Source organism: Pseudomonas oryzae (assembly GCF_900104805.1).
Classification (GTDB): domain Bacteria; phylum Pseudomonadota; class Gammaproteobacteria; order Pseudomonadales; family Pseudomonadaceae; genus Geopseudomonas; species Geopseudomonas oryzae.
On the sequence record NZ_LT629751.1, the window covers coordinates 2513369 to 2568959 of the forward strand.

Here is a 55591-nt window from a genome sequence, read left to right on the forward strand (position 1 = left end):
GCGGGGTGACGTTGACGATGATGCCGCAGCGCGCGTAGGTGCTCTTGCCCAGGCAGATGGTCAGCACGTCGCGCGGGATACGGAAGTACTCGACGGTGCGCGCCAGGGCGAAGGAGTTCGGCGGGATGATGCAGACGTCGCCCTTGACGTCGACAAAGCTCTTCTCGTCGAAGTTCTTCGGATCGACGGTGGCCGAGTGGATGTTGGTGAACACCTTGAACTCGTCGGCACAACGCACATCGTAGCCGTAGCTGGACACCCCGTAGGAAATCACCCGCTCGGAGTCGGCACCGCGCACCTGACGCTCGACGAAGGGCTCGATCATGCCGTGCTCGAGGGCCATGCGGCGAATCCACTTGTCCGATTTGATGCTCATGCGATTGTCCTGACTGGAGGTGAAACGGGGGCAGATGGGGCGAAACGGGCGCACATCTTACCGGTACGCCGATCCCCGGCAAAGGCCCGGCCGGCGCGTGGGCGGGGAGCCCGCGTAGGGTGCGCCGTGCGCACCATGAAAACCGCGATAGTCAGCGTGTAGGGTGGAAGACTCGCGCAGCGATCTTCCACCACTGACGGTGGACAAGGCTGCGCCGTTGTCCACCCTACGATCCATCAGTCCTCGCTGATGCTGATGCTCGGCATCGCCGGCGCGGCCTGGCGGAGCAGACGCGCGCCGACCTTGCGCGCCAGCTGCTGGTAGAGCAGCGCCAGCGGGCCGTCCGGCTCGGCGACCACGGTCGGCCTGCCGCCGTCGGCCTGTTCGCGGATGGCCATGGCCAGCGGCAGCGAGGCCAGCACCTCGACGCCGTACTGCGCCGCCAGCTTCTCGCCACCGCCCTCGCCGAACAGATGCTCGACGTGCCCGCAGTTGGAGCAGACGTGCATCGCCATGTTCTCCACCACGCCGAGCACCGGGATGTTGACCTTGGCGAACATCTCCACGCCCTTCCTGGCATCCAGCAGGGCCAGGTCCTGCGGGGTGGTGACGATCAGCGCGCCGGCCACCGGCACCTTCTGCGCCAGGGTCAGCTGGATGTCGCCGGTGCCCGGCGGCATGTCGACCACCAGGTAGTCGAGGTTGTCCCAGGCGCTCTGGGTGATCAGCTGCAGCAGCGCGCCGGAGGCCATCGGCCCGCGCCAGACCATCGGCGTGCGCTCGTCGGCGAGGAAGGCCATCGACATCACCTGCACGCCGTGCGCCTCGAGCGGCACGAACCACTGGCCGTCCTTCACCTGCGGGCGGGTGCCGTCCGGGATGCCGAGCATCAGGCCCTGGCTGGGGCCGTAGATGTCGGCGTCGAGGATGCCGACCCGCGCGCCCTCGCGGGCCAGCGCCAACGCCAGGTTGGCGGCGGTGGTCGACTTGCCGACGCCGCCCTTGCCGGAGGCCACGGCGATCACGTTCTTCACCCCGGCCAGCGCCTGGGTCTGCGCCGGCACCTGGTGGGCGGGGATCACGCAGTCGACCTGCACCGAGGCATCGGTCACGCCGGCGAGGTTCTCCAGGCCGGACTTGAGCAGCTCGGCCCAGCCGGCCTTGAACAGCCCGGCGGCGTAGCCCAGCTCCAGACGCACGCGCACGCGGCCGCCATCGATGGCGAGGTCGCGCAGGCAGCCGGCGCTGACCGGGTCCTGATCGAGATGCGGATCAAGGTACTGACGCAGGACCGCCTCGACGGCGGCGCGGGTGACGGCACTCATGGGTGACTCCCGGAAAATGGTTGAGCGAAACAGGTGGCTATCCTACCCGCAGGGTGCGCCATGCGCACCAACCGGCCACTCGTGGGCTGCTGGTGCGCATGGCGCACCCTACACGTCCCTCGCGGCATTACCGCGGAGGCAAAGCGCACCCGGCCGCCAACCCCCACGGATGAAAAAAACCGCCCGGGCCTATATAGTTCCCGCCTTTCCCTGTTTCGCCAGTGCAGCCGATCATCATGTCCGAGCCCCGCCAGATTCTCGTTACCAGCGCCCTGCCCTACGCCAACGGCTCCATCCACCTGGGCCACATGCTCGAGTACATCCAGACCGACATCTGGGTGCGCTTCCAGAAGCAGCGCGGCAACCAGTGCGTCTACGTCTGCGCCGACGACGCCCACGGCTCGGCGATCATGCTGCGCGCCGAGAAGGAAGGCATCACCCCGCAGCAGCTGATCGACGGCGTGCAGGCCGAGCACAGCGCCGACTTCGCCGACTTCCTGGTCAACTTCGACAACTTCCACTCGACCCACTCCGAGGAAAACCGCGAGCTGGCCGAGCTGATCTACACCCGCCTGCGCGACGCCGGGCACATCGCCACCCGTTCGGTGACCCAGTACTTCGACCCCGAGAAGGGCATGTTCCTCGCCGACCGCTTCATCAAGGGCACCTGCCCGAAGTGCGCCGCCGAGGACCAGTACGGCGACAACTGCGAGAAGTGCGGCGCCACCTACGAGCCGACCGAGCTGAAGGACCCGCGCTCGGCGATCTCCGGCGCCACCCCGGTGCTCAGGGACTCCAAGCACTTCTTCTTCAAGCTCCCCGACTTCGAGGCCATGCTCAAGCAGTGGACCCGCGGCGGCGCCCTGCAGGACGCGGTGGCCAACAAGATCGCCGAGTGGCTGGACGGCGGCCTGCAGGAGTGGGACATCTCCCGCGACGCGCCCTACTTCGGCTTCGAGATCCCCGACGAGCCGGGCAAGTACTTCTACGTCTGGCTGGACGCGCCGATCGGCTACATGGCCAGCTTCAAGAACCTCTGCGCGCGCCGTCCGGAGCTGGACTTCGACGCCTTCTGGCAGCAGGACTCCAAGGCCGAGCTGTACCACTTCATCGGCAAGGACATCGTCAACTTCCACACCCTGTTCTGGCCGGCGATGCTCGAAGGCGCGGGCTTCCGCAAGCCGACCGCGGTCAACGTGCACGGCTACCTGACCGTCAACGGCCAGAAGATGTCCAAGTCGCGCGGCACCTTCATCAAGGCGCGCACCTACCTCGACCACCTGAACCCCGAATACCTGCGCTACTACTACGCCAGCAAGCTGTCGCGCGGCGTGGACGATCTGGACCTCAACCTCGAGGACTTCGTGCAGAAGGTCAACTCGGACCTGGTCGGCAAGGTGGTCAACATCGCCAGCCGCTGCGCCGGCTTCATCCACAAGGGCAATGGCGGGGTGATGGTCGACGCCAACCCCGAGCCGCAGCTGTGGGACGCCTTCCAGGCCGCCGCGCCGAGCATCGCCGAGGCCTACGAGCAGCGCGACTTCGGCCGCGCCATGCGCGAGATCATGGCCCTGGCCGACCGCGCCAACGCCTGGATCGCCGACAAGGCGCCGTGGGCGCTGAACAAGGTCGAGGGCAAGCAGGCCGAGGTGCAGGAAATCTGCGCCTTCGGCGTCAACCTGTTCCGCCAGCTGGTGATCTTCCTCAAGCCGGTGCTGCCGAACCTGGCCGCCGCCGCCGAGGGCTTCCTCAACGTCGCCCCGCTGACCTGGCAGGACCACGCACTGCGCCTGGCCAACCACCCGCTGAACCCGTTCACCCCGCTGATGACCCGTATCGAACCCGCGAAGATTGACGCCATGATCGAAGCCTCCAAGGAAGACCTCGCCGCACAAAGCACCGAAGCCGCCGCCCCCGCAGGCAACGGCGAACTGGTCAAGGAGCCGCTGGCCCCCGAGATCAACTTCGACGCCTTCGCCGCCGTGGATCTGCGTATCGCGCTGATCGAGAAGTGCGAGTTCGTCGAGGGCGCCGACAAGCTGCTGCGCCTGACCCTGGACATCGGCGACGCCAAACGCAACGTGTTCTCCGGCATCAAGAGCGCCTACCCGGACCCGAGCAAGCTGGAAGGCCGCCTGACCCTGTACGTCGCCAACCTGGCGCCGCGTAAGATGAAGTTCGGCCTGTCCGAGGGCATGGTGCTGGCCGCCGGCCCGGGCGGCGAGGAGATCTTCCTGCTCAGCCCGGACGCGGGCGCCAAGCCGGGCCAGCGCGTGCACTGAGCCTCCGCCTGCATGACCCAGCCCCCGCCGCGTGCGGGGGCTGGCGTTTGCGGGCACGCTTCACCGACTTTTCCCGCCGCCGCGGTTAACCTTGGCGGCCTCGTTTTCTGAACCACGCACGGACGCATGAAGAAATCCAACGTTGTATTCACCAGCGTGCTCACCGGCGGCGTGCTGATGGCCATGCTGCACCACGACGCCGTCTACCGGGACGTCTACGCCAGTCGCGAGAACTGCCAGGCCGACTGGAACAGCGCCCCCTACCACTGCGACTCGAGCGGTGCCGGCGGCGGCAGCTCGATCTACTCGGCCAGCAGGGGCCGCCACCGCGGCCCGACCTACGAGGACGGCTCGCGCCCGCGCACCGCCCGCCAGGATCTGGTGGTGGCGCGCGAGCTGGTCAAGCGCAGCGGCTTCGGCAGCTCCGGCGCGCGCTTCTCGGGGGGCGGCTGATGCAGCGCCGCAGCTTCACCCCGCGCCCACACTGGCGCACCCAGTGCGAGCAGCTCGGCTTCACCTTCCACAGCATCGACGGCACCTACTGGGACGAGTCGGCCGCCTACGAGTTCACCCTGGAGCAGATCGAGACGCTGGAAAGCGCCAGCGAGGACCTGCACCAGCGCTGCCTGGAGGCGGTGGACTGGATCGTCCGCCATCAGCACTTCGCGCCCTTCGCCCTGCCGCCGCGCGCCCGCGAGCTGATCGTCGACTCCTGGCGGCGCCAGGAGCCCAGCCTGTACGGGCGCTTCGACTTCTCCTGGGACGGCAGCGGCGCGCCGAAACTGCTCGAGTACAACGCCGACACGCCGACCGGCCTGCTGGAAGCCAGCGTGGTGCAGTGGTTCTGGCTGCAAGCCGTGCTGCCCGACGCCGACCAGTTCAACTCGCTGCACGAGCGACTGATCGACCGCTGGCGGGCGCTCGATCCCGGCGGCCCGCTGCACTTCGCCGCCCTCGCCGGTCACGAGGAGGACACCGGCAACGCCCTGTACCTGCTCGACACCGCGCACCAGGCGGGGCTGGCCACCGACTACCTGGCCATCGAGCGCATCGGCTTCGATGCCACGCGGCGCAGCTTCGTCGACGAGGACGACCGGCCGATCCGCCACTGTTTCAAGCTCTACCCCTGGGAATGGCTGCTGGAGGACGAATTCGCCGGCCATGTGGCGGAAAGCGGCATCCGCTTCCTCGAGCCGGCCTGGAAGCTGCTGCTGTCGTGCAAGGCGCTGCTGCCGATCCTCTGGCGGCTGTTCCCCAGGCACCCCAACCTGCTGCCGGCCAGCTTCGCCGACGAGCTGCCGCTGCCCAAGGTGCGCAAGCCGCTGTATTCGCGCGAGGGCGAGAACATCCGCATCGTCAGCGCCGACGGCGCTATCGCCAGCGACGGCCCGCACGCGCAGGCCCCGCACATCTGGCAGGCCTGCGCGCCGCTGCCGAACTTCGCCGGCAACTACCCGGTGCTGGGCTGCTGGATGGTCGGCGAACGTGCCGCGGGCCTGGGCATCCGCGAGGATGGCGGGCCGATCACCCGCGACAGCAGCCGCTTCGTGCCGCACTACTTCCGCAACGCCTGAGCCATCGACTTCAAGGAGATCCCGTCGTGGACCTGCTGCAAACCCTGCCCAGCTTCCTCGCCTACTTCGCCACCGCGCTGGCCCTGTTCGGCCTGTTCGCCAGCCTGTACATCCGCCTGACGCCCTACGCCGAGCTGGAGCTGATCCGCGCCGGCAACCTGGCCGCCGCCGTCGCCCTGATCGGCGCGCTGCTCGGCTTCGCCCTGCCGCTGGCCAGCAGCATCGCCCACAGCACCAGCCTGCTCGACATGCTGGTCTGGGGCGCCGTCGCCATGCTGGTGCAGGCGCTGGTCTACCTGGGCGTCGCCCGCCTGCTGCCCGAACTGCGCCAGGGGATCAGCGGCAACTGCCTGGCCCACGGCCTGTTCCTCGGCGGCAGCGCGCTGTGCGCCGGCCTGCTCAACGCCGCCTGCATGGTCTACTGAGCCGCGCCGCCGGCTGCCCCCGGCGGCCGGCGCGTCTGGCCCGAGCCTGCGACACGAACGCTCGCGACAACCCGCCGCAGCCCTCGGTCCACGGCCGGCAGGCCGCGCAAATAGCCAGATTCACAGTATTTATTCCAAAAAGAGCTTAAAAACTCCGCGTCCACTCTGCTTGTACGCTATAAGCGCCTCCACGATAATAAGCGCCCCCTATTTCATCGACGGCGTGAGCCCGCTTCTGCCATGACCGAATTCGCCCTCATCCTGGTCAGCGCCATTCTGGTCAACAACTTCGTGTTGGTGCAGTTCCTTGGCCTCTGCCCGTTCATGGGGGTTTCGAAGAAGATCGAAACCGCCATCGGCCTGTCGCTGGCCACCACCTTCGTGCTGACCCTGGCCGCCATGTGCAGCTACCTGGTCCACCAGTACGTGCTCAAGCCGCTGGATCTCGAGTTCCTCAGGACCATCAGCTTCATCCTGGTGATCGCCGTGGTGGTGCAGTTCACCGAGATGGTGGTGAACAAGACCAGCCCGGTGCTGTACCGGGTACTCGGCATATTCCTGCCGCTGATCACCACCAACTGCATCGTCCTCGGCGTGGCCCTGCTCAACGCCAACAAGGCCGAGTTCACCTTCTTCACCGCCACCGCCAACGGTTTCGCCGCCGGCCTCGGCTTCTCCTTGGTACTGGTGCTGTTCGCCGCCATGCGCGAGCGCATCGCCATCGCCGACGTGCCCAAGCCGTTCCGCGGCGCGGCCATCGGCCTGGTCACCGCCGGCCTGATGTCGCTGGCGTTCATGGGCTTCACCGGATTGATCAAGCTATGAGTCTGGTCCTCAGTGCCGTCATCGCCCTGGCCGCGATCTGCCTGATCGCCGGCGCCATCCTCGGCTACGCCGCGGTGCGCTTCCGCGTCGAGGGCGACCCCATCGTCGAGCAGATCAACGCCCTGCTGCCGCAGACCCAGTGCGGCCAGTGCGGCTACCCGGGCTGCAAGCCCTACGCCGAGGCGATCGCCAACGGCGACAAGATCAACAAGTGCCCGCCGGGCGGCCAGACCACCGTGCAGGCGCTGGCCGACCTGCTCGACGTCGAGGCCGAGCCGCTGGACGCCGCCGGCGGCGAGAAGCCGCGCATGGTCGCCTACATCCGCGAGGCCGAGTGCATCGGCTGCACCAAGTGCCTGCAGGCCTGCCCGGTGGACGCCATCGTCGGCGCGGCGCGGCAGATGCACACGGTGATCGTCGACGAGTGCACCGGCTGCGATCTGTGCGTGGAGCCCTGCCCGGTGGACTGCATCGACATGATCGAGATCGGCACCAGCGTGCAGAACTGGAAGTGGGAGCGCCCGCTCCCGCCCGGCCAATTGATCGCCACCGACCGGGAGCAGGCCGCATGACCGTTCGCGCCAAGATCTGGGACATCCACGGCGGCATCCATCCGCCGGAGCGCAAGGAGCTGTCCAACCGCACGCCGATCCAGCCGGCACCGCTGCCCAGGCAGCTGATCCTGCCGCTGAGCCAGCACATCGGCGCTCCGGCCGAGCCCTGCGTGGCGGTCGGCGAGCGCGTGCTCAAGGGCCAGCTGATCGCCACCGGCCCCACCTTCGTCAGCGCGGCCGTGCATGCACCGACCTCCGGCACCGTGACCTTCATCGGCCCGCAGCCCTATCCGCACGCCTCCGGCATGCTCGCCCCGGCCATCGTCATCGACACCGACGGTCTCGACCAGTGGTGCGAACTTGCGCCCTGCGCCGACTTCCGTGCCCTCGAGCCCGCAGCGCTGCTGGCGAAGATCCGCGACGCCGGCATCAACGGCCTGGGCGGCGCCGGCTTCCCCACCGCGGTCAAGCTCACCGCCAGGCCGCAGCAGAAGATCCACACCCTGGTGATCAACGGCACCGAGTGCGAGCCATACATCACCGCCGACGATCTGCTGATGCGCGAGAAGGCTGCCGAACTGGTGGTCGGCATCGACATCCTGGTCCAGCTGATCCAGCCGGACGAGGTGCTGATCGGCATCGAGGACAACAAGCCCGAGGCCATCGCCGCGGTGCGCGCCGCGCTCAGCGAGCGCAGCTATCAGGTACGGGTGTTCCCCACCAAGTACCCGTCCGGTGGCGAGAAGCAGCTGATCCAGATCCTCACCGGCCGCGAGGTGCCCTCCGGCGGCCTGCCGGCGGACATCGGCATCCTCTGCCAGAACGTCGGCACCGCCGTGGCCATCCACGATGCCGTGGTGCTCGGCCGGCCGCTGATCTCGCGGGTCACCACCCTGACCGGCGAGGCGCTGGCCAGGCCGATGAACGTCGAGGCGCTGATCGGCACCCCGGTCAGCGAGCTGCTGGCCTTCGCCGGCCTCGACCAGACCAGGCTGGAGCGCCTGATCATGGGCGGGCCGATGATGGGCTTCACCCTGCCCACGCTCGACGTGCCGCTGATCAAGACCACCAACTGCCTGCTGGCACCGACCCGCCAGGAGCTGCCGCCGCCGCCGCCGGCGATGCCGTGCATCCGCTGCGGCGAATGTGCCCTGGCCTGCCCGGCCAGCCTGCTGCCGCAGCAGCTGCACTTCTTCGCCCTCGGCCAGGAGCACGAGCAGCTCAAGGCGCACAACCTGTTCGACTGCATCGAGTGCGGTGCCTGCGCCTACGTCTGCCCGTCGAGCATCCCGCTGGTGCAGTACTACCGGGTCGCCAAGGCGGAAATCCGCGAACTGGAGCAGAAGCAGCAGAAGGCCGAGCACTCCAAGCAGCGCTTCGAGCTGCGCCAGGAGCGCCTGCGCCGCGAGGAAGAACGCAAGGAAGAGGAACGCCGCGCCCGCGCCGAGAAGGCCGCACGCGCCAAGGCGGCGCAGGCCGAAGCCGCCGCCGCCCCGGTCGCGAGCGCCGCACCGGCGGTGAACGAGGAACTCAAGCGCCTGAAGATCGAGGCCAGCATGGCCCAGGTGGCGCTGAAGAAGGCCGAGAAGCAGCTGGCCCAGCACGACACCCCCGAACTGCACGCCCAGGTCGCCGAGCTGCGCAGCGCACTGGAAACCGCACAGAAGGCCCTCGCCGAAGCCCAGGCCGCCGCCCCGGCCGCAGCGCCAGCCCCCGCCGCCAAGCCGGCCGGCGACGAAGCGCTGAAGAAGGCCAAGATCGAGGCCGCCATGCTCAAGGCGCAGATCCGCAAGCTGGAGAAGGTCGAGGCGCCAGACGACGCCCAACAGGCCGAGCTGGCCAAGCTGCGCGAGCAGCTCGCCGCCGCCGACCAGGCCCTGGCCGCCGCCGAAAGCAGCGCCGCCGCACCCGCCGCCAAGCCGGCCGGCGACGAGGCGCTGAAGAAGGCCAAGATCGAGGCCGCCATGCTCAAGGCGCAGATCCGCAAGCTGGAGAAGGTCGAGGCGCCGAGCGACGAACAGCAGGCCGAGCTGGCCAGGCTGCGCGAGCAGCTCGCCGCCGCCGACCAGGCCCTGGCCGCCGCCGAAAGCAGCGCCGCCGCACCCGCCGCCAAGCCGGCCGGCGACGAGGCGCTGAAGAAGGCCAAGATCGAGGCCGCCATGCTCAAGGCGCAGATCCGCAAGCTGGAGAAGGTCGAGGCGCCAGACGACGCCCAACAGGCCGAGCTGGCCAGGCTGCGCGAGCAGCTCGCCGCCGCCGACCAGGCCCTGGCCGCCCTGGAGCAGCCGGCCGCCTCGGCGCCGGCCGAATCTGCAGCACCGGCCAAGGCCGAGATCGACCCGCTGAAGAAGGCCAAGGTCGAACTGGCGATGAAGCGCGCCGAACTGAAGAAGGCCGAGAAGGCCGGCGCCGACGAGGCCGAGCTGGCGAAGTTGCGCGAGGCCCTGGCGGGCGCCGAGCAGGCCCTGCACGCCGCCGAGGACGCTTCCAGCAAGCCGGCGCCGGAGCTGGTGCGCACCGACAAGCGCCCCATCGACGAGACCACCCGTGCGCTGAAGACCGAAGTGGCCTTCGCCCGCGCCGACCTGCGCAAGCTGGAGCGTGACGAGAACGCCGACCCGGCGGCGCTGGACGCCGCCCGCGCGCGCCTGGCCGAGGCTGAAGGCAAGCTGGCTGAGCAGCAGAGCACATGACCGTAGGGTGGGTTAGGCCAAAGGCCGTGACCCACCACCCGGCCGCAAGGTCGGCCAGGATGTGCCGGCTCTTGCCGGCATTGGTGGGTCACGCCGCAGGCGGCTGACCCACCCTACGCAACCCAGATCATCGCCGGCCGCAGCCGGCTGGTGGAGGGCAACCTCCCCATGCGCACAGACAACGGAGCATCAATGGCACTGCCCCGCATCACCTCGCCCCACGCCACGGGCCACAACCGCACCCAGCGGGTCATGCAGCTGGTGCTGCTGGCGACCGTGCCCGGCATCCTGCTGCTGACCTGGCTGTATGGTTTCGGCACCCTGATCAACCTGTGCTGGGCCAGCGCCGTCGCCCTCGGCTGCGAGGCGGCGGTGCTGCGCCTGCGCCAGCGCCCGGTGGCCTTCTTCCTGCGCGACTACAGCGCGGTGCTCACCGCCGTGCTGCTGGCCCTGGCCCTGCCGCCCTACTCGCCCTGGTGGCTGACCCTGGTGGCCACCGCCTTCGCCATCGTGTTCGGCAAGCAGCTGTTCGGCGGCCTCGGCCAGAACCCGTTCAACCCGGCGATGCTCGGCTACGTGGTGGCGCTGATCTCCTTCCCGGTGGAGATGACCAGCTGGCCGGCGCCGCGCGGCTTCGAGGCGGTCACCCCGACCCTCGGCCTGGTCGAGGGCCTGCAGCGCATCCTCGGCCTCACCGCCGGCCTGCCGGACGCCTGGACCCAGGCCACCGCGCTGGACGCGCTCAAGGTCAACAAGAGCCTGACCATGGCCGAGCTGTGGGCCGGCAACCCCGCCTTCGGCAACTTCGGCGGCTACGGCAGCGAGGCCGTCAACCTGGCGTTCCTCGCCGGCGGCCTGTTCCTGCTGTACAAGCGCGTGTTCACCTGGCATGCCCCGCTCGGCATGCTCGCCGCCCTGGCGCTGATGAGCCTGCTGTTCTGGAACGGCTCGGGCTCCGACTCCAATGGCTCGCCGCTGTTCCACCTGCTCACCGGCGCGACCATGCTCGGCGCCTTCTTCATCGTCACCGATCCGGTATCAGGCGCCACCAGCGTGCTCGGCCGGCTGATCTTCGGCGCCGGCGTCGGCATGCTGGCCTACGTGATCCGCGCCTGGGGCGGCTATCCGGACGGCGTGGCCTTCGCCGTGCTGCTGATGAACCTGGCCGCGCCGACCATCGACTACTACACCCGTCCGCGCACCTACGGCCACCGCAAGCCGGAACGCGGCTTCAAGCTGGGAGACTGAGGACATGCTGCCGGAAATGCCGCGTTCGATGCTGAGGAACGCCCTGATCCTCGGCCTGTTCGCCGTCGCCACCGTCGGCGTGGTGGCTATCACCCAGCAGGGTACCGCCACGCGTATCGAGCAGGCCGAGCGCGAGGCCCAGGTGCGCGCGCTGGCCGAGATCCTCCCCGCCGAAAGCTACGACAACCACCTGCTGGACAACCGCCTGCAGCTCGCCGATCCGCTGCTTGGCAGCGCCGGTCCGCTGCCGGCCTACCTGGCGCTCAAGGGCGGCCAGCCGAGCGCCGTCATCCTCCAGGCCATCGCCCCGGACGGCTACAGCGGCAGCATCCGCCTGCTGATCGGCATCCACGCCGACGGCCGCCTGGCCGGCGTGCGCGTGCTTGCCCACAAGGAAACCCCGGGCCTCGGCGACAAGATCGAGCTGGCCAAGAGCCCCTGGGTGCTGGCCTTCAACGGCAAGTCGCTGAGCGATCCGGACGAGGCCGGCTGGGCGGTGAAGAAGGATCAGGGTCAGTTCGACCAGTTCGCCGGCGCCACCATCACCCCGCGTGCGGTGGTCAAGGCCGTGCACCATGCCCTGCAGTACTTCGATGCCCACAAGGCCGAACTGTTCGCCCGGATCGCCACCGCGCCGGCGGCTGCGGCCCCCGCCGAGGAGCGCGCACAATGAGCCAGAGCTACCGCGAAATCGCCGTCAACGGCCTGTGGAAGAACAACCCCGGCCTGGTCCAGCTGCTCGGCCTGTGCCCGCTGCTCGGCACCAGCAACTCGACGGTCAACGCCCTCGGCCTGGGCCTGGCCACCGCGCTGGTGCTGGCCTGCTCCAACGCCGCGGTGTCGTCCATCCGCAGCGTGACGCAGACCGCCGTGCGCCTGCCGGCCTTCGTGATGATCATCGCCGCGCTGACCACCTGCATCGAACTGCTGATGCAGGCGTTCACCTACGAGCTGTACCAGATACTCGGCATCTTCATCCCGCTGATCACCACCAACTGCATCATCCTCGGCCGCGCCGACGGTTTCGCCGCGAAGAACGGCATCGCCCGCTCGGCGTTCGACGGCCTGATGATGGGCATCGGCTTCGGCCTGGTACTGCTGGCACTCGGCGCCATCCGCGAACTGCTCGGCACCGGCACGCTGTTCGCCAACATGGAGCTGCTGTTCGGCCCGATCGCCGCCGACTGGGAGCTCAACCTGTTCGGCAGCGACTACAAGGGCTTCCTGCTGGCCATCCTGCCGCCTGGCGCCTTCCTCGTGCTGGGCCTGCTGATCGCCGGCAAGAACATCCTCGACGAACGCGCCGAGGCGCGCGCCAAGGCCAGTGCACCGACCCCGGAACCGGCGCCGAGCCGCCGCGTGCGGGTCACCGGCGTGGTGGAGTGAAAGCATGAATGCCGCCAAGCGCGCGGAGATCTTCCGCCGCCTGAAGGAAGACAATCCCGAGCCGAGCACCGAGCTCGAATACCAGAGCGTCTTCGAGCTGCTGGTGGCGGTGATCCTCTCCGCCCAGGCCACCGACGTCGGCGTCAACAAGGCCACGGCGAAGCTGTTCCCGGTGGCCAACACCCCGGAGGCGATCCACGCCCTCGGCGTCGAGGGCCTCGAGCAGTACATCAAGACCATCGGCCTGTACCGCAGCAAGGCGAAGAACGTCATCGAGGCCTGCCGCCTGCTGATCGAAAAGCACAACAGTGTCGTGCCGAACACCCGCGAGGAGCTGGAGGCGCTGCCCGGCGTCGGCCGCAAGACCGCCAACGTGGTGCTCAACACCGCCTTCCGCCAGCCGGCCATGGCGGTCGACACCCACATCTTCCGGGTCAGCAACCGCACCGGTATCGCCCCCGGCAAGACCGTGCTGGAGGTGGAGAAGAAGCTGGTGAAGTTCGTGCCCAGGGAATACCTGCTCGACGCCCACCACTGGCTGATCCTGCACGGCCGCTACGTGTGCAAGGCGCGCAAGCCGCAGTGCGGCAGTTGCCGGATCGAAGACCTGTGCGAGTACAAGCACAAGACTTCGGACGATTGAATCGATATACGATCTCATCGCCAGCGATAAAAAAAATCTTTTTTACCCCCTTCGGCTTTGCCGCTATAAGGTGCGCGAAACGCCCTCTGATTTTCTAGTGGAGCCGCACGCCATGGCACAAGCCAAGACCGACCTCGACCTGGAAGAAGACTTCGTCGTCGACGCCGAACCGGATGACGCCGAAGCCAAGGATGCCCCGACCAGCAAGACCAACCTGGCCAAGCGGCGCGTGATCGACAACCTGCTCGAGGAGCGTCGCCTGAAGAGACAACTGGCCGATTACGACTTCGACCTGTAACCGACCAGCGCCACGCCTCCCGCCTTCCCGCCCGCCCCGTCTCTTGGGGTGGGCGCCTACCGCCCGCCCGGGCGGGCTTTGCCAGCCGCCATCGCCCACCGTACAATCGCGCCCCTTCTGCACGGGGGTCCGCCCCGTGCCCCGCAGCAAACGGACGGCGCTGCGCCGTCGTCGACGACTGCGGCGTGGTGGAGTCCGCAACCACCACGAGACAGTCCATGAGCAACACCATCGCTACGCCGCTGCCGCTTCTGCAGCGGCTCGCCCGCACCAGTCTGGTCGGCCAGATCGTCCTCGGCCTGATCGCCGGCATCCTGCTGGCCACGCTCGCCCCGCAGGCAGCCCAATCCGTCGGTTTCGTCGGTAACCTGTTCGTCGCCGCGCTCAAGGCCGTGGCCCCGCCGCTGGTGTTCCTGCTGGTGACCTCGGCCATCGCCAGCCACAAGCGCGGCCAGGCCACCCATATCCGCCCGGTGCTCGCCCTGTACCTGATCAGTACCCTGGCCGCCGCCCTGGTCGGCGTCGGCGCCAGCTTCCTGTTCCCCTCGACACTGGTGCTGAGCGGCAGCGGCCCTGCGGCCAGCGCGCCCGGCGGCATCGGCGAGGTGCTGGTCTCGCTGCTGGGCAACCTGCTGGCCAATCCGGTGGACGCCCTGCTCAAGGCCAACTTCATCGGCATCCTGGCCTGGGCCGTCGGCCTCGGCATCGCCCTGCGCCATGCCAGCGATACCACCCGCACCGTGCTGCACGACCTGTCGCAGGGCATGACCCTGATCGTCCGCGTGGTGATCCGCTTCGCGCCGCTGGGCGCCTTCGGCCTGGTCGCCGCGGCGCTGGCGGAGGCCGGCCTCGACGCGCTGCTCGGCTATGCCCGTCTGCTGGCGGTGCTGGTCGGCTGCATGCTGCTGATCGCGCTGGTGGTCAACCCGCTGATCGTGTACTGGAAGATCCGCCGCAACCCCTACCCGCTGGTGTTCACCTGCCTGCGCGAGAGCGGCCTCACCGCCTTCTTCACCCGCAGCTCAGCGGCCAACATTCCGGTCAACCTGCAGCTGTGCGAGCGCCTCGGCCTGCACGAGGACACCTACTCGGTGTCGATCCCGCTCGGCGCCACCATCAACATGGCCGGCGCGGCCATCACCATCAGCGTGCTGAGCCTGGCCGCGGTGCACACCCTGGGCATCGCCGTCGACCTCCCCACCGCCCTGCTGCTGTGCGTGATCGCCTCGATCAGCGCCGCCGGCGTGTCCGGCGTGGCCGGTGGCTCGCTGCTGCTGATCCCGCTGGCCACCAGCCTGTTCGGCATCCCCAGCGAGATCGCCATGCAGGTGGTGGCCATCGGCTTCATCATCAGCATCGTCCAGGACTCGGCCGAGACCGCGCTGAACTCCTCCACCGACGTGCTGCTCACCGCCGCCGCCTGCCTGGCGCAGCAGGACTGACAGCAGCGACTCCGGGCCTGCGCAGGGCAGGCCCGGAATCGCTGACTCAGACGCCGGCGACGGGGAACACCAGGACGAAGCAGGTGCCCTCAACACCGCTCGACACCAGCACGCTGCCGCCGTGCAGCTGCATGATCGAACGCACGATGGCCAGGCCGAGGCCGCCGGTGTCGCCCGGCTGGGCGCGCGAAGGGTCGCAGCGGTAGAAGCGCTCGAACAGCCGCGGCTGGTGTTCGGCACCGATCGGCTCGCCCGCGTTGTGCACGGCGATCTCCAGCGCCGTCGCCGTGCGCCGGCTGTCGATGCTCACCGCGGTGCCCGGCGTAGCGTGGCGCAGGGCGTTGGCCAGCAGGTTGGCCAGCGCGCGGCGCAGCAGCTGGGCGTCGGCCTGCAGGCTGCCCTGCGCGCGATTGACCAGGCGCAGCTCGCGCTCCTCGGCCATGCCCTCGAAGTACTCGCAGAGCTGATCGACCAGCGCGGCCAGCTCGACCGTCTCGCGGCTGACCGAGGCCTGCGGCTGCTCGCTGCGGGCGAGGAACAGCATGCTGTCGATCATCCGCGCCAGCCGCTCGTACTCCTCCAGGCAGGAGGCCAGCAGGTTCTCGTACTCCTCCGCCGTGCGCGGCTGGCGCAGGGTCTGCTGGGTCTGCCCCATCAGGTTGCCCAGCGGCGTGCGCATCTCGTGGGCGAGGTCCTCGGAGAAACGCGACAGCTGGGCGAAGCCGTCCTCCAGGCGGGCGAGCATGCGGTCGAGGGCGACGCTCAGGCCGCGCAGCTCGCTGACCTGCTCGCCGCCGGCCAGGCGCAGGTGCAGGTGCTGCACGTCGATACCCTCGGCGCGCGCCGCCAGCCGGCGCAGCGGACGCAGGGCGCGCTGGCTGACCGCCCAGCCGAGCAGGAAGGCCAGCAGCGCGCCGACCGCCAGCGCCAGCCACAGCTTGAGCCGGTAGGCGGCGAGCATCTGCCCACGCTCGGCGAGCAGCTTGCCGGCCACTAGGGTCAGCGCGCCGCCGTCGCCGGCCACCTGCAGCCAGGCCAGCCGCGCTGCGCCGTCGGCACTGTCGGCCAGGCGCACCTGCGCCGTCGCCGCCAGGCGCGGCAACGCCAGCTGCGCCGGGTTGACCTCGATCAGCGCGCGGCCCTCGGCGTCGAGCAGCCACAGCAGGCTGTCGCGGTTGCCGAGCATGTTGCCGTACAGCTGCGGACGCTGGCGCAGCGCATCGATGCTGGCGCTGTCGTCGAGCAGCCCGTGCATGCGCTCGAGACGGCCAAGCAGGGCCTGGTCGTCGCGCCAGGCGATCTCGCGCGCCAACGAGGCGTACAGGTAGAAGCCGATGGCGCCGAGCAGCAGCACGCCGACCAGGGCGAACAGCAGCGCCAGGCGCAGGCTCAGGGCGCGCGGCCACAGCCTCACTCCGCCACCTCCAGCACGTAGCCCATGCCGCGCACGGTGTGGATCAGCTTGCACGGGTAGGGATCGTCGACCTTGGCGCGCAGCCGGCGGATCGCCACGTCGACCACGTTGGTGTCGCTGTCGAAGTTCATCTGCCACACCTGCGAGGCGATGAAGGCGCGCGACAGCACCTCGCCCTCGCGGCTGAGCAGCAGGTGCAGCAGGGCGAACTCCTTGTTGGTCAGGTTGAGACGCTCGCCGCCGCGGGTCACCCGGCGGCGCAGCAGGTCGAGTTCGAGGTCGGCGACCTGGAAGCGCTCGATCTCCCGCGGCGGGCCACGGCGCAGCAGGCTGCGCACCCGCGCCAGCAGCTCGGCGTAGGAGAACGGCTTGACCAGGTAGTCGTCGGCGCCCAGTTCGAGGCCGCGCACCCGGTCCTCCACAGCGTCGCGGGCGGTGAGGAACAGCACCGGGGTCGGCGCGCGGCGGCGGATCTCCTGCAGCACCTGCCAGCCGTCCAGACCCGGCAGCATGACGTCGAGGATGATCAGGTCGAACTCGCTCTCGCGGATCAGGTGCAGGCCGTCCAGGCCGTCGCGCGCCACCTCGACCAGATAGCCGTCCTCGCTCAGGCCCCGGCCCAGGTAGTCCGCCGTCTTCACCTCGTCTTCCACCACCAGTATGCGCATCGTCGTCTCCTGCTCGCCGGCGCATAGGCTAGGCCTTCGCGGGCGTTTCGCCCATTACAAAGCGGTAATCCGCCGGCAATCGGTTTGAGCGGCAGCGCCTGCGAGGATGGCGGCCGTTCCCAGCACAGCCACGGAGAAGCCCATGTCCCAGCGTATCGCCCTGTTGTCCCTCCCGGGTCTCGCCCTGTGCGCCGCCAGTGCGCTGGCCGCACCAGCCGGCGTCGCCGAGCGCGCCGACGTATCCCTCGAGCTGGCCAACCGCCTGCTCGACGCCACCCTCGCCGCCTGTCATGCCGAAGGCCGCAGCGCGGTGGCCGCGGTGCTCGACCGCGGCGGCAACCTGGTCGCCCTGCAGCGCGACGACAACGTCGGCCCGCACAACACCCTGGCCGCGCAGCGCAAGGCCTACACCGCGCTGTCGACCAAGACCCCCAGCGGCCTGCTCGCCGAGCGCGCCCGCAGCAACCCCGAGGCGGCCAACCTCAACACCCTGGACGAGCTGCTGCTGCTCGGCGGCGGCCTGCCGCTGAAGGTCGGCGACCAGGTGATCGGCGCCATCGGCGTGGCCGGCGCCGGCGGCGCGGCCAACGACGAGGCCTGCGCGCAGCAGGCCATCGACCGCGTCCTTACGCAAACCCTCTGAACCTTGCCAATCCACTGACCGAGGAGATCCTCCATGACCCTGTTCAAGCAACTCTGCGCCGGCGCCCTGCTCGCCAGCCTGTCCTCCCTGGCGCTGGCCGCCGGCAACCCGCTCAGCGTGCACGTACTCAACCTGGAGAACGGCCTGCCCTCGCCGGGCGTCGAGGTGACCCTGGAGAAACAGGCCGGCAACGCCTGGCAGGCACTGAACAGCGCCACCACCAACGAGCAGGGCCGCATCACCGCGCTGTTCCCGGAAGGCAAGACGCTGGAGAAGGGCACCTACCGGGTGACCTTCAAGACCGGCGAGTGGTTCGCCGAGCACAAGGCGGCGACCTTCTTCCCCGAGGTGCCGGTGATCTTCAGCGCCGATGGCAGCGTGCCGCACTACCACATCCCGCTGCTGCTCAGCCCCTACGGCTACTCGACCTATCGCGGCAACTGATCCTTCCGTCACCACTGCGCTCTGCCCCGTCGAGCGACGGCGGCAGGCGCCCCGCTTCCCACAGGTTCGACCATGAACATGCGCCTCATCGCCCTGCCCCTGCTGCTCGCCGCCGGCCTCGCCCAGGCCCAGGACAGCGACGTGCAGCCCTACCGCTACGGCAGCCAGCCGGATATCGCGCGGGTGCTGCGGATCGACACCCCCGCCAGCCCGCGCTGCGAAGTGGTCACCGCGGTCATGACCTACCGCGACTCCGCCGGCAGCCTGCGCCGGATGTCCTACCTGACCTCATCCGAGGCCTGCACGCGGCAGAACTGAACGATCGCCCCGAAACGACGAAGCCCCGCACGCTGGCGGGGCTTCGTCGTGGCGGACTGTTCAGTCCTTGCGCTGCGGCGACAGCAGCTCGATCTTGTAGCCGTCCGGGTCCTCGACGAAGGCGAGGATGCTCGAACCGTGCTTCATCGGCCCCGGCTCGCGGGTGATCTTGCCGCCGCGGGCACGGATGTCCTCGCAGGCCTTGTAGACGTCCTCGACCTCGAGGGCGATGTGGCCGTAGCCGCTGCCCAGCTCGTACTGGCCGACGCCCCAGTTGTAGGTCAGCTCGATGACGCTGTTGTGCGCCTCGTCGCCGTAGCCGACGAAGGCCAGGGTGAACTGCCCGTCCGGGTAGTCCTTGCGGCGCAGCAGGGTCATGCCCAGCACTTCGGTGTAGAAGGCGATCGACTTGTCCAGGTCGCCAACCCGCAGCATGGTGTGCAGCAGTCTCATCGGGAATCTCCTTGGTCGGTTGCGCAGGAGGCGGATTCTACCCTGTTGTCGCACTGTCCAGGCAGCGCCCTCACGGTGCCGGCGGCACCTGACGCAGGGTCGCCACGAGCAGCTCGTAGGCCTGCTGCACGCTGGCCACCTCGAGGCGCTCGTCCGGCGAGTGGACGTCACGGATGGTCGGGCCGACCGAGACCATGTCCATCCCCGGATACTTGCGACCGAACACGCTGGTCTCCAGCCCGGCATGGATGGCCGCGACCTCCGCCTCCTTGCCGAAGCGCTCCCGGTACACCCGCTGCATCAGCGCAACCAGCGGCGAGTCAGGGTTGGGCGGCCAGCTGGAGTAGGCATTCTCCAGGCTCACCGTGGCCCCCGCGGCGCGGAAGATTGCCGCGAAGCGCTGCGCGTGCTCGTCGCGCCGCTCGTCCAGCGCGCTGCGCACCAGGACGCTGGCGCTGAAGCGACCGTCGCCGATGCTCAGCACGCCGAGGTTGCCGGAGGTCTCCACCAGTCCCGGCAGCTTCTGGCTCATGCTCTGCACGCCCTGCGGGGCGGCCAGCACCGCGCCGAGCAGCGCCTGCTGCGCCGAGGCCGCCATCACCCGCGGTGGAACCGCGACGCCTGCGCCGTGCGCGGCCACCCCGGGATCGCTGGCCGCCAACTGTGCGCCGAGGCTGCGCCCGAAGCGCTCGACATGGGCCAGCCAGGCGTCGAGCTGCGCCGTCGGTACCGCCAGCAGCGCCGTGGCCTGACGCGGGATGGCGTTGCGCTGGTCGCCGCCGCTCAGGCTGGCCAGGCGCATCTGCAGTCCGTCCGGCGCCTCGTGCAGCAGACGCGCCAGCAGCTGGTGGGCACTGGCCCGGCCCTTGTCGATATCGACGCCGGAGTGGCCGCCGAGCAGACCGTCGACGCTGACCTGCAGCCCCGTCATGCCGTCCGGCGTCGGCTCCTCGGGATAGTCCGCCCGGGCCTCGACGTTGACGCCGCCGGCGCTGCTGATCAGCAGCTGGCCTTCCACCTCGTTGTCGATATTGATCAGCAGGCGGCCACGCAGGGCGTCGGCCGCCAGGCCGGTGGCACCACCGAAGCCATCCTCCTCGTTGACGGTGAACAGCGCCTCGAGCGGGCCGTGGGCAACATCGCCGGCCTGCAGCAGCGCCATGATCATGGCCACACCGATGCCGTCGTCGGCGCCCAGCGTGGTGCCGTCCGCGCGCACCCAACCGCCGTCGAGCAGCGCCTGCACCGGATCGCGGCGCGGGTCGCCGGGGGCGTCGGCGCGGCGTTGCGCCACCATGTCGAGGTGTGCCTGCAGCACCACCCCGGCGCGATCCTGCATGCCGGCGCTGGCCGGCTTGCGGATGATCACGTTACCGACCGGATCGACGACGGTTTCCAGGCCCAGGCGACGGCCGAAGTCGGCGACCAGGGCGCTGGCCTTGTCCTCGTGGTGCGAGGGGCGCGGAATGCGGGTGAGGGCGTGGAAGTGCTGCCAGACCGCGGCCGGCTGCAGCTCGTCGAGCGCATCGCCGAGCGGCACGGCTCCGCCGGCCATGACCGGCGGGATGACGGACAGGCCGAGCAGCAGGGCGCTGCCGAGCAGACGGTTGCGATAGGGTGCCATGGTCGGGTGCCTCTGCCGGGAGTCTGGATTAGGTATAGCGCCTGATCCCGGCGTTGCCCGCCCCGACGAGTGAAACCCCGGCACCAGGCCGGGGTCGGTGCCAGCTCCTCCGCGCGCACGCGCTTGCCATCCGCTCCGGGGCGAGCGTCGTCAGCGGCCGCCGAGCTGCTGCAGGCGCTCGGCCGTGGGCGGATGGGTGGAGAGGTAGGTGGACCAGCCGCGCTCCGGCTCTTCGCAGCGAGTGGCCTGCGGACACCGGCGCGCGGTCTGCTCCAGACGCATCAGCATGCTGCCCAGCAGCGCCGGATCGACGCCCTGAGCCGCCATCAGCTCGGCAGCGAAGCGGTCCGCCTCGTGCTCGAAGTCGCGCGAATAGCCGAGCTGGGTGAGCACCACCGGGATGCTGGCGATCAGCGACGATACCGAAGACACGTCGCCGGTCAGCGTCATCGCCAGCAGGCCGAGCGCCGAACCCTGCAGCACCTGGCGCAGGCCGTGGCGGCGCTCGATGTGGCCGATCTCGTGGGCCAGCACGCCGAGCAACTCCTCGTCGCGCTCGGCCAGCCGCACCAGCTGGTCGGTGAAGACCACCTTGCCCGAGGGCAGCGCGAAGGCGTTGGCGCCCAGTTCGTCGGCCGCCTTGCGGAACTCGAGCTGCACCGGCTGGCCGCTGCCCGCCAGCATCGGCGCGAAACGCTGGCGCAACCGCGCCTGCTCCTCGGCGGTCAGTTCGGAAGGGAACAGCAGCTCATCGTCGAGCAACTCGAGCACGCCCTCGCCGACCTGGCGGCTGACCGCCGCCGGCAGGGCGAAGGCGGTAGCCTCGGCCAGTTGCGGAATGCCGTAGCGCACGCCGCCCCAGACCAGGGCGACGGTCACCAGCAGGCCGAGCAGCACGTAGCGCAGGCTGGACTCCAGACGATGCACCAGCCCCGGCCAACGGCCCTGGCCGGCGAGCAGCCGGTCGACGCCGGCGTTGTCGGCGGTCTCGAAGCAGGCGCCGTCGGCGAAGCGCAGCATGCGCGGCGTGTTGCCCAGGCGCGAGCTGACGGCAACCGCGGCGAGCGGCAGCGGCCCGGCCAGCAGCTCGTCGCCCGCGCTGACCCGCAGGCGGCCATCGGCGACGATCAGCCTGGCCGCCTGCGGCCGCGACGAGGTTCCGCCGAACCAGGTCCCGGCCAGCTCGTGCTCAGCCGCTGCACTCACAGGGCCAGCTCCATGTCGAACATGTCGCCCAGCTCGCCACCGAGGGAGGACACCTCCTGCCGCCGGGCGGCGACAAAGCCGTCGAGATCGTCGCAGGCCAGCAAGGCCATGTGCTCGGCCGCGTAGCGCGCGGTGCGCACCCTCGCCCACGGATAGAACAGGCCCAGGGTCAGCAGCGTACCGAGCATGTTGACCAGCATCAGACGGATGTAGCTGCCCAGCTCGTACTGCGCCGCCAGCCGGTTGTCGCCGAGCACCAGGTTGCCGTAGACGAGGTTGGTGAACCGCACGCTGAAGAAGGCGAACATCAGCAGGTAGCCCACCAGTGCGACGATCGGCGCCAGCACCGGCACCAGACCGCGCGCCACGCCCAGCAGCAGGCCGGTCAGGAGGCCGATGCCGAGCAGCGCCAGGAACGCCATGTAGAACGAACGCGCGCCGACGTCGAGCTGGAAGTACGCGGTGCCATAGCGGCTGTTGCCGGCGATGAAGCGCTGCTGCTTGTGCATGGTCAGCGGCGTCAGGATGCCCAGCGTCAGCATGCTCAGCAGCGGCCAGAGCAGGAACACCATCGCCGCCTCGCCGTAGCTGCCATCGAAGCCGAAGCGCACGCCGCGCCAGGCGCTGTTGCTGTTGCGGAAACTCAGCCCGCGCACCACGATCCACGGCACCGCGGCGATCAGCAGCAGACTCATCAGCAGGCCGAGCATCACCGAGAACTCGCCGGCGACGGAATAGATCACCAGGAAGGCGAAGGCGATCAGGCGGCCCTTGAGGATCTTCAGCGGATCGGCGAGGTAATCGAAGCTGCTGCCGTCGAGCTGGGTGTTGCCATAGAAGTAGCGCTGGGTGCGCACCTTGGCCCAGGCCGAATAGATGCCCAGGGTGACGATGGACAACAGGATGTTGACGATCCAGATGCGGAAGAACTCGAAGCCTTCGCCGTGAAACTGGAAGGGCAGCCGCCGCGCGGCCGGACTGGCCGCCTGCTGCGCGTCCGCCTTGAGCGGCGGCGCGCCGTCGTTGCGCGGCGCCATGCCGTCGAAGACCACCCTGCCCGCCCCGCCCTCCGGCCCGGGGCACGCCTGCCCGGGGCTGACCTGCCCGGGACTGACCTGCCCGGGGCTGACCGGCCTCGACGCGGGGCGCGGCTGGGGGGGCGCGTCCGGCATGACGATGGCCAGCGCCGGCGCTGCCGGCCCCGCGGCCGGCGGCGGGGGCGCGCTCGCCGGCTGAGCGGCGCGCATGCGCTCCACGCTCGCGGCCGCGCCGAGGCGCTGCAGGGCGCTGCAGTAGCGCCTGGCCTCGGCCTCGCCGAGGCCCTTCTTCAGTACCGCGCGAGGCTGGGAAAACAGCTGCTCCAGGCGCTCTGCGTCAAGCCCGAACAGGCGGGCGAAACTTGCCTGCACCTGCTCCCTGCTGAAGCCGTCGAGCACCTCGCCCTTGAATACGACTGCATAGACCGCGTCCGTCATCGGCACTTCTCCTTGGAGGCCAGATCCCTTGCCACTCATCAGGTGCCGACAGAACGCCGACCGCTCCCACCGCCGCCGATCGCGTGCCTGCCGTCGCGGCGGCTGCGCACGACGTGGCGGAGGAGAAAGGTCCGGGCGCTTCCCTTCGACACTGGTTCCTTGCCGCTGCGGCTGCGCCCTTGGGCAGGCGACACGCGGCGACTGCCCATCATACGGGCAGTGGCGCAGTCCTCCAATCACCGGAGGCAAGCGCCGCTGCGCCCTTGCGCCCCAAAAACAGAAACCCCGGCACCGGGCCGGGGTTTCTGTTCAGGCGCAGTCGCTGCCGATCAGTTCAGCGGGCTGCGGCCCTTGCCGGCGGCGATGCGCATGCGCAGGGCGTTCAGCTTGATGAAGCCCGCGGCGTCGGCCTGGTTGTAAGCGCCGGCATCGTCCTCGAAGGTGGCGATGTTGGCGTCGAACAGCGAGTCGTCGGACTTGCGGCCGACCACGATGACGTTGCCCTTGTACAGCTTCAGGCGCACCACGCCGTTCACGCTGGCTTGGGAGGCGTCGATCATCTGCTGCAGCATCAGACGCTCCGGGCTCCACCAGTAGCCGTTGTAGATCAGACTGGCGTACTTGGGCATCAGCTCGTCTTTCAGGTGGGCCACTTCGCGGTCGAGGGTGATCGACTCGATGGCGCGGTGGGCCTTGAGCATGATGGTGCCGCCGGGGGTCTCGTAGCAGCCGCGGGACTTCATGCCGACGTAGCGGTTCTCGACGATGTCGAGGCGGCCGATGCCGTTCTCGCCACCGATCTTGTTCAGCTGGGTCAGCACCTGGGCCGGGGTCAGCTCGACGCCGTCGATGGCAACGATGTCACCGCCGCGGTAGGTCAGCTCGATGTAGGTCGGCACGTTCGGCGCGGCTTCCGGCGACTTGGTCCAGCGCCACATGTCCTCTTCGTGCTCGGTCCAGGTGTCTTCCAGCACGCCGCCCTCGTAGGAGATGTGCAGCAGGTTGGCGTCCATGGAGTACGGCGACTTCTTCTTGCCGTGGCGCTCGATCGGGATGGCGTGCTTCTCGGCGTAGTCCATCAGCTTCTCGCGGGACAGCAGGTCCCACTCGCGCCATGGGGCGATGACCTTGACGCCCGGCTTTAGCGCGTAGGCGCCCAGCTCGAAACGCACCTGGTCGTTGCCCTTGCCGGTGGCGCCGTGGGAGATGGCGTCGGCGCCGGTCTGGTTGGCGATCTCGATCAGGCGCTTGGCGATCAGCGGACGGGCGATGGAGGTACCCAGCAGGTACTCGCCTTCGTACACGGTGTTGGCGCGGAACATCGGGAACACGAAGTCGCGCACGAACTCTTCGCGCAGGTCGTCGATGAAGATTTCCTTGACACCCAGGGCCTGGGCCTTGGCACGCGCCGGCTCCACTTCCTCGCCCTGACCCAGGTCAGCGGTGAAGGTCACCACTTCGCAGTTGTAGGTATCCTGCAGCCACTTGAGGATCACCGAGGTGTCCAGGCCACCGGAATAGGCCAGAACTACCTTTTTCACGTCCGCCATTCGTTACTCCACGGGGGGTTGCTACGAAAAGAGGCATTCTAGCCCCGCCTCCGGCGAATTTACAGGGGAACGGACCGCCAGGCGGGGCGCCGCGTGACCGTCCGGCGGCTTTTCGGTAGCATCGTGGCCCACGAGTCACCCCGCCTGGAATTCCCCGCATGTCCGACCGCCTGACCCTGCTGCGCCCCGACGACTGGCACATCCACCTGCGCGACGGCGCCGCTCTGGCGCACACCGTGCCCGACGCCGCGCGCACCTTCGGCCGCGCCATCATCATGCCCAACCTGGTGCCGCCGGTGCGCAACGCCGAGCAGGCCGCGGCCTACCGCGAGCGCATCCTCGCCCAGCGCCCGGCCGGCAGCCGCTTCGAGCCGCTGATGGTGCTCTATCTCACCGACAAGACCAGCCCCGATGAGATCCGCGCGGCCAAGGCCGGCGGCCTGGTGCACGCCGCCAAGCTGTACCCGGCCGGCGCCACCACCAACTCGGATTCGGGCGTGACCAGCATCGACAACATCTTCCCGGTGCTGGAAACCATGGCCGAGGTCGGCCTGCCGCTGCTGGTGCACGGCGAGGTGACCCACGCCGACATCGACGTGTTCGACCGCGAGAAGCGCTTCATCGACGAGAACCTGAGCCGCGTGGTGCAGCGCTTCCCGACCCTCAAGGTGGTGTTCGAGCACATCACCACCGGCGATGCCGCGCAGTTCGTGCTGGAGGCGTCGGCCAACGTCGCCGCCACCATCACCGCCCACCACCTGCTGTACAACCGCAACCACATGCTGGTCGGCGGCATCCGTCCGCACTTCTATTGCCTGCCGATCCTCAAGCGCAACACCCACCAGCAGGCCCTGCTGGATGCCGCCACCAGCGGCAACCCGAAGTTCTTCCTCGGCACCGACTCGGCGCCGCACGCCAGGCACGCCAAGGAAGCCGCCTGCGGCTGCGCCGGCTGCTACACCGCCTATGCCGCCATCGAGCTGTACGCCGAGGCCTTCGACAGCCGCGGCGCGCTGGACAGGCTGGAAGGCTTCGCCAGCTGCTTCGGCCCGGACTTCTACGGTCTGCCGCGCAACACCGACCGAATCACCCTGGTGCGCGAGGACTGGGTGGCGCCGACCGAGCTGCAGTTCGGCGACCACCCGCTGGTGCCGCTGCGCGCCGGCGAGAAGATCCGCTGGCGCGTGTTGGAGGGCGAGGCATGAGCGAGCAGATCGACTACGAGGACTACGAACAGGAACCCCATGCCGGCGGCCTGAAGCCGCCGATGGCGCGCCGCTTCCGCGGCTTCCTGCCGGTGGTGGTGGACGTCGAGACCGGCGGCTTCAACGCCGCCACCGACGCCCTGCTGGAGATCGCCGCCACCACCATCGCCATGGACGACGACGGCTTCCTCTACCCCGAGCACACCTACTTCTACCGCATCGAGCCGTTCGAGGGCGCCAACATCGAGCAGGCCGCGCTGGACTTCACCGGCATCAAGCTCGGCCATCCACTGCGCATGGCGGTGAGCGAGGAGCAGGCGCTCGGCGAGATCTTCAAGGGCGTGCGCAAGTCGCTCAAAGCCAGCGGCTGCAAGCGCGCGGTGCTGGTCGGCCACAACGCGAGCTTCGACCTCGGTTTCCTGAATGCCGCGGTGAACCGCACCGGAATCAAGCGCAACCCGTTCCACCCGTTCTCCAGCTTCGACACCGCCACCCTCGCCGGCCTCGCCTACGGCCAGACCGTGCTGGCCAAGGCCTGCCAGGCGGCGGACATCCCCTTCGACAACCGCGAGGCGCACAACGCCCGCTACGACACAGAGAAGACCGCCGAGCTGTTCTGCGGCATCGTCAATCGCTGGAAGGAGATGGGCGGCTGGATCGACTTCGACGAGTGATCGATACCCCGTCCAGCAACATGGAGAACCCGGCCCCGGCCGGGTTTTTCATGCTTGCAATCCGGAAGCCAGATCGCGGCGCCAGACGATAAATGGTCATTCATCGTGTTTGACAATACTTCTCATTAATTCTAGGATCGACGCATCAACCACTTGCCGCAGGTAGCGCCATGTACGTCTGTCTTTGCTTGGGTGTGACCGACCATCAGATCCGCGATGCCATCTACGAAGGCTGCTGCAGCTATCGCCAGGTACGCGAGGAAACCGGTGTCGGCACCCAGTGCGGCAAGTGCGCCTGCGAGGCCAAGAAGCTGGTGCGCCAGACCATCCACGACGTGCACCAGGCCCAGCTCGCCCTCGCCCATCCGGCCGCCTTCGCCGCCGCCTGATCCGCCCTGCCGCCCGAAGCGCCCGCTTCGGGCCGTCCGATCCGGCCCCCGCGGCCCCCGTCTTCGCCGCCCGTCGCGCACAGTTGCCCGGATCGCTATTTGACAGCCTCCGGTAGCGCACACAGACTGTTCAGTCATCCACTCCAGTCAAGGCGGACCCCGGCATGAAAGGCGACAAGAAAGTCATCCAGCACCTCAACAAGATCCTCGGCAACGAGCTGGTGGCGATCAACCAGTACTTCCTGCATGCGCGCATGTACGAAGACTGGGGCCTGGACAAGCTCGGCAAGCACGAGTACCACGAATCCATCGACGAGATGAAGCACGCCGACAAGCTGACCAAGCGCATCCTGTTCCTCGAGGGCCTGCCCAACCTGCAGGATCTCGGCAAGCTGCTGATCGGCGAGAACACCAAGGAAATGCTCGAGTGCGACCTCAAGCTGGAGCAGAAGGGCCTGGTCGACCTCAAGGAAGCCATCGCCTACTGCGAAAGCGTCGGCGACTACGGCAGCCGCGAACTGCTGGAAGACATCCTCGAGTCCGAGGAAGAGCACATCGACTGGCTGGAAACCCAGCTCGGCCTGATCGACAAGGTCGGTCTGGAGAACTACCTGCAGTCGCAGATGGACGAGTAAGTCCCGCCCCGAATGAAAAAGCCCCTCGCGCGAGGGGCTTTTTCGTTGACCTGACAGGCCGGGTCGATCACTCGCCCTTCTGTACGGCAGCCTTGATCAGCGGCTGCAGTTCACCCTTCTGGTGCATCTCGAGGATGATGTCGCTGCCACCGACCAGCTCGCCGTTGACCCACAGCTGCGGGAAGGTCGGCCAGTTGGCGTACTTCGGCAGGTTGGCGCGGATGTCCGGGTGCTGCAGGATGTCGACATAGGCGAACTTCTCGCCGCAGGCCATCACCGCCTGCGAGGCGCGTGCGGAGAAGCCGCACTGCGGGGCGTTCGGCGAGCCCTTCATGTACAGCAGGACGGGGTTGTTGGCGATCTGCTCTTTGATGGTTTCGATGATGTCCATGGTCTACCTCGGCTGGAAGATTGATCCGGTCCCCGACCGGCGGGATGCGCCGATTGTAACGGAATCCCGTGCGTGACGCTCGGTCTTGCGGCCGTCGCGACGCAGCGGATTCGCGCGCTGCACAGCCGAGCCTGACGCTTTGTGCAATCCACGGCACCGGTTTGCGCGGCCTCGCAGTTTCCTTATAAGATCGGTTCCTTTCCTCGAGTACCGCACAGTGCGGTCCCGCCGCAGTCCTCGCCCGTTCTTAATCCGAAATCGGACATTTCTGCGGCCTGTCTTGATCAGGTAGTGAATAATGAGTGTACGGCACTTTCTCTCGTTGATGGACTGCACGCCCCAGGAGCTGGCCAGCCTGATTCGCCGAGGCATCGAGCTGAAAGACCTGCGCAAGCGCAGCGTACTCTACGAGCCACTGAAGAACCGTGTGCTCGGCATGATCTTCGAGAAGGCCTCGACCCGCACCCGCCTGTCCTTCGAGGCCGGGATGATCCAGCTCGGCGGTCAGGCCATCTTCCTCTCGCCGCGCGACACCCAGCTGGGGCGCGGCGAGCCGATCAGCGACTCGGCCATCGTCATGTCGAGCATGCTCGACGCGGTGATGATCCGCACCTTCGCCCACCAGAACGTCCTCGACTTCGCCGCCAATTCGCGCGTGCCGGTGATCAACGGCCTGACCGACGACCTGCATCCATGCCAGCTGCTGGCCGACATGCAGACCTTCCACGAGCACCGCGGCTCGATCCAGGGCAAGACCGTGGTATGGATCGGCGACGGCAACAACATGTGCAACACCTACGCCCAGGCGGCGGTGCAGTTCGACTTCCAGCTCAAGGTGGCCTGCCCCGAGGGCTACGAGCCCAAGCAGGAGTTCCTCGACCAGGCCCAGGGCCGCGTCACCCTCCTGCGCGACCCGCGCGAGGCGGTGGAAGGCGCCCACCTGGTGAGCACCGACGTGTGGGCCTCGATGGGCCAGGAAGAGGAAGCCGCGACCCGCATGCAGCGCTTCGCGCCCTATCAGGTCACCCGCTCCCTGCTCGATGCCGCTGCCAGCGACGTGCTCTTCATGCACTGCCTGCCGGCGCACCGTGGCGAGGAGATCAGCGTCGACCTGCTCGACGATCCGCGCGCGGTGGCCTGGGATCAGGCGGAGAACCGCCTGCATGCGCAGAAGGCGCTGCTCGAGTTCCTCGTCGAGCACGCCTATCCGGCCTAACGCGAGGACCCGCCGGCGATGAATCACACCCTGCTGCTGCAACTGCGCGATCTGGGCTGCGGCTACCGCGAACAGCGGGTGGTGCAGAACCTCAACCTGCACCTCAACGCCGGCGACATCGGTTGCCTGCTCGGCCCCTCGGGCTGCGGCAAGACCACCACCCTGCGCGCCATCGCCGGTTTCGAACCGGTGTACGCCGGCTCCATCGAGCTGGCCGGCGAGGTGATCTCCCGCCCCGGCTTCACCCTCGCCCCGGAAAAGCGCCGCATCGGCATGGTGTTCCAGGACTACGCGCTGTTCCCGCACCTGACCGTGGCCGAGAACGTCGCCTTCGGCATCGGCAAGCACCCCGAACGCGAGCGCATCGCCGCCGAGATGCTCGAACTGGTACAGCTCGGCCACCTGGCCAGACGCTACCCGCACGAGCTGTCCGGTGGCCAGCAGCAGCGCGTCGCCCTGGCCCGCGCCCTGGCTCCCGAACCGCTGCTGCTGCTGCTCGACGAGCCGTTCTCCAACCTCGACGTCAAGCTGCGCCACAGCCTCAGCCACGAGGTCCGCGACATCCTCAAGTCGCGCGGCACCAGCGCCATCCTGGTCACCCACGACCAGGAGGAAGCCTTCGCCGTGTGCGACCAGGTCGGCGTGTTCAAGGACGGCCACCTCGAGCAGTGGGACACCCCCTACAACCTCTACCACGAGCCGCTGACCCCCTTCGTCGCCAGCTTCGTCGGCCAGGGCTACTTCGTGCGCGGGCAGATGCTCGGCCACGACACGGTGCAGACCGAGCTCGGCGTGATCCGCGGCAACCGCGCCTACCAGTGGGCGCCGGGCAGCGCGGTGGAGATGCTGCTGCGTCCGGACGACATCGTCCACGCGCCGGACAGCACGCTCAAGGCGCGTATCGTCGGCAAGTCGTTCCTCGGCGCCGCCACCCTGTACCGCCTGCAGCTGCCCACCGGCACCCGCCTCGAAGCGCTGTTCCCCAGCCACGAGGACCATCGCATCGGCGAGGACGTCGGCATCCGCGTCAGCGCCGAGCACCTGGTCGCCTTTCCCGCCGAGGGCAGCGTGGCCACTCAGCAGTCGCGCGGCGAATCGCACGCCCACGCCTGAGCCCCCCCACCGTGCGGGGGCGAACTCATGCGCGCCGCCACAGCCCCAGCGCCTCCGCGCTGCCCCTGCCCCGGGACAAGGCAGGGGTAGTCAAATCGGTGCAGTGACGACCTCTCGGCCGCCCGTCCGCACCGCGAAAACAACGCTTCCGCCAGCCTGGCACGTCTCTTGCTGAATCCCTCCCGGTCAGCACAACGGCGTGTCTGCCAACTTCCGACAACGACGTCACCGCATCCCCCCTCGCGCAGGGCGGGAGGCTGTGGCGTTTTTTCGTTCTGGACCACAAGGAATGCCTGGAATGCTCACGATCACCCCCGCGCCGCTGGCGCTCGCCGTCGACATCCACCAGCCGTGGCTGCAGCTGCACTACGCCAACTGATCCACCGGGCTCCGGAGGAGCCCTTCATGAACGGCGGCGGTTACCACCGCCTCCCCCCAGGTTGCAGGAGAACAACCATGCTGAAACGCCTTGCCCTCCCCCTCATGCTCGTCCTCGGCCTGCTCAGCCAGCCGAGCCAGGCCGCCATCGACAGCGCCGAAGCGGTCAACCTGTCCGGCATGCAGCGCATGCTCAGCCAGCGCATCGCCAAGAGCTACCTGATGATCGGCACCGAGGTGCGCGCCGACGAGGCCAATGCCCAGCTCGACCAGAGCATGGCCACCTTCGAGAAGAACCATCTGGCGCTGGTCGAGTACGCGCCCACCGAGACGATCCGCGGCGAACTGGCCAAGGCCGGCGAGCTGTGGCAGCGCTACCGCGCCCTGGCCCTGAGCAGCCCCGACAAGCAGCGCGCGGTCGAGGTGCTGGTGCTCAGCGACGAGCTGCTGGCGCAATGCGAGAAGGTGGTGCAACTGATCGAGCGGCACACCGGCAGCAGCAGCGCCTGGCTGGTCAACCGCAGCGGCCGCCAGCGCATGCTCAGCCAGCGCATCGCCAAGCTATACCTGGCACGCAGCTGGCACCTGCCGGTCAATGGCCTCGACGAGCAGTTCAACCAGGCGGTCAACGAGTTCGGCAAGGCCCTCGGCGAACTGCAGCAGGCCCGCCAGAACACCCCGGAGATCAGCGCCGCGCTGAGCAAGGCCGACGCCCAGTGGCAGTACTCGCGCGCCGGCTTCGAGCTGTCCGCCGACGGTCGCTACGTGCCGACGGTGATCGCCGTCACCACCGAGAGCCTGCTCGGCCAGATGCAGGCGCTGACCGCCGCCTACACCGCGCGCATGCAGAACGACTCCTGACCGCCTCCCGCGCCGGGCGCCCCGTCCGGCGCGGGCCCTCCCTGCGCTGCGCTCAGCCCGCCGCGCCGCTGCGCACCCGGCGCACCGCGTCCTGCCAGCCGGCGTAGAGCGCCTGGCGGCGCTCCTCGGCCATCCCCGGCAGGAAGCGCCGGCTGGCCTGCCAGCGCGCGGTCAGCTCGTCGAGCCCCTGGTACACCCCGCTCTGCAGGCCGGCCAGGCTGGCCACGCCGAGGGCGGTGGTCTCGATCACCTGCGGCCGCTCCACCGCCACGCCGAGGATGTCGGCGAGGAACTGCATCAGCCAGTTGTTGGCCACCATGCCGCCGTCTACCCGCAGCGCGGTCAGCGCGCCGGCGCCGTCCAGGCGCATGGCCTCGAGCAGGTCGCGACTCTGGTAGCACACCGCCTGCAGCCCGGCGGTGACGATCTCCTTGATCCCGGTGTCGCGGGTCAGGCCGAGAATCGCCCCGCGCGCCTGCGGATCCCACCAGGGCGCACCGAGACCGGTGAACGCCGGCACCAGGTACACGCCGCTGGCCATGTCGGTCTGCTCGGCCAGTGCCTCGCTGTCGCTGGCGTGCTCGATCAGGCGGATGCCGTCGCGCAGCCACTGCAGCGCCGCGCCGGCGACGAAGATGCTGCCCTCAAGGGCGTAGGTGGTTTCGCCCTGCAGGCGATAGCCGACCGTGGTCAGCAGGCGATGGCGCGAAACCAGCGGCGTGGCGCCGGTGTTGCGGATCATGAAGCAGCCGGTGCCGTAGGTGCTCTTCAGCATGCCCGGGGCGAAGCAGGCCTGACCGAACAGCGCGGCCTGCTGGTCGCCGGCCATGCCGCGGATCGGAATGGCCGCGCCGAACAGCGCCGGATCGCTGGCGCCGAACTCGGCGGCGCAGTCCAGCACCTCCGGCAACAGGCTGGGCGGAATGTCGAACAAGGCCAGCAGTTCGGCGTCCCAGCGCTGGCGGTGGATGTCGAACAGCAGGGTGCGCGCCGCGTTGCTGGCGTCGGTGCGGTGGACGCGGCCGCCGGTGAGGCGCCAGAGCAGGAAGCTGTCCACCGTGCCGAAGCGCAGCTCGCCGCGCGCGGCGCGCTCGCGGGCGCCGGGCACCCGGTCGAGGATCCAGCGCAGCTTGGTCGCGGAGAAGTACGGATCGAGCAGCAGGCCGGTCTTGGCCGCCACCCGCGGCTCATGCCCGGCGGCCCTGAGCGCGGCGCACTCGGCGGCGGTGCGGCGGTCCTGCCAGACGATGGCCGGATGGATCGGCATGCCGGTGGCGGCGTCCCACACCAGGGTGGTCTCGCGCTGGTTGGTGATGCCGATGGCGGCGATCTGCCGGGCCTCGAGACCGGCCTGGCGCAGCGCCGCGCGGCACACCGCGAGCACGCTCTGCCAGATCTCCTCGCCGTCGTGCTCGACCCAGCCGTCGCCGGGGAAGTACTGGCGGAACTCCTGCTGGGCCTGGGCCAGTACCCGGCCGGCGGCATCGAAGACGATGGCGCGGCTGCTGGTGGTGCCCTGGTCGATGGCGAGCAGATGGGCGGTCATGGGCGAACCTCCGTGTGCGGCGGTGCCCGCCGCAGCGGGCGCCGGCGAGGACGATGCGTCCCCTACAGCATCGCAGACAAACCGCGACTCAGCCGCGGCCGATGGCGGCGAAGCTGGCCTGGGTGTGCGCGGCCAGCACCTCGGCGGCCAGTTCGACCTCCAGGCCGCGCCGCCCGGCGCTGACGAACACGCTGGGGAAGGTACGTGCCGACTCGTCGATGAAGGTGCGCAGGCGCTTCTTCTGCCCCAGCGGGCTGATGCCGCCGACCAGGTAGCCGGTGGCGCGTTGCGCCGCGGCTGGATCGGCCATGTCGGCCTTCTTCACCCCGGCCGCCTGGGCCAGCGCCTTGAGGTCGAGGGTGCCGGCCACCGGCACCACCGCCACCAGCAGCTCGCCCTTCTCGCTGGCGGCGAGCAGCGTCTTGAACACCCGCGCAGGCTCGAGTCCGAGCTTCTCCGCCGCCTCCAGGCCGTAGGACGACGCCTTCGGATCGTGGCTGTAACTGTGAACTGCGTGGTCCGCGCGAACTTTCTTCAACAGATCTATGGCCGGGGTCATGCTGGCTTCACGAAAAGGGTCGACAATGAAATCAAAGACGTATGCAAAAGGTGCCGGGCAGCGACGCTTTGCGGATGAACCCTAAGGTAGCGCAAAAGTCGAAACTCAGGCAGCCGGCCCACGGACAGGGCCAGGGACCACGGACGCACGACAAAAAGGCGCAGCCATCATGACAGCATCCTTGCCCTTCTCCGCCCCGCTGGCCGAGGTCTACGACCTCGCCGTGATCGGTGGCGGCATCAATGGTTGTGGCATCGCCGCCGACGCCGCCGGACGCGGCCTGTCGGTGTTCCTCTGCGAACAGCACGACCTCGCCGCGCACACCTCCTCGGCGAGCAGCAAGCTGATCCACGGCGGCCTACGCTACCTGGAGCACCACGAGTTCCGCCTGGTGCGCGAAGCCCTCGGCGAACGCGAGGTGCTGATCGGCATGGCGCCGCATCTGGTGCGCCCGCTGCGCTTCATCCTGCCGCACCGCCCGCACCTGCGCCCGGCGTGGATGATCCGCGCCGGCCTGTTCCTCTACGACCACCTCGGCGCGCGGCACAGCCTGCCCGGCTCGCGCCACCTGACCTTCGGTCCCGGCAGCCCGCTGAAGGCCGAAATCGAACAGGGCTTCGAGTACTCCGACTGCACGGTGGACGACGCCCGCCTGGTGGTGGCCAACGCCATCAGCGCCCACGAGCACGGCGCGCACATCCACCCGCGCACCCGCTGCATCAGCGCGCGGCGCAGCAAGGGCCTGTGGCACCTGCACCTGGAACGCGAGGACGGCAGCCGCCTGTCGCTGCGCGCCCACGCCCTGGTCAACGCCGCCGGCCCCTGGGTCGAGCAGTTCCTGCGCGAAGGGCTGCACCAGAGCAGCGAGCAGCACCTGCGCCTGGTGCAGGGCAGCCACATCGTGGTGCCGCGCCTGCACGACGACGAGCAGGCCTACATCCTGCAGAACAGCGACGGGCGCATCGTCTTCGTCATCCCCTGGCAGAAGCGCTTCAGCCTGATCGGCACCACCGACCGCGAGTACCACGGCGACCCGGCGGCGGTACGCATCAGCGACGAGGAGATCGACTACCTGCTGGCCGTGGTCAACGCCCACTTCCGCCGGCAGATCGAACGCGCCGACATCGTCAGCCACTTCTCCGGGGTGCGTCCGCTGTACGACGACGCCCAGGGCAATCCCTCGAGCGTCACGCGCGACTACCGCCTGGCTCTGACCAGCGACCACGACGCGGCGCCGCTGCTGTCGGTGTTCGGCGGCAAGCTGACCACCTACCGCCGGCTCGCCGAGGCGGCGCTGGAGCAGCTGGCGCCGTTCTTCCCACGCATGGGCCCGGCGTGGACGGCGACCAGCAAGCTGCCCGGCGCCGAGGAGCTGGATTCGCTGCGCAAGCTGGCCGAGGCGCTGTGCGACGCCCACGGCTGGCTGGCCGACGACCTGGCGCGGCGCTGGGCCGGCAGCTACGGCACCCGCGCCTGGCGCCTGCTGGAGGACGCGCACTGCCTGATGGACCTGGGCGAGAACTTCGGCGCCGGGCTGTACGCGCGCGAAGTGGACTACCTGTGCGAGGAGGAATGGGCGGTCAGCGCCGAGGACATCCTCTGGCGGCGGACCAAGCTCGGCCTGGTCCTCGGTCCCATGCAGCAGCAGAAGCTCGCGCGCTACCTGCAGAAGCGCCGCGGCCCGGCGGCCGCGGCGCCCATCGTGCACGAGCGTCTGGCGCCGCGGCGCCTGCCCGACGAGACGCCCGTCGTGCTGCAGCGTCCGGCGCCCTGAGCGCCGGACGCCGGAGGCTCACCAGAGGCTGACGGTGTAGTCGAGGTTCACCCGGGTCTCGTCGATGTCGCGGAAGTAGTCGTTGCGGTTGCTCGCGTAGCGCCAGCGCAGGCTGAGGTTCTTCAGCGGCCCCGACTGCACCGCGTAGGCCAGCTCGACATCGCGCTCGATCTCGCTGGCGCGCTGGGCGACGCCCGGCAGCTCGATGTTGTCGCCATGGAGGTAGCGCAGCATACCGCGCAGCCCCGGCACGCCGAGGGCGGTGAAGTCGTAGTCGTAGCGCGCCTGCCAGGTGCGCTCGTCCGGATTGACGAAGTCGGAAGTCAGCGCGCCCTCGCTGTGCACGTGCACGTCGACGCGGTGCAGGAACGGTTGCGCGCTGGCGCCGCTCTGCTGCATGTAGCCGGCGCCCAGGGTGTGCGAGCCGCGCAGCCAGCTGAGCATCAGGCCGAGGCTCTGGTTGTCGACCACGCCGGCACGCGCGGCGCCGTCTTCGCCACTGTAGAAGTAGCGCAGGTCGCTCTTCAGCTTGCCACCGCCGAGCGGCTGGAAGTGGGTCAGGCCGAAATAGTGCTGCTGGTAGATCTCGTCGAGCTGGGCGTAGAAGTAGCTGGTGGTCAGGCTGTCCGACCAGAGGTAGTCGCCGCCAGCGAAGGCGAAGCTGTTCGACTCGGCGGCCTCGTTGAAGCGACCGAACGGGCCGTTGACCCGCAGCGGCTGATAGTTGGTCGAGTCGCGCATGTTCATGCGGTCGATGTGGCCGGCGTGCAGGGTCAGCCGGTCGATGTCCTGCGAACGCAGGTAGCCGCCGCGGAAGGTCGGCGCGAACAGGCGCGACGGCACCGGCAGGATCACCGGCAGCAGCGGGCTCAGGGTACCGACCTGCAGCTCGCTGGCGGCCATCCTGGCCTTGGCGGTCAGGCCCAGTTCCGCGTAGTTGTCGGCCGGCTCCCGGGTCTGCGGATCGACCGGCAGCAGGCTGCTGCCGACGCGGCCGGGGCCGGAGTCGAGCTTGAAGCCGGCGGTGCCGGTCAGGTTGAGGCCGAAGCCGACCGGGCCATCGCTGTAGCCGGAGTCCATGCGCAGGATGAAGCCCTGCGCCCAGGCCTGGGCCTGCGACACGCCGCTGCCGGAGCGGAAGTCGCGGTCGAAGTAGAAGTTGCGCAGGGTCAGGCTGGCCTTGCTGTCGTCGACGAAGCCGCCGGCCAGGGCCGGGACGCACGGCAGCATGGCGAGAGCGATGGCGGCCGCCAGGGAGTTTTTGTGCATGGAGAGGATCCGTTCTTTCTTATTGTGAGCGATGGGCAGCGGGCAACCCGGCACCCCGCACAAGACGGGACGCCGGTCGCCGACCAGCAGGGAAAACAGGGGGGACTGCCGCGCGAACCGCAAGGTCCGCGCGGCGGAGGAATCAGCCGCGCTGCTTGCGGCCGAACAGGTAGAACACCGCAACGCCGGCCAGCACCAGGCCGGGCGCCGAGGCGAGCATCACGCCGGCGCTGCCGAAGCCCAGGGCGAGCATCTTGCCGGCCACCAGCGGGCCGCTCATGGCGCCCAGGCGACCGACCGCCACCGCGGTGCCGACGCCGGTGGCGCGTACCTCGGTGCGGTAGAACAGCGGCGCCAGGGCATACAGCACACCCTGCCCGCCGGTGGCGAACATGCCGGCGGCGAAGCCGGCCGCGACCATGCTGCCGAACGCCTCGGCCATGCCCAGCGCAGCCAGCGCGGCGAGCAGACCGCCGTAGACCAGCGCGGCCATGGCCAGCGGACGCAGGCGCTCCATCAGCACGCCCAGCATCAGGGTGCCGACGGCGGCGCCGATCTGCAGGGAGAACATCACCCAGCTGGCCTGCTTGCCGGTGAAGCCCTGCCCCACCAGCAGGCTCGGCAGCCAGCTGATCAGCATGTACACCACCATCAGGGTGAAGAAGTAGGCGCTCCACAGCAGCACGGTCGGCAGCGCGGTGCCATGGCGGAACAGCCCGTCGATCACCGGCACGCGCGGCTCGACGCTGGCGGATTGCTTGCGGGCACGGAAGGCCGCCGACTCCGGCAGCCACAGCGCCAGCAGCGGCACCACCAGCAGCGGCAGCACGCCGCCGACGTAGTAGACCACCGTCCAGTCGGCGGTGTAGCCGGCGATGCCGATCATCGCCGCCAGCGCCGCGCCCAGCGGCACGCCGCAGTACATCATGGACACCGCGGTGCCGCGCAGGCGCTCGCCGGCAGCCTCCGAGCACAGCGCGATCAGATTGGGCAGCGCGGCGCCGAGGCCGACGCCGGTGAGCAGGCGCGCGGCCAGCAGGCTGTTGAGGTCCCAGGCGTGAGCGGTGGCGATGGAGAAGATGCCGAACAGCGCGACCGACGCGATCAGCACCAGCTTGCGGCCGATGCGGTCAGCCAGCCAGCCGCCAGCCAGGGCGCCGGGCAGCAGGCCGAGGATGCCGGCCGAGGATGCCGGCGCTGAATACCCAGCCCATGTGCAGCTTGTCCAGGCCAAAGGCGGCGGCCATGCCGGGCGCAGCGATGCCGGGCGCCTGGAAGTCGATGCCTTCCAGGACGGCGACGGTGAAGCAGAGGGCGATGGTCAGCCAGGTACGGCGGCTTTCGTGTTCCACGGCAGTAGCCTCGGAATTGGGCACAGTACAAGTAGTCATTATTGTTTTACCTGTGGTTTTTGGGGGTGTACAAGGCCGGCCAGCGACCTCGCGGTCGCCGGCACAGCCCGGTTTTTCCTTGGGGGAATCGCTGTCCTGCGGATCAGTGGCCTTTGCCGGCCGCCAGCAGATCCAGCGCCACGTCGACGATCATGTCTTCCTGACCGCCGACCATGCGCCGGCGACCCAGCTCGACGAGGATGTCGAGGGTCTTCAGGCCGTACTTGGCCGCCGCCACTTCGGCGTGGCGCAGGAAGCTCGAGTAGACGCCGGCGTAGCCGAGGCCGAGGGTCTCGCGGTCGACGCGCACCGGACGGTCCTGCAGCGGGCGCACCAGGTCGTCGGCGGCGTCCATCAGGCGGTACAGGTCGGTGCCGTGGTTCCAGCCCAGGCGCTCGGCGGCGGCGATGAACACCTCCAGCGGCGCGTTGCCGGCGCCGGCGCCCATGCCGGCGAGGCTGGCGTCGATGCGGTCGCAACCCTCCTCCACCGCAGCGATGGAGTTGGCCACGCCGAGGCTGAGGTTGTGGTGGGCGTGCATGCCGGTCTGGGTCTCGGGGTTCAGCACCGCCTTGAACGCACGCATGCGCTCGCGGATGTCGTTCATGTTCATCGCGCCGCCGGAGTCGGCCATGTAGATGCACTGGGCACCGTAGCTCTCCATCAGCTTGCCCTGGGCGGCCAGCTGCTCGGCGGGGATCATGTGGCTCATCATCAGGAAGCCGACGGTGTCCATGCCGAGGGAACGGGCGTACTCAATGTGCTGCTTCGACACGTCCGCCTCGGTGCAGTGGGTGGCCACGCGCACGCTGCGGGCACCGGCGTCGTAGGCGGCCTTGAGGTCGTGGACCGTGCCGATGCCGGGCAGCAGCAGCACGGTGATCCTGGCGTGCTTAATGACGTCGGCGGCGGCCTCGATCCACTCCAGGTCGGTGTGCGCGCCGAAGCCGTAGTTGAACGAGGAACCCTGCAGGCCGTCGCCGTGGGTGACTTCGATGGAGTCGACGCGCGCCTCGTCCAGGGCGCGGGCGATGTCCTGCACGTTCTGGATCGAGTACTGGTGGCGCACGGCATGGCTGCCGTCGCGCAGGGTCACGTCGGAGATGTACAGCTTCTTGCTCGGATCGAAAGACATGGCAGCACTCCTCAGCCGTTGATCATGGAAAGAGCCATGCGCTCGGCGGTAGCCAGCGCGGCGGAGGTCATGATGTCGAGGTTGCCGGCGTAGGCCGGCAGGTAGTGGGCGGCGCCTTCGACTTCGAGGAACACCGAGGTCTTCAGGCCGGAGAACTGGCCGTGGCCCGGGATGGTCAGCGGCGCATCTTCCGGAATCACGTCGAACTGCACCTTCTGCTTGAGGCGGTAGCCCGGCACGTAGGCCTGCACGGCGGCGGCCATTTCCTCTACCGAGGCTTCGACCTTGGCCTGGTCGACCGCTTCGGAGAGCACGAACACGGTGTCGCGCATGATCAGCGGCGGCTCGGCCGGGTTCATGACGATGATCGCCTTGCCCTTGGCGGCGCCGCCGATCACCTCGATGGCTTTCGAAGTGGTTTCGGTGAACTCGTCGATATTGGCGCGGGTACCGGGGCCGGCGGACTTGCTGGCGATCGAGGCGACGATCTCGGCGTAGTGCACCTTGGCCACGCGCGACACCGCGGCGACCATCGGGATCGTGGCCTGGCCGCCGCAGGTGACCATGTTGACGTTGGTCGCGGCGAGGTTGTCTTCCAGATTGACCACCGGCACGCAGTACGGGCCGATGGCCGCCGGGGTCAGGTCGATCAGGCGGATGCCGGGCTTGAGGCTGCGCAGGAAGGCGTCGTTCTTGACGTGGGCGCCGGCCGAGGTGGCGTCGAACACGAAGTCGATGTCCTTGAACACCTCCATGCGGGTCAGGCCTTCCACGCCCTCGTGGGTGGTGGCCACGCCCATCCGCGCGGCGCGGGCCAGGCCGTCGGAGGCCGGGTCGATGCCGACCATGGCGCCCATTTCCAGGTGCTGGCCGTGACGGAGGATCTTGATCATCAGGTCGGTGCCGATGTTGCCCGAACCGATGATGGCGACTTTGAGTTTTTTCATGCTGTCGTTCTCTTGTGCACGCAACGTGCCGATCACTCGGCCGAGAAGTTGACGGCGACCTGGCCGATGCCGTCGATCACCGCCTCGAAGCGGTCGCCGGCGGCCACGCCGACCATCGGGCCGAGGGCGCCGGTGAGGATCAGGTCGCCGGCCTTGAGCGACTCGCCCAGGCGGGCCATGGTGCGCGCCAGCCACACCGCGGCGTTCAGCGGATGGCCGAGGCATTCGGCGCCGCTGCCACTGGAGACTTCCTCGCCGTTGCAGGTCATGCGCATGGCCGCCTGGCGCAGGTCGACATCGGCAATGCGGCGCGCCGGGCCGCCGAGCACGTAGCAGCCGCTGGAGGCGTTGTCGGCCACGGTGTCGACGAAACGGATGTTCCAGTTCTGCACGCGCGAACCGACGATCTCCAGCGCCGGCAGCACCCAGCCGGTGGCATCCAGCAGCTCGGCGAAGGTGGTGTCGGCGCGCGGCAGGTCGCGCTCGAGGATCAGGGCGATCTCGGCCTCGATCTTCGGCTGCAGCACGCGGCCGAACGGCACCACCTCGTTGTCGCCGTAGCCCATGTCGGCGAACAGGGTGCCGAAGTCCGGCTGGTCGACGCCGAGCTGGGCCTGCACCTTGGGATTGGTCAGGCCGATCTTGCGACCGACCACGCGGCGCCCGCTGGCGATGCCGTGGGCGACGTTGAGGCGCTGGATGGCGTAGGCGGCTGCACCGTTGTCCTCGCCGATCAGCCCGCGCAGCGGCTCGACGGCCTCCCCGCTCGCCTCGGCGCCGCGCAGGGCGGCGGCCAGTTGTTCCAGGGTCTGTTGGGTCACGCTCATGACTTACCTCGGGGTGCGCGCAAATCGGGGGCCGCCGGAGATTCAAGGACGAATCGCGGGCCGGAGGCTGTCGGTGGCCGGCGCGGCAACCGCGGTGGAAACCTGAGCGGCTTGTCCGCAGCGGCCGTGGGGCCTTTGTTGTAGGGGCGAGTATAGGAACGCCCGGAAAAACTCGACAATGAAAAACCGGAGTGATGTGCACTATGTGCACGTCATTGTTTTAAAAGGGTTTTTCAGAAAATCCAGCCACCAACGAGGCCACCCGTCGCATAAAAAAACCCTGCATCGCCAGGATGCAGGGTGGCTGAAAGGCTCGCTGCGCCAGCCCTAATCGGCGCAGGCGAACCGGTAAACAGCAAAGGCGGTCTGGCCGGCCGCTGCGGCCGGCCCAGGCAATCAGTGGCCGAGGAAGTCCAGCACCATGCGGTTGAACTTGTCGGCGTGCTCCCACTGCGCCCAGTGGCCGCAGCGGTTGAACACGTGCAGCTCGGCGTTGGGCAGGCCGGCGAGCAGGCGCAGGCCGGTATCCATCGGCACGAAGCGGTCGTTGCTGCCCCAGATGATCAGGGTCTGCGCCTTGATCTCGCCCAGACGCGGGCTGAAGTCGGGGAACTGCTTCGGGTTGGCCGCCAGGCTCTTGACGAAGTTTTCCAGGTGATCGCGACGGCCCAGCATGTTGTCCAGGCGCGCCTGGAACAGCTCCTCGGTGAGATCGCTGGTGTCGAAGACGAAGACGTTCATCATCTTCTTCAGGTTGTCGATGCTCGGCTCGCGATACAGGCCCTGCAGCAGCTTGATGCCTTCGGTGGGCATCGGCGTGAACGGGCTGGCGCCACCAGTGCCACCGCCCATCAGTACCAGCTTGCCGACCCGCTCGGGGTTGGCCAGGGCGAAGGCCACCGCACTGTGGCCGCCCATGGAATTGCCGAGGATGTGCACGCGGTCCAGATCCAGCGCATCGACCAGGCCCTTGAGCACGCGGGCGTTGAGGTCCGAGCGCGAGCCGGTGCAGACGATCGAGTCACTCTTGCTCCAGCCCGGGCAGTCCATGAGGATCACCCGGTAGCCGGCGTTCACCAGCGGCTCGATATTGCGGTTGAAGTTGGCCCAGCCGCTGGCGCCGGGACCGGAGCCGTGCAGCATGACCACGGTTTCCTGGCCGGAACCGCAGTCGTTGTAGTGGATGTTGAGGTCGAGCTCGCCGTCCTGGATACGGACGAACTTGCTGGTGGCGGCTTCGCTCAGGGGAGTACCGATCATGGATGCTGTCCTCGGAATCAGGCTTGGGGGGCGAGGCGACGGAACGCGCCGTTCAGGTACAGGAGCGGTTCGCCGCCCTGCTGGCCACGGGTGGCCAGGACCTCGCAGAGGAAGGCGTGGTGGGTGCTCTCGTCGAACACCTTGATCACCCGGCAGTCGAAGTTGGCCAGGGCGCCATCGAGCACTGGCACACCGCTGGCCAGGTCGCGCCACTGGCCGTGCGCAAAGCGCGCCTCGCCGTGCACGCCCTCGACCATGCCGGCGAACACCTTGGCCTCGTGTTCCTGGTCGGCGGCCAGGACGTTCACGCACAGCGCGCCGCTGCTGAGGATCGCCTCGCTGGCGGCGACCTTCTTGTTGACGAACACCACCAGGCGCGGCGGCTCGGCGGTCACCGAGCAGACTGCGGTGGCGGTCAGGCCGAGGTGGGTCTCGCCATCACGGGCGGTGATGATGGTCACCGCGGCGGCCAGGTTGCGCATGCCGACGCGGTGGTCGTCGGCGCTGACCACCGGCAGGCCGGCCAGTTCGGCGTTGGGCACCCAGTCCAGCAGTTGGTTGATCTGTTGGCTCATGATCGTTCTCTCACGCAGCAGGCAGAAGTGGGTGGGCTGCATGGCCCACCCATCGGTGACGAATCAGGCCTTGACGCCGAACGGGTTGGCCGCCGGCAGCGGGTTGCCGAGCAGCTGGCCGCCGAGCAGGTCGCCGATGTTGTCCTGGTTCTGGGTGATGTGGTTGGCACCGACGAGGATGTCGCGCATCTGCCGCTGCATCGGGCAGTTCAGCCACACGCCGCGGGTCGAGGTCTTCTTGAAGATCATGTGCGCCGCATCGAAGCACTCGCCGCCGGTGAACTGGTTGGTGGCGAAGTGGCGTACGCGCACGTCCAGCGGCACCAGCTCGCCGCGCGAGGCGTACTGCCAGGCTTCGTCGGTGTTGTGCAGCACACGCGCCTGGCAGGCGACGATCTTGGCGTAGGCCTCGCCCAGACGGTTCTTGATGAACGGGTCGTTGACCGCGGCGCCGACCGCCTGGTTGAGGTTCTGCCGCGGCATCATGTGCTCGACGTAGAGGTCGACCATGCCGCGCGCCATGCCGATGATCACCGAGGACACGGCGGCGTAGAACACGAAGAAGAACGGCATCTTGTACAGGTTGTCGACGTGGCCGTGCGACTCCTGGTCGTAGGAGGCGATCACGTGGCTGCGGTAGTCGGGGACGAAGACTTCCCTGATGATCAGCTTCTTGCTGCCGGTGCCGGCCAGGCCGACCACGTGCCAGTCGTCGACGATCTCGAAGTCGCTGCGCTGCACCCAGAACGAGCGGAACTCCAGCTCGCCCTTGTCGTTGGCCACGCGGCCGCCGAGGAAGGCGCCGCCGGCGGCGTGGTCGCAGCCGCTGGAGGTCAGCCATTCGCCGTTGAGCACATAGCCGCCCTCGACGCGCTTGACGGTACCGAACGGCGCGTAGGAGGAGGACACCAGACGGGTGTTGTCGTCACCCCACAGCTCGTCGCCGCAGCGCGGATCGAGCAGGCCGACCTCGAAGGGGTGCACGCCGAGCACCATCACGTTCCAGGCGCTGGACGGGCAGCCGCGGGCCAGCTCCATCAGCACCTTGTTCAGCACGTTCGGGCTCATCTCGTAGCCGCCCCAGCGCTTGGGCTGCAGGATCTTGAAGAAACCGGCTTCCTGGAAATCGGCGATGGTTTCCTTCGGCACCATGCGTGCCTTCTCGCAGGCTTCGGCACGCTCGCGCAGGCGCGGGATCAACGCCTCGGCGCGGGCGACGATTTCGGCTTCACTGGGGATCTGGGTTTCGATGTGGCTCATGTCTCTGACCTCTTTCGCGCCGCGGCACGCGCAGCAGCTGACGCACTCTTGTTGTGGATGGCGATGACTCGGGCGAGTCAGATCTGCTCGGCGCTCATCACGCCGTAGCCGGCAATCCATTCGTTGATCGCGCGGTAGTAGTCCTTGCGGGCGCGATAGGGGCCGACGGCGGCCAGGGCGGCGAAGGCGGCCACCCAGGTCCGTACCTCATGGGCCGAGCGGCCGGCAGCCTTGGAGATCTCCTCGATGCGGAAATCGTCGGCGGCGTCGAGGCGGCCCTCGATCAGCAGATCCATGAAGGACTGGTCCCACTCGGCGTTCAGCGGGGTCTGCTGCGACAGCTCGGTACCGTAGATCTTGCCGGCGGCGATGGTGCGCTCCTGACGGGCGGCACGCGCCTCCGGGGTCGGGTTGCGCCCGGCGATGAGGAACTCGGCGATGGCTTCCGGCGCGCTGTCCAGCAGCGGCACCGGCGGCTCGTGGGACAGCCCGCCGGTGCCGAGGATCAGCACGCGCTTGTTCAGCGTGGCGAGGAAGCGGCCGACCACCTCGCCGAGCTTGCGCACGCGGCGGTAGGGGGCAAACGGCGGGGCCACCGAGTTGATGATGATCGGGATCACCGGATAGCGGTCGATGGCGCCGGTCATCTCCTCGAGGGTCTGGGTGCAGCCATGGTCGACCTGCAGGCGGTGCGACAGGGCGATGTCCACGTCGTGGTCGAGGATGAAGCGGGTCAGCTGCATGGCCAGGTCGCGCGGGATCGACAGCGGGCCGGCCAGGCTCTGGTAGTCACCGACGCCTTCGGCGGCGGTGGCGATGACGAACGGAGGCATCAGGTCGTAGAACAGCCCGTTGTAGTGATCCGGGGCGAAGATCACGATCAGCTCGGGATCGAAGGCCTCGACCTCGGCGCGCAGCTTGGCGGTCACCGCATCGACTTCGGCGACGACCTCGGCACCCGGGTCGTTCAGACCACGCAGGGGGGTATGCGACAGGCATTTGAGTTGTACAGTCATGAAACCTCCGCAGCCCTCGGCGCTGCGCGCCACCGGGCAAGGCGTGTCGGATCAGGCGGCTGGCCGCGGGCGGGAGCACCACACCCGGTCCTACCGGCCGCCTGGTTGTTTTTTGTTCAGATCGGACAGGGGCCATTCTAGGGAGAGGTTCCGGGAAGCTGAAAAACTATCTGCCTTCGTGTGCACTGTGTGCACCTCATTGATTTGAAAGATTTTTTCAGGAATTCATGCCAGCGCCGCGAGACGCCTGCGGATGGCCGCAGGCCAATATCCATGCGCTCTCGCCGGTTTTTCCGGGGGAACGCCGCACGCGGCGGGAGGGGCGCGCCGAAAGGCGCGATATGGGCGCACGGGCTCTGCCGTGTTTGAATATCCGCAGCCGAACCGTCCTGGTAGCGAGCGATGACCACCACCCGCGATACCGAATACAAGACCGTGCGCGGCCTGACCCGCGGCCTGCAGATCCTCAACGCCCTCAACCGGGTGGACGGCGGCGCCAGCCCGGCCCGCCTCGCCGAGCTGACCGGCCTGCACCGCACCACGGTGCGCCGCCTGCTGGAGACCCTGCAGGACGAGGGCTACGTGCGCCGCAGCGAATCGGACGACAGCTTCCGCCTGAGCATGAAGGTGCGCGAGCTGAGCGAGGGCTTCCGCGACGAGCAGTGGATTTCCGAGCTGGGCGCGCCGCTGCTGGCCGAGCTGCTGCAGGAGGTGCACTGGCCGACCGACCTGTGCACCCTGGACGTCGACGCCATGGTGGTGCGCGAGACCACCCACCGCTTCAGCCGTCTGTCGTTCCACCGCTCGATGGTCGGCCGCCGCCTGCCGATGCTGACCACCGCCACCGGCCTGGCCTACCTGGCGTTCTGCCCGGACGCCGAGCGCGAGCGCATCGTCGAGCTGCTGGCCAAGCGCGACGACGAGGAAAGTCGCCTGGCGCGCAACCCGGTGGCGCTGGATAACCTGCTGCGCCGCACCCGCCACCGCGGCTATGGCGAGAACTACGGCAGCTGGAACAGCGAGGAGCGCATCGCCTCGATCGCCGTGCCGATCCGCGGCGAAAATCGCGTGTACGGCTGCGTCAACCTGGTCTATGTGCTCAAGGCGATGACCATCGAACAGGCCGCGCAGCGCTACCTGCCGGCGCTGCAGCGCTTCGCCGCCACCGTCCAGCAGGGCATCCGCGAACGCGAGCAGGCCGGGCCGGTGCTGTCGTGATTCCCGGCTGCCCTGTCCGAGACGTCGGGTGGACAAGCGCGCGGCGTTGTCCACCGTGGCCGGGCATGGGCACGGTAGATGCGCAGCGGCCTACGCCGCCTGTACCTGCCGCTGGTTGAGTGCGTCCGCGAGCTGCGCCACCTCCTGGCACCGGCGCACGGCGCGGGCCAGCCGGTGCTCGCCATCTGCCCCCTCCGGGCTGGGCGACAAGGCGCAGGACGGCGCCACCCACAGACGCTCGCCTACCCGCTCCTGCGCCTCACGCAGCACGGCCAGGGCCCGCTCCAGATCTGAGCGCCAACCGTCGTGGCCGTCGACCACACCGAGCGACAGCACCTTGTAGGCCGGCAGGCGGTCGAGGATCGCCGGGAACTGCTCGGGGGCGCGCACCAGGTCGACGTGCAGACCGGCCACCGGCAGGTTGGCCGCCAGACCGAGGTTGCCGTCCAGGCCGGCGTAGCAGGTGCTCAGCAGCTTCTGCGGCCTGGGCGCCTGCAGCAGGTTGTAGGCGCGTTCGAAGGCGGTCCGCCAGGCCTGCGGCAGGTCGAGCCCGAGGATCGGCTCGTCGATCTGCACCCAGTCGACGCTGAGGCCGGCCAGGCGGCCGAGCACCTCGCCGTATACCGGCAGCAGGCGCTCGAGCAGCTCCAGCTTGTCGAACGCCTCGCCCTCGGCCTTGCCCAGCCACAGGTAGGTCAGCGGGCCGAGCAGCACCGGCTTGACGGCATGGCCGAGCGCACGGGCCTCCTCGACCTCCTCGAACAGCTGCTCCCAGCTCAGGCGGAACTGCTGGTCGGCGCTGAACGCGGGGACCAGGTAGTGCTCGTCGGTATCGAAGCGCCGGGCCATTTCCTGCGCCTGGGCGCCGCGGGCCATGGCGAACTGGCTGTCGAGGGTGACCCGGCCGTCGGCGGTGCGGCAGCGCTCGGGCACCACACCGAACAGCAAGGAATGATTGAGCACCGGGTCGCACCAGGCGAAGTCGCCGACCGGCAGCAGCTCGATGCCGGCGTCCTGCTGCAACCGCCAGTGCGCGGCGCGCAGCTGGCGGCCGACCGCGCGCAGCCCGGCCTCGTCCAGTTCGCCCTGCCAGTAGGCTTCGAGGGCCGTCTTCAGCTCACGATCGCGGCCGATGTGAGGGAAGCCGAGGTTGTGCGCCAGTGCCATTGATCTGTCTCCCTGTTGGTGATGGCCGACATTGTCGACAGCCGCCACCCCATGAGACAAACTCAATGTATTCGTGATGATCTACAATTTTCCTCACGATAAAACTGCGCCCCGGCTGCCGCAGGTCTTTGCCACCACGCCCCGCGGGACTGGTGCGCATGGCGCACCCTACGCCCGACGCCGCCACCCGCAGGGTGCGCCGGGCGCATCACCACCCACCGAGGTCCCCATGCTCGAACTGCGCCACCTGAAGACCCTGCACGCCCTGCGCGAATCCGACAGCCTGGTGGAGGCCGCCGAGCGCCTGCACCTCACCCAGTCCGCCCTCTCCCACCAGTTCAAGGAGCTGGAGGAACGCCTCGGCCTGCCGCTGTTCGTGCGCAAGACCAAGCCGGTGCGCTTCACCAGCGCCGGGCTGCGCCTGCTGCAGCTGGCCGACGCGGTGCTGCCGCAGCTGCGCAGCGCCGAACGCGACCTGGTGCGCCTGGCCGGTGGCACCGCGGGGCGACTGCACATGGCCATCGAGTGCCACAGCTGCTTCCAGTGGCTGATGCCGACCATCGACCAGTTCCGCGACGCCTGGCCGGAGGTGGAGCTGGACCTGGCCTCGGGCTTCTCCTTCGCCCCGCTGCCGGCGCTGGCACGCGGCGATCTCGACCTGGTGGTGACTTCCGACCCGGTGGAGCTGGCCGGCATCACCTACGTGCCGCTGTTCACCTACGAGGCGCAGCTGGCGGTGGCCAACCAGCACCCGCTGGCCGGCAAGCCCCATGTCACCCCGGAAGACCTGGCCGGCGAGACGCTGATCCACTACCCGGTCGAGCGCGACCGCCTGGACATCTTCACCCGCTTCCTCGACCCGGCCGACGTCGAGCCGGCCGGCACCCGCACCGCCGAGCTGACGGTGATGATGCTGCAACTGGTGGCCAGCGGCCGCGGGGTCAGCTGCCTGCCCAACTGGGCGCTGCACGAGTACAGCTCGCGGGGCTACGTGACGGCGAAGAAGCTCGGCGAAAAGGGCCTGTACGCCACCCTCTACGCCGGCATCCGCGCCGACATGCTGGATGCACCGTTCATGCGCGACTTCCTCCTCACCGCCAAGGACACCTCGTTCGCCACCCTCGAGGGGGTCAGCGCGGCGCGCGGATGAAGCGGCTCAGAACAGCAGCAGCCCCAGCGCCATCAGCAGCGGCGTCGCCACGCTGACCGCCACGTTCAGGCCCAGCGCCGGCAGCAGGCCGGCCGGGGACTCGGCATCGCGGCGCAGCAGGCGCCAGGCGCGCAGCGCCGGCAGACCGCAGAGCAGGCCGAGGGCGGCACCGGCCGACGCCCAGCCGGCCAGCACCGACAGCAGCAGGCCGCCGAAGGCCAGCAGCCACTGCGCGCCGAGCACGCTGACCGCGCGCTCGCGGCCGAGCAGCATCGGCAGGGTCAGGCGGCCGACGCTGCGGTCGGCGTCGATGTCGGGAAACTGGTTGAGCAGCAGCAGGTTGTTGCACAGGCAGCACGGCACCAGGGCGAGCAGCACGCCACTCGGGCTGATCTGCCCGGCAAGGACCAGCTGGGTGCCGAGCACCATCAGCGGGCCGAAGCCCAGCCCCGGCGCCAGCAGGCACAGCCAGGGCCGGCGGGTCAGCCAGGGCGTGTAGGCGAGCACCAGCGCCAGCCCCGCCGCGCCGAGCGGGGCGAGCTGCCCGAGCAGCGCCGGCTGACGGATCAGGAAGTACAGGCCGATCCCGGCCGTCAGCGCCACACCACCGAGGCCGAGCAGCAGAGCCTTGCCGAGGTGCTGCGGCGCGGCGACCAGGGTACCGCTGCCGCCGCTGAACGGGGTGCGCGCGGTGCGCAGGTCGAGGCCACTGCGGTAGTCGCCGTATTCGTTGAGCGCGTTGACCGCGGCGTGGGCTGCCAGGGCGCCGAGCAGCACCAGCAGCGCGTCGGCCAGGAAGGCGCCGTCCAGCGCACGCGTCTGCAACGCCACGGCGACGCCGAGGGCCACGCAGGCCAGCGCCAGGAGCAGAAAACGCCCGCGAATCACCCCCAGCCACGCCAATCTATCCGACATCGTCCCTGTTCTCCCCTGTCCACTGGTGAAATCGACCTGCTGGCGGCACCCGCGAAGCGGTCGGCCGGGCCACGGCCAACCGTCGCCCGGCAAGCCAGCGCGGCCCGATGATACCGCTCTGTGTCGCGCCTCGCAGGCGATCGCCGGCGAATCCGGCTAAGCTGTTGTCAGCATTCGATAATAATTGTCATGGATAGGTCCGCCATGGGTGCTCCCGAGCCGTCTTCCGCCGTAGCCGATCAGCCGGCGTGTTCCGCTGCCCGCAAGAAAGCCTCGGCGGCCAGCAAGCGGCGCATCTGGCGGGTGCGGGCCGGCTTCGCGGTGGTGCTGCTGGCCGGCGCGGTGCTCGCCGGCCGCTGGCTGATGGAGGAGGCGCGCACCTCCGAGTGGCAGTCGCGTCTGCTCAGCGACTGGTCGACGAAGCTGGACTTCACCGTCGAACCGGGGCCGAGCGATGCCATCCGCTTTCCCACCCAGGGTCCGTTCGACCAGCGCCTGGGCTACGTCGGTCTGCCGGAGTTCATCCAGCGCCTGACCAGCCAGGGCTACGCGATCGAGCGCCAGGCACGCTTCTCGCCGCCGCTGCTGGAGTACACCGGCCACGGCCTGTATCCGCCCTACCGCGAGAAGACCCACGCCGGCCTCGACATCAGCGATTGCCGCGGCGAGCCGATGTTCAATTTCCGCCATCCGCAGCGCCACTACGGCAACTTCGCGGAGATCCCGTCGCTGGTGGTGGCCAGCCTGCTGTTCATCGAGAACCGTCACCTGCTCGACCGTGACACGCCGCACCAGAACCCGGCGGTGGACTGGCCGCGCTTTGTCATGGCCGCCTGGACCCAGCTGGCCAGCCGGCTGGACCCCGAGGCCGACTCGGCCGGCGGCAGCACCCTGGCCACCCAGATCGAGAAGTTCCGCCACTCGCCGGAGGGGCGCACCCCGAATGCTCCGGAGAAGCTGCGGCAGATGCTCTCGGCGAGTGTCCGCGCCTACCACGAGGGCCGCGAAACCCTGCCGTTGCGCCAGGAAATCGTTCACGACTACGTCAACAGCGTGCCGCTCTCGGCGGCCGCCGGCTACGGCGAAGTACACGGCCTGGGCGACGGCCTGTGGGTGTGGTTCGCCGCCGATTTCGCCCAGACCAACCGGGCGCTGGCCGGTGGCCCGGAGGTCGGTCTGGACGAGCAGGCCCTGGCGCTGCGCCAGGTGCTGGCGCTGATGATCGCCCAGCGCCGGCCGTCCTGGTACCTCACCGACGGCCGCGCCGAGCTGGCCGAGCTGACCGACAGCCACCTGCGCGTGCTGGCCAGTGCCGGGATCATCTCCGCGCCACTGCGCGATGCGGCGCTGCAGCAGCAGCTGGTGTTCCGCAACCCGGCCACCGATCCGGCGCTGCCGCCGGTGGCGCCGGACAAGGGCATCAACGCCGTGCGCACGCGCCTGGTGCGCCAGCTCGGTCTGCCGCTGTACGACCTCGACCGTCTCGACCTGTCGGTCGACGCCACCCTCAACCAGCCCCTGCAGCAGGCGGTCAGCGCTTACCTCGACAAGCTCGCCGACCCGGCCTTCGCCGAGCAGGTGGGACTGTTCGGCGAGCGCCTGCTCAGCCCCGAGCTGACCGCCGACGTGCGCTACAGCTTCACCCTGTTCGAGCGCGGCGCCAACGGCAACCGCGTGCGCGTGCAGACCGACACCACCGGCCAGCCATTCGACATCAACGAGGGCAGCAAGCTGGAGCTGGGCTCCACCGCCAAGCTGCGCGTGCTGGCCACCTATCTGGAGATGGTCGCCGAGCTGCACGAGCGGCATGCCGGCAAGCCACCGGCCGAGCTGCGCGCGCTCTACCAGGCCGCCAACGAGCGTGACAACCTCAGCCGCTGGGCGCTCGACTGGCTGCGCGTCAACCCGCGGGCCAGCCTGAGCGAGATGCTCGACGCCGCCATGGAGCGCCAGTACTCGGCCAGCCCCGGGGAGACCTTCTTCACCGGCGGCGGCGCCCACGTGTTCAACAACTTCCGCAAGGAGGACAACGGCCGCCGGCCGACCATGCGCGAGGCGCTGCGCGAGTCGATCAACCTGCCGTTCGTGCGCCTGCTGCGCGACCTGGTGCGCTACAGCACCTACCAGATGGAGCACAGCACCCAGCTGCTCGCCGACGACAAGAACCCGCGCCGTCTCGAGTACCTGGCCCGCTTCGCCGATACCGAGGGCACCGTGTTCCTCCAGCGCTTCTGGCGCAAGTACCGCGACAAGCCGAACCAGGAGATGTTCGAAACCCTGCTCGAGGGCTTGCGCCTGAGCCCGCCGCGTCTGGCCGCGATCCACCGCTACCTGTACCCGCAGGCCAGCCGCGAGGAGTTCGCCCAGGTCATGAAGACCCACCTGGGCACCCGCCTGCCGCCGCCGAAGAAGCTCGACGAGCTGTACGACCGCTATGGCCCCGGCGCCTACAGCCTGCCCGACCAGGGCTACATCGCCCGCGTGCATCCACTGGAGCTGTGGCTGATCGGCTACCGCATGCAAAATCCGCAGGCCAGCTTCAGCGCCGCCGCCGCGGCCAGCCGCGACGAGCGCCAGGAGGTGTACGGCTGGCTGTTCAAGACCCGCCATCGCAGCGCCCGCGACAGCCGCATCCGCATCATGGTCGAGGTCGAGGCGTTCACCGACATCCACCAGCGCTGGGCGCGCCTGGGCTTCCCGTTCGATCACATGGTGCCGTCGCTGGCCAGCGCGCTGGGCAGCTCCGGCGACCGTCCGGCGGCGCTGGCCGAGCTGATGGGCATCATCCTCAACGACGGCGTGCGCCTGCCGACCGTGCGCATCGACAACCTCGACTTCGCCATCGCCACTCCCTACGAGACCCGCCTGGAGCGCATGCAGACCGACGGCGAGCGAGTGATGCGCCGCGAGGTGGCCAGCGCCCTGCGCAACGCGCTGGCCGACGTGGTGGAGAACGGCACGGCGCGGCGCCTCAAGGGCGTGCTGGCCCAGGCCGACGGCCAGCCGATCATGATCGGCGGCAAGACCGGCACCGGCGACAACCGCATCGAGACGGTGACCCGCAGCGGCTGGGTGACCAGTTCGACGGCGCGCAACCGCACCGCCACCTTCGTGTTCTTCCTCGGCCCGCGCCATTTCGGCACCCTCACCGCCTACGTCGCCGGGCGCGAGGCCGAGCGCTTCAGCTTCACCTCGGCGCTGCCGGTGCAGACGCTCAAGGGCATGCTGCCGATGCTGCAGCCCTACCTGCTGGCCGAGGCCACCGCCTGTCAGCCGCCCGAGGCCGAGGCGGTGACCCGTACGGAAATGCTCGTCAACCGCAAGCCCCCTGCCCGATGAAAGCCACCGCCCGTCATCCCTGGCTGCACCCGGCAGCCCTCGGCGCCTGCCTGCTGCTGGCCAGCTGCGCCGCAGCGCCCAAGCCCGCCCCGCTGGCGATCCGGCCGATCCAGCCCGAGGCCGCCAGCGGCTACCAGACCAAGCCCGGCTGGCAGCTGCAGCGCTATGCGGTGGCCGCCGCCAATCCGCTGGCCGCCGAGGCCGGCCGCGGCATCCTGCAGGCCGGCGGCAGCGCGCTGGACGCGGCGATCGCCGTGCAGATGGTGCTCGGCCTGGTCGAGCCGCAGTCCAGCGGCATCGGCGGCGGCGCCTTCCTGCTGCACTGGGACGGCCAGCGCCTGGATGCCTGGGACGGTCGCGAAACCGCGCCGGCAGATGCCGACGAGCAGCTGTTCCTCAACGGCGACGGCCAGCCGATGGCGTTCATGGAGGCGGTGCTCGGTGGCCGCTCGGTCGGCGTGCCCGGCGTGGTGAAGATGCTCGAGGCGGCGCACCGTGCCCACGGCAAGCTGCCCTGGGCGGCGCTGTTCGTCCCGGCCATCGACCTCGCCGAACAGGGCTTCGCGGTCAGCCCGCGTCTGCACCAGCTGCTCGCCGGCGACCAGTACCTGCGCCTCGATCCGGCGGCCGCGGCCTTCTACTACCACAGCGACGGCACGCCGCTGGCGGTGGGCGAGCGCCTGCGCAATCCGGCGCTGGCCGAGATACTGCGGCGCATCGCCCGGCAGGGTAGCGCCGCCTTCTACGAGGGCGCGGTGGCCCGGGATCTGGTCGAGCGGGTGCGCCGCGACCCGCGCAGCCCCGGCCGCCTGCAGCTGGCCGACCTGCAGGGCTACCGGCCGCTGCGCCGCGAGGCGCTGTGCCAGCTGTGGCTGGCGCAGTACCGGGTGTGCGGCTTCCCGCCGCCCTCCTCCGGGCAGATCACCCAGATGCAGATCCTCGGACTGCTCGAGCAGCTGCCCGCGCTCGACACGCCACTGGACAAGCGCATGCCCTCCGCGCAGTTCCTGCACCGCTACAGCGAGGCGGCCAAGCTGGCCTTCGCCGACCGCGCGCAGTACATCGCCGACCCGGCCTTCGTGCTGCCGCCGGCCGGCGACTGGCGCAGCCTGCTCGCCCCGGCCTACCTCAGACAGCGCGCCGCGCTGATCGGTGAACGCAGCATGGGCAGCGCCAGCCACGGCGTGCCCGGCGGCACGCCGCTGGCCTGGGCGCCGCAGGCGGATCAGGAGGAGTACGGCACCAGTCACGTCAGCGTGGTCGACGCCCGGGGCCGCGCGCTGGCGATGACCAGCAGCATCGAGCAGGCCTTCGGCGCGCGCCTGCTCAGCGACGGCGGCACCGGCCTGCCCGGCGGCTTCCTGCTCAACAACCAGCTCACCGACTTCGCCCTCGCCCCGCGCGACGGCGAAGGCCGGCCGGTGGCCAACCGGGTCGAACCGGGCAAGCGGCCACGCTCGAGCATGAGTCCGACCCTGGTGTTCGACGCCGCCAGTGGCGGCCTGCTGGCCAGCCTGGGCTCGCCCGGCGGCGCCGGGATCATCCACTTCAACGCCAAGACCCTGCTCGGGCTGTTCCAGTGGAACCTGGATGCCCAGCACGCCATCGACCTGCCCAACTTCACCAACTTCAACGGGCCGACCGTGCTCGAGCAGGGGCGCTTCCCGCCGGCCACCGTGGAGCAGCTGCGCGAGATGGGGCACGAGGTCGGCGAGAGCGAGCTGCCCAGCGGCCTGCAGGCGATCCAGCGCAACCCGCAAGGCTGGTTCGGCGGCGCCGACCCGCGCCGCGAAGGCGTGGTGCTCGGCGAGTGATCAGCCCTTGCGCTGCTGCAGGCGGACGTACAGTGCCTCGACCTTTTCCCGCGCCCAGGGCGTGCGGCGCAGGAAGGTCAGGCTCGACTTGATGCTGGGATCGCTCTTGAAGCAGCGGATATCGACGCGCTGGGCCAGGCCGTCCCAGCCGTAGTGAGCCACCAGCGCGGTGAGCAGGGCTTCCAGGGTCACGCCATGCAGCGGGTTCTTCGGGGGCTGGTTCATCTTCGGCTCTGACCTGGAGTTGCGGACACGGGGCGCGCAGGATACCGCAGCGTCCTTCTAGCGCGCGAGGAACAGCAGCGCGCCGACCACCACCGCCAGCAGTGCGGCACTACCGATCAGCAGCACCCGCTTCAGCGAGCCTCCCTCGTCCACGCTGGCCACGGCCGCCGGCGCTGGCGCGGCGGCGCGCAGCGGGTTGGCGGTGGCGCCACCACGCGCGACCTGCGCCCTGGGCTCCGCCTTGGGCAGGTCGATGGCGCGCACGAACTGGGTGGCGTCACTGTCGTCCTCTTCCTCGACCGGCGGGCGGGCCGCCACGTTCGGACCGATCACCAACAGGGTCACCGAGCCCATGCGCACCTCGTCGCCCGGGCGCAGCGCGGCGGTGGCGACCTTCTTGTGGTTGACGTAGACGCCGTTGGCCGAGGCCAGGTCCTTGACCTCCAGCACGTCGTCCTTGAGGAAGAACTCGCAGT

The 55591-nt window shown here is 69.2% G+C and carries 51 protein-coding genes and 2 pseudogenes (2 of these 53 cut by a window edge); 28 read left to right on the top strand and 25 right to left on the bottom strand.

Going from position 1 to position 55591, the window contains the following annotated elements:
- Positions 1-376 carry the 5' portion of a dCTP deaminase gene (gene dcd / locus BLT78_RS11235; protein WP_090349057.1) on the bottom strand. It extends 191 nt beyond the left edge of the window, so 376 of the gene's 567 nt are visible here — the first part of the coding sequence; its start codon is at positions 374-376; its stop codon lies off the left edge, out of view.
- A gap of 236 nt (positions 377-612) precedes the next feature.
- A complete protein-coding gene (gene apbC, locus BLT78_RS11240; RefSeq protein ID WP_090349058.1) occupies positions 613-1701 on the bottom strand; it encodes an iron-sulfur cluster carrier protein ApbC in 1089 nt (362 codons plus the stop codon).
- Positions 1702-1937: 236 nt separating this feature from the next.
- Between apbC and metG the strand changes: the two genes are divergently transcribed.
- The 13 genes from metG to sstT all read left to right on the top strand — a co-directional run bounded on the left by metG (position 1938) and on the right by sstT (position 15071).
- Positions 1938-3983, top strand: a complete 2046-nt coding sequence (gene metG / locus BLT78_RS11245; protein ID WP_090352267.1) for a methionine--tRNA ligase — start codon at positions 1938-1940, stop codon at positions 3981-3983.
- A gap of 126 nt (positions 3984-4109) precedes the next feature.
- On the top strand, positions 4110-4436 hold the full coding sequence (locus BLT78_RS11250) for a hypothetical protein (protein ID WP_090349059.1): 327 nt from the start codon (positions 4110-4112) through the stop codon (positions 4434-4436).
- Positions 4436-5557 (top strand): glutathionylspermidine synthase family protein, encoded by a 1122-nt coding sequence (locus BLT78_RS11255; RefSeq protein ID WP_090349060.1) that lies wholly within the window; start codon positions 4436-4438, stop codon positions 5555-5557. The genes BLT78_RS11250 and BLT78_RS11255 overlap by 1 nt, the downstream gene beginning before the upstream one ends.
- A 26-nt stretch (positions 5558-5583) precedes the next feature.
- Positions 5584-5982: a DUF350 domain-containing protein gene (locus BLT78_RS11260; RefSeq protein WP_090349061.1), complete on the top strand. Its 399-nt coding sequence runs from the start codon at positions 5584-5586 to the stop codon at positions 5980-5982.
- Positions 5983-6222: 240 nt separating this feature from the next.
- Positions 6223-6807, top strand: a complete 585-nt coding sequence (rsxA, locus tag BLT78_RS11265) for an electron transport complex subunit RsxA (RefSeq protein WP_090349062.1) — start codon at positions 6223-6225, stop codon at positions 6805-6807.
- Positions 6804-7379 carry an electron transport complex subunit RsxB gene (gene rsxB / locus BLT78_RS11270; protein WP_090349063.1) on the top strand — a complete coding sequence of 192 codons (576 nt, stop codon included), beginning with the start codon at positions 6804-6806 and terminating at the stop codon, positions 7377-7379. Before rsxA ends, rsxB begins: the two co-directional genes overlap by 4 nt.
- Positions 7376-10054, top strand: a complete 2679-nt coding sequence (rsxC, locus tag BLT78_RS11275; protein WP_090349064.1) for an electron transport complex subunit RsxC — start codon at positions 7376-7378, stop codon at positions 10052-10054. Before rsxB ends, rsxC begins: the two co-directional genes overlap by 4 nt.
- 192 nt (positions 10055-10246) lie before the next feature.
- Positions 10247-11302 (top strand): RnfABCDGE type electron transport complex subunit D, encoded by a 1056-nt coding sequence (locus tag BLT78_RS11280; RefSeq protein WP_090349065.1) that lies wholly within the window; start codon positions 10247-10249, stop codon positions 11300-11302.
- A 4-nt stretch (positions 11303-11306) separates the two neighbouring features.
- Complete coding sequence (gene rsxG / locus BLT78_RS11285; RefSeq protein WP_090349066.1) at positions 11307-11975, top strand: electron transport complex subunit RsxG; 669 nt, start codon at positions 11307-11309, stop codon at positions 11973-11975.
- Complete coding sequence (locus BLT78_RS11290) at positions 11972-12688, top strand: electron transport complex subunit E (protein ID WP_090349067.1); 717 nt, start codon at positions 11972-11974, stop codon at positions 12686-12688. Before rsxG ends, BLT78_RS11290 begins: the two co-directional genes overlap by 4 nt.
- A 4-nt stretch (positions 12689-12692) precedes the next feature.
- Positions 12693-13331, top strand: a complete 639-nt coding sequence (nth, locus tag BLT78_RS11295) for an endonuclease III (RefSeq protein WP_090349068.1) — start codon at positions 12693-12695, stop codon at positions 13329-13331.
- 112 nt (positions 13332-13443) lie between these two features.
- The gene (locus BLT78_RS11300; protein WP_090349069.1) at positions 13444-13629 is read left to right on the top strand and encodes a PA3496 family putative envelope integrity protein; all 186 of its coding nucleotides are present in this window, start codon (positions 13444-13446) and stop codon (positions 13627-13629) included.
- 218 nt (positions 13630-13847) lie between these two features.
- Complete coding sequence (gene sstT / locus BLT78_RS11305; RefSeq protein WP_090349070.1) at positions 13848-15071, top strand: serine/threonine transporter SstT; 1224 nt, start codon at positions 13848-13850, stop codon at positions 15069-15071.
- Between the two features lie 46 nt (positions 15072-15117).
- On the opposite strand, the gene BLT78_RS11310 is transcribed toward sstT, so the two are convergent.
- On the bottom strand, positions 15118-16485 hold the full coding sequence (locus BLT78_RS11310) for a heavy metal sensor histidine kinase (protein WP_090349071.1): 1368 nt from the start codon (positions 16483-16485) through the stop codon (positions 15118-15120).
- The gene (locus tag BLT78_RS11315; protein ID WP_090349072.1) at positions 16482-17153 is read right to left on the bottom strand and encodes a heavy metal response regulator transcription factor; all 672 of its coding nucleotides are present in this window, start codon (positions 17151-17153) and stop codon (positions 16482-16484) included. The genes BLT78_RS11310 and BLT78_RS11315 overlap by 4 nt, the downstream gene beginning before the upstream one ends.
- Before the next feature lie 142 nt (positions 17154-17295).
- Here BLT78_RS11315 and BLT78_RS11320 point away from each other — a divergent pair, with 142 nt between their 5' ends.
- The 3 genes from BLT78_RS11320 (at position 17296) to BLT78_RS11330 (ending at position 18558) form a co-directional block, all read left to right on the top strand.
- Positions 17296-17796, top strand: a complete 501-nt coding sequence (locus BLT78_RS11320) for a GlcG/HbpS family heme-binding protein (RefSeq protein WP_090349073.1) — start codon at positions 17296-17298, stop codon at positions 17794-17796.
- A gap of 33 nt (positions 17797-17829) precedes the next feature.
- Positions 17830-18240 (top strand): hydroxyisourate hydrolase, encoded by a 411-nt coding sequence (gene uraH / locus BLT78_RS11325; RefSeq protein WP_090349074.1) that lies wholly within the window; start codon positions 17830-17832, stop codon positions 18238-18240.
- Positions 18241-18312: 72 nt separating this feature from the next.
- Positions 18313-18558: a DUF2790 domain-containing protein gene (locus BLT78_RS11330; protein WP_090349075.1), complete on the top strand. Its 246-nt coding sequence runs from the start codon at positions 18313-18315 to the stop codon at positions 18556-18558.
- Positions 18559-18618: 60 nt separating this feature from the next.
- Here the strand turns inward: BLT78_RS11330 and gloA are convergent, their stop codons facing one another.
- The 5 genes from gloA to BLT78_RS11355 all read right to left on the bottom strand — a co-directional run bounded on the left by gloA (position 18619) and on the right by BLT78_RS11355 (position 24866).
- On the bottom strand, positions 18619-19011 hold the full coding sequence (gene gloA / locus BLT78_RS11335) for a lactoylglutathione lyase (protein ID WP_090349076.1): 393 nt from the start codon (positions 19009-19011) through the stop codon (positions 18619-18621).
- Between the two features lie 70 nt (positions 19012-19081).
- Positions 19082-20635, bottom strand: coding sequence for an aminoacyl-histidine dipeptidase (locus BLT78_RS11340; protein ID WP_197673116.1), 1554 nt, complete (start codon positions 20633-20635; stop codon positions 19082-19084).
- A gap of 150 nt (positions 20636-20785) precedes the next feature.
- Positions 20786-21841, bottom strand: a complete 1056-nt coding sequence (locus BLT78_RS11345) for a M48 family metallopeptidase (protein ID WP_090349077.1) — start codon at positions 21839-21841, stop codon at positions 20786-20788.
- A complete protein-coding gene (locus tag BLT78_RS11350) occupies positions 21838-23316 on the bottom strand; it encodes a YjgN family protein (RefSeq protein WP_090349078.1) in 1479 nt (492 codons plus the stop codon). The genes BLT78_RS11345 and BLT78_RS11350 overlap by 4 nt, the downstream gene beginning before the upstream one ends.
- Positions 23317-23645: 329 nt before the next feature.
- The gene (locus tag BLT78_RS11355) at positions 23646-24866 is read right to left on the bottom strand and encodes an argininosuccinate synthase (RefSeq protein WP_090349079.1); all 1221 of its coding nucleotides are present in this window, start codon (positions 24864-24866) and stop codon (positions 23646-23648) included.
- 158 nt (positions 24867-25024) lie between these two features.
- Between BLT78_RS11355 and pyrC the strand changes: the two genes are divergently transcribed.
- From pyrC to bfr, 4 genes are all read left to right on the top strand, one after another.
- Entirely contained in the window at positions 25025-26071 is a 1047-nt protein-coding gene (gene pyrC / locus BLT78_RS11360; protein WP_090349080.1) for a dihydroorotase, read from the top strand.
- The gene (gene rnt, locus BLT78_RS11365) at positions 26068-26745 is read left to right on the top strand and encodes a ribonuclease T (protein WP_090349081.1); all 678 of its coding nucleotides are present in this window, start codon (positions 26068-26070) and stop codon (positions 26743-26745) included. The genes pyrC and rnt overlap by 4 nt, the downstream gene beginning before the upstream one ends.
- Positions 26746-26915: 170 nt before the next feature.
- The gene (locus BLT78_RS11370) at positions 26916-27134 is read left to right on the top strand and encodes a bacterioferritin-associated ferredoxin (RefSeq protein WP_090349082.1); all 219 of its coding nucleotides are present in this window, start codon (positions 26916-26918) and stop codon (positions 27132-27134) included.
- 164 nt (positions 27135-27298) lie between these two features.
- Complete coding sequence (gene bfr, locus BLT78_RS11375; protein WP_090349083.1) at positions 27299-27769, top strand: bacterioferritin; 471 nt, start codon at positions 27299-27301, stop codon at positions 27767-27769.
- Between the two features lie 67 nt (positions 27770-27836).
- On the opposite strand, the gene grxD is transcribed toward bfr, so the two are convergent.
- The gene (gene grxD / locus BLT78_RS11380; RefSeq protein WP_090349084.1) at positions 27837-28160 is read right to left on the bottom strand and encodes a Grx4 family monothiol glutaredoxin; all 324 of its coding nucleotides are present in this window, start codon (positions 28158-28160) and stop codon (positions 27837-27839) included.
- A gap of 298 nt (positions 28161-28458) precedes the next feature.
- On the opposite strand from grxD, the gene argF reads away from it, so the two are divergent.
- The 3 genes from argF to BLT78_RS11395 all read left to right on the top strand — a co-directional run bounded on the left by argF (position 28459) and on the right by BLT78_RS11395 (position 31728).
- Complete coding sequence (argF, locus tag BLT78_RS11385; RefSeq protein WP_090349085.1) at positions 28459-29376, top strand: ornithine carbamoyltransferase; 918 nt, start codon at positions 28459-28461, stop codon at positions 29374-29376.
- Between the two features lie 18 nt (positions 29377-29394).
- Positions 29395-30489 carry an ABC transporter ATP-binding protein gene (locus BLT78_RS11390; RefSeq protein WP_090349086.1) on the top strand — a complete coding sequence of 365 codons (1095 nt, stop codon included), beginning with the start codon at positions 29395-29397 and terminating at the stop codon, positions 30487-30489.
- A 456-nt stretch (positions 30490-30945) separates the two neighbouring features.
- Positions 30946-31728 carry a type IV pili methyl-accepting chemotaxis transducer N-terminal domain-containing protein gene (locus tag BLT78_RS11395; RefSeq protein ID WP_331715124.1) on the top strand — a complete coding sequence of 261 codons (783 nt, stop codon included), beginning with the start codon at positions 30946-30948 and terminating at the stop codon, positions 31726-31728.
- A 52-nt stretch (positions 31729-31780) separates the two neighbouring features.
- Here the strand turns inward: BLT78_RS11395 and glpK are convergent, their stop codons facing one another.
- Together glpK and ybaK are read right to left on the bottom strand one after the other, a co-directional pair.
- Positions 31781-33274, bottom strand: a complete 1494-nt coding sequence (gene glpK / locus BLT78_RS11400) for a glycerol kinase GlpK (protein WP_090349087.1) — start codon at positions 33272-33274, stop codon at positions 31781-31783.
- A gap of 88 nt (positions 33275-33362) precedes the next feature.
- Entirely contained in the window at positions 33363-33833 is a 471-nt protein-coding gene (gene ybaK / locus BLT78_RS11405; RefSeq protein WP_090349088.1) for a Cys-tRNA(Pro) deacylase, read from the bottom strand.
- Positions 33834-34002: 169 nt separating this feature from the next.
- Here ybaK and glpD point away from each other — a divergent pair, with 169 nt between their 5' ends.
- Entirely contained in the window at positions 34003-35607 is a 1605-nt protein-coding gene (glpD, locus tag BLT78_RS11410; protein ID WP_090349089.1) for a glycerol-3-phosphate dehydrogenase, read from the top strand.
- An 18-nt stretch (positions 35608-35625) separates the two neighbouring features.
- Here glpD and BLT78_RS11415 read toward each other — a convergent pair whose 3' ends face one another.
- From BLT78_RS11415 to BLT78_RS11455, 9 genes and pseudogenes are all read right to left on the bottom strand, one after another.
- Complete coding sequence (locus BLT78_RS11415; RefSeq protein ID WP_090349090.1) at positions 35626-36876, bottom strand: OprD family porin; 1251 nt, start codon at positions 36874-36876, stop codon at positions 35626-35628.
- Between the two features lie 142 nt (positions 36877-37018).
- A pseudogene (gene mhpT / locus BLT78_RS11420) lies at positions 37019-38267 on the bottom strand (3-(3-hydroxy-phenyl)propionate transporter MhpT).
- Between the two features lie 103 nt (positions 38268-38370).
- Positions 38371-39402 (bottom strand): 4-hydroxy-2-oxovalerate aldolase, encoded by a 1032-nt coding sequence (dmpG, locus tag BLT78_RS11425; protein WP_090349091.1) that lies wholly within the window; start codon positions 39400-39402, stop codon positions 38371-38373.
- Positions 39403-39413: 11 nt separating this feature from the next.
- Positions 39414-40349, bottom strand: a complete 936-nt coding sequence (locus BLT78_RS11430) for an acetaldehyde dehydrogenase (acetylating) (protein ID WP_090349092.1) — start codon at positions 40347-40349, stop codon at positions 39414-39416.
- A gap of 32 nt (positions 40350-40381) precedes the next feature.
- Positions 40382-41176 (bottom strand): 2-keto-4-pentenoate hydratase, encoded by a 795-nt coding sequence (mhpD, locus tag BLT78_RS11435; RefSeq protein WP_090349093.1) that lies wholly within the window; start codon positions 41174-41176, stop codon positions 40382-40384.
- A 396-nt stretch (positions 41177-41572) separates the two neighbouring features.
- The gene (locus BLT78_RS11440) at positions 41573-42436 is read right to left on the bottom strand and encodes an alpha/beta fold hydrolase (protein WP_090349094.1); all 864 of its coding nucleotides are present in this window, start codon (positions 42434-42436) and stop codon (positions 41573-41575) included.
- A 17-nt stretch (positions 42437-42453) separates the two neighbouring features.
- Positions 42454-43011 carry a flavin reductase family protein gene (locus BLT78_RS11445; protein WP_090349095.1) on the bottom strand — a complete coding sequence of 186 codons (558 nt, stop codon included), beginning with the start codon at positions 43009-43011 and terminating at the stop codon, positions 42454-42456.
- A 63-nt stretch (positions 43012-43074) separates the two neighbouring features.
- The gene (locus tag BLT78_RS11450) at positions 43075-44271 is read right to left on the bottom strand and encodes an acyl-CoA dehydrogenase family protein (protein ID WP_090349096.1); all 1197 of its coding nucleotides are present in this window, start codon (positions 44269-44271) and stop codon (positions 43075-43077) included.
- A gap of 77 nt (positions 44272-44348) precedes the next feature.
- A complete protein-coding gene (locus tag BLT78_RS11455) occupies positions 44349-45287 on the bottom strand; it encodes a 3-carboxyethylcatechol 2,3-dioxygenase (protein ID WP_090349097.1) in 939 nt (312 codons plus the stop codon).
- A gap of 402 nt (positions 45288-45689) precedes the next feature.
- On the opposite strand from BLT78_RS11455, the gene BLT78_RS11460 reads away from it, so the two are divergent.
- Positions 45690-46505, top strand: coding sequence for a DNA-binding transcriptional regulator (locus BLT78_RS11460; RefSeq protein WP_090349098.1), 816 nt, complete (start codon positions 45690-45692; stop codon positions 46503-46505).
- Between the two features lie 93 nt (positions 46506-46598).
- On the opposite strand, the pseudogene BLT78_RS11465 reads toward BLT78_RS11460, so the two are convergent.
- Positions 46599-47672, bottom strand: a pseudogene (locus tag BLT78_RS11465) (5-methyltetrahydropteroyltriglutamate--homocysteine S-methyltransferase); the annotation flags it as partial.
- Positions 47673-47901: 229 nt separating this feature from the next.
- Between BLT78_RS11465 and metR the strand changes: the two are divergent.
- On the top strand, positions 47902-48822 hold the full coding sequence (gene metR / locus BLT78_RS11470) for a transcriptional regulator MetR (RefSeq protein ID WP_090349100.1): 921 nt from the start codon (positions 47902-47904) through the stop codon (positions 48820-48822).
- A 6-nt stretch (positions 48823-48828) separates the two neighbouring features.
- Here metR and BLT78_RS11475 read toward each other — a convergent pair whose 3' ends face one another.
- The gene (locus BLT78_RS11475; RefSeq protein WP_090349101.1) at positions 48829-49737 is read right to left on the bottom strand and encodes a prenyltransferase; all 909 of its coding nucleotides are present in this window, start codon (positions 49735-49737) and stop codon (positions 48829-48831) included.
- A gap of 204 nt (positions 49738-49941) precedes the next feature.
- Between BLT78_RS11475 and BLT78_RS11480 the strand changes: the two genes are divergently transcribed.
- Both BLT78_RS11480 and BLT78_RS11485 read left to right on the top strand, forming a co-directional pair.
- A complete protein-coding gene (locus BLT78_RS11480; RefSeq protein ID WP_090349102.1) occupies positions 49942-53076 on the top strand; it encodes a transglycosylase domain-containing protein in 3135 nt (1044 codons plus the stop codon).
- The gene (locus tag BLT78_RS11485; RefSeq protein ID WP_090349103.1) at positions 53073-54890 is read left to right on the top strand and encodes a gamma-glutamyltransferase family protein; all 1818 of its coding nucleotides are present in this window, start codon (positions 53073-53075) and stop codon (positions 54888-54890) included. Before BLT78_RS11480 ends, BLT78_RS11485 begins: the two co-directional genes overlap by 4 nt.
- On the opposite strand, the gene BLT78_RS11490 is transcribed toward BLT78_RS11485, so the two are convergent.
- Both BLT78_RS11490 and BLT78_RS11495 read right to left on the bottom strand, forming a co-directional pair.
- The gene (locus BLT78_RS11490; protein WP_090349104.1) at positions 54891-55115 is read right to left on the bottom strand and encodes a VF530 family protein; all 225 of its coding nucleotides are present in this window, start codon (positions 55113-55115) and stop codon (positions 54891-54893) included.
- 57 nt (positions 55116-55172) lie between these two features.
- On the bottom strand, positions 55173-55591 hold the 3' end of the coding sequence (locus BLT78_RS11495; RefSeq protein WP_090349105.1) for an FHA domain-containing protein. 448 nt of this gene lie beyond the right edge of the window; the window shows 419 of its 867 coding nt (coding positions 449-867); the start codon falls outside the window, past its right edge — the gene reads right to left on this strand; the stop codon is at positions 55173-55175.

What these genes read in the sequence shown, in the direction of transcription:
- BLT78_RS11475 (WP_090349101.1), bottom strand. Translation starts at nt 49,737, where the DNA reads ATGTCGGATAGATTGGCGTGGCTGGGGGTGATTCGCGGGCGTTTTCTG.
- sstT (WP_090349070.1), top strand. Translation starts at nt 13,848, where the DNA reads ATGAGCAACACCATCGCTACGCCGCTGCCGCTTCTGCAGCGGCTCGCC.
- BLT78_RS11390 (WP_090349086.1), top strand. Translation starts at nt 29,395, where the DNA reads ATGAATCACACCCTGCTGCTGCAACTGCGCGATCTGGGCTGCGGCTAC.
- nth (WP_090349068.1), top strand. Translation starts at nt 12,693, where the DNA reads ATGAATGCCGCCAAGCGCGCGGAGATCTTCCGCCGCCTGAAGGAAGAC.
- pyrC (WP_090349080.1), top strand. Translation starts at nt 25,025, where the DNA reads ATGTCCGACCGCCTGACCCTGCTGCGCCCCGACGACTGGCACATCCAC.
- dmpG (WP_090349091.1), bottom strand. Translation starts at nt 39,402, where the DNA reads ATGTCTTTCGATCCGAGCAAGAAGCTGTACATCTCCGACGTGACCCTG.
- metG (WP_090352267.1), top strand. Translation starts at nt 1,938, where the DNA reads ATGTCCGAGCCCCGCCAGATTCTCGTTACCAGCGCCCTGCCCTACGCC.
- BLT78_RS11350 (WP_090349078.1), bottom strand. Translation starts at nt 23,316, where the DNA reads ATGACGGACGCGGTCTATGCAGTCGTATTCAAGGGCGAGGTGCTCGAC.
- BLT78_RS11395 (WP_331715124.1), top strand. Translation starts at nt 30,946, where the DNA reads ATGCTGAAACGCCTTGCCCTCCCCCTCATGCTCGTCCTCGGCCTGCTC.
- bfr (WP_090349083.1), top strand. Translation starts at nt 27,299, where the DNA reads ATGAAAGGCGACAAGAAAGTCATCCAGCACCTCAACAAGATCCTCGGC.
- BLT78_RS11290 (WP_090349067.1), top strand. Translation starts at nt 11,972, where the DNA reads ATGAGCCAGAGCTACCGCGAAATCGCCGTCAACGGCCTGTGGAAGAAC.
- BLT78_RS11280 (WP_090349065.1), top strand. Translation starts at nt 10,247, where the DNA reads ATGGCACTGCCCCGCATCACCTCGCCCCACGCCACGGGCCACAACCGC.
- BLT78_RS11250 (WP_090349059.1), top strand. Translation starts at nt 4,110, where the DNA reads ATGAAGAAATCCAACGTTGTATTCACCAGCGTGCTCACCGGCGGCGTG.
- BLT78_RS11450 (WP_090349096.1), bottom strand. Translation starts at nt 44,271, where the DNA reads ATGAGCCACATCGAAACCCAGATCCCCAGTGAAGCCGAAATCGTCGCC.
- BLT78_RS11440 (WP_090349094.1), bottom strand. Translation starts at nt 42,436, where the DNA reads ATGATCGGTACTCCCCTGAGCGAAGCCGCCACCAGCAAGTTCGTCCGT.
- BLT78_RS11415 (WP_090349090.1), bottom strand. Translation starts at nt 36,876, where the DNA reads ATGCACAAAAACTCCCTGGCGGCCGCCATCGCTCTCGCCATGCTGCCG.
- rsxB (WP_090349063.1), top strand. Translation starts at nt 6,804, where the DNA reads ATGAGTCTGGTCCTCAGTGCCGTCATCGCCCTGGCCGCGATCTGCCTG.
- ybaK (WP_090349088.1), bottom strand. Translation starts at nt 33,833, where the DNA reads ATGACCCCGGCCATAGATCTGTTGAAGAAAGTTCGCGCGGACCACGCA.
- uraH (WP_090349074.1), top strand. Translation starts at nt 17,830, where the DNA reads ATGACCCTGTTCAAGCAACTCTGCGCCGGCGCCCTGCTCGCCAGCCTG.
- grxD (WP_090349084.1), bottom strand. Translation starts at nt 28,160, where the DNA reads ATGGACATCATCGAAACCATCAAAGAGCAGATCGCCAACAACCCCGTC.
- BLT78_RS11300 (WP_090349069.1), top strand. Translation starts at nt 13,444, where the DNA reads ATGGCACAAGCCAAGACCGACCTCGACCTGGAAGAAGACTTCGTCGTC.
- rsxG (WP_090349066.1), top strand. Translation starts at nt 11,307, where the DNA reads ATGCTGCCGGAAATGCCGCGTTCGATGCTGAGGAACGCCCTGATCCTC.
- BLT78_RS11430 (WP_090349092.1), bottom strand. Translation starts at nt 40,349, where the DNA reads ATGAAAAAACTCAAAGTCGCCATCATCGGTTCGGGCAACATCGGCACC.
- BLT78_RS11480 (WP_090349102.1), top strand. Translation starts at nt 49,942, where the DNA reads ATGGGTGCTCCCGAGCCGTCTTCCGCCGTAGCCGATCAGCCGGCGTGT.
- BLT78_RS11455 (WP_090349097.1), bottom strand. Translation starts at nt 45,287, where the DNA reads ATGACTGTACAACTCAAATGCCTGTCGCATACCCCCCTGCGTGGTCTG.
- rsxC (WP_090349064.1), top strand. Translation starts at nt 7,376, where the DNA reads ATGACCGTTCGCGCCAAGATCTGGGACATCCACGGCGGCATCCATCCG.
- gloA (WP_090349076.1), bottom strand. Translation starts at nt 19,011, where the DNA reads ATGAGACTGCTGCACACCATGCTGCGGGTTGGCGACCTGGACAAGTCG.
- BLT78_RS11490 (WP_090349104.1), bottom strand. Translation starts at nt 55,115, where the DNA reads ATGAACCAGCCCCCGAAGAACCCGCTGCATGGCGTGACCCTGGAAGCC.
- BLT78_RS11370 (WP_090349082.1), top strand. Translation starts at nt 26,916, where the DNA reads ATGTACGTCTGTCTTTGCTTGGGTGTGACCGACCATCAGATCCGCGAT.
- rnt (WP_090349081.1), top strand. Translation starts at nt 26,068, where the DNA reads ATGAGCGAGCAGATCGACTACGAGGACTACGAACAGGAACCCCATGCC.
- glpD (WP_090349089.1), top strand. Translation starts at nt 34,003, where the DNA reads ATGACAGCATCCTTGCCCTTCTCCGCCCCGCTGGCCGAGGTCTACGAC.
- BLT78_RS11340 (WP_197673116.1), bottom strand. Translation starts at nt 20,635, where the DNA reads ATGGCACCCTATCGCAACCGTCTGCTCGGCAGCGCCCTGCTGCTCGGC.
- BLT78_RS11355 (WP_090349079.1), bottom strand. Translation starts at nt 24,866, where the DNA reads ATGGCGGACGTGAAAAAGGTAGTTCTGGCCTATTCCGGTGGCCTGGAC.
- glpK (WP_090349087.1), bottom strand. Translation starts at nt 33,274, where the DNA reads ATGACCGCCCATCTGCTCGCCATCGACCAGGGCACCACCAGCAGCCGC.
- BLT78_RS11445 (WP_090349095.1), bottom strand. Translation starts at nt 43,011, where the DNA reads ATGAGCCAACAGATCAACCAACTGCTGGACTGGGTGCCCAACGCCGAA.
- BLT78_RS11330 (WP_090349075.1), top strand. Translation starts at nt 18,313, where the DNA reads ATGAACATGCGCCTCATCGCCCTGCCCCTGCTGCTCGCCGCCGGCCTC.
- mhpD (WP_090349093.1), bottom strand. Translation starts at nt 41,176, where the DNA reads ATGAGCGTGACCCAACAGACCCTGGAACAACTGGCCGCCGCCCTGCGC.
- BLT78_RS11460 (WP_090349098.1), top strand. Translation starts at nt 45,690, where the DNA reads ATGACCACCACCCGCGATACCGAATACAAGACCGTGCGCGGCCTGACC.
- apbC (WP_090349058.1), bottom strand. Translation starts at nt 1,701, where the DNA reads ATGAGTGCCGTCACCCGCGCCGCCGTCGAGGCGGTCCTGCGTCAGTAC.
- metR (WP_090349100.1), top strand. Translation starts at nt 47,902, where the DNA reads ATGCTCGAACTGCGCCACCTGAAGACCCTGCACGCCCTGCGCGAATCC.
- argF (WP_090349085.1), top strand. Translation starts at nt 28,459, where the DNA reads ATGAGTGTACGGCACTTTCTCTCGTTGATGGACTGCACGCCCCAGGAG.
- BLT78_RS11315 (WP_090349072.1), bottom strand. Translation starts at nt 17,153, where the DNA reads ATGCGCATACTGGTGGTGGAAGACGAGGTGAAGACGGCGGACTACCTG.
- rsxA (WP_090349062.1), top strand. Translation starts at nt 6,223, where the DNA reads ATGACCGAATTCGCCCTCATCCTGGTCAGCGCCATTCTGGTCAACAAC.
- BLT78_RS11255 (WP_090349060.1), top strand. Translation starts at nt 4,436, where the DNA reads ATGCAGCGCCGCAGCTTCACCCCGCGCCCACACTGGCGCACCCAGTGC.
- BLT78_RS11485 (WP_090349103.1), top strand. Translation starts at nt 53,073, where the DNA reads ATGAAAGCCACCGCCCGTCATCCCTGGCTGCACCCGGCAGCCCTCGGC.
- BLT78_RS11320 (WP_090349073.1), top strand. Translation starts at nt 17,296, where the DNA reads ATGTCCCAGCGTATCGCCCTGTTGTCCCTCCCGGGTCTCGCCCTGTGC.